Origin of the sequence: Micromonospora sp. NPDC047548 (assembly GCF_040642975.1) — a bacterium.
In the GTDB taxonomy this organism is placed as follows: Bacteria; Actinomycetota; Actinomycetes; order Mycobacteriales; family Micromonosporaceae; genus Micromonospora.
This window is the reverse complement of the sequence record NZ_JBEYTI010000007.1, coordinates 115,344-170,980: the sequence shown is the minus strand read 5'-3', so window position 1 is coordinate 170,980 and position 55,637 is coordinate 115,344. Positions and strand designations below refer to the sequence as shown.

The 55,637-nt window shown below is 72.7% G+C and carries 56 protein-coding genes and 3 pseudogenes (2 of these 59 cut by a window edge); 24 read left to right on the top strand and 35 right to left on the bottom strand.

The genetic code is table 11. The features are described from left to right. The 5 genes from ABZ807_RS10455 to ABZ807_RS10435 form a co-directional block, all read left to right on the top strand. Window positions 1-717, top strand: the 3' portion of a protein-coding gene (locus ABZ807_RS10455; protein ID WP_357155058.1) for a WXG100 family type VII secretion target. 507 nt of this gene lie to the left of the window's left edge; only the last 717 of its 1,224 coding nucleotides appear in the window; its start codon lies off the left edge, out of view; it ends in the stop codon at window positions 715-717. Between the two features lie 188 nt (window positions 718-905). After that, a complete protein-coding gene (locus tag ABZ807_RS10450) occupies window positions 906-1,256 on the top strand; it encodes a hypothetical protein (protein ID WP_357155057.1) in 351 nt (116 codons plus the stop codon). Between the two features lie 138 nt (window positions 1,257-1,394). After that, window positions 1,395-2,192 (top strand): hypothetical protein, encoded by a 798-nt coding sequence (locus ABZ807_RS10445; RefSeq protein ID WP_357155055.1) that lies wholly within the window; start codon window positions 1,395-1,397, stop codon window positions 2,190-2,192. A gap of 116 nt (window positions 2,193-2,308) precedes the next feature. After that, entirely contained in the window at window positions 2,309-2,650 is a 342-nt protein-coding gene (locus tag ABZ807_RS10440; protein WP_357155053.1) for a YkvA family protein, read from the top strand. A 523-nt stretch (window positions 2,651-3,173) separates the two neighbouring features. After that, window positions 3,174-3,815 carry a C39 family peptidase gene (locus tag ABZ807_RS10435; protein ID WP_357155051.1) on the top strand — a complete coding sequence of 214 codons (642 nt, stop codon included), beginning with the start codon at window positions 3,174-3,176 and terminating at the stop codon, window positions 3,813-3,815. Window positions 3,816-4,032: 217 nt separating this feature from the next. On the opposite strand, the gene ABZ807_RS10430 is transcribed toward ABZ807_RS10435, so the two are convergent. Then, entirely contained in the window at window positions 4,033-4,692 is a 660-nt protein-coding gene (locus ABZ807_RS10430; protein ID WP_357155050.1) for a dienelactone hydrolase family protein, read from the bottom strand. Window positions 4,693-4,904: 212 nt separating this feature from the next. Between ABZ807_RS10430 and ABZ807_RS10425 the strand changes: the two genes are divergently transcribed. Continuing rightward, the gene (locus ABZ807_RS10425) at window positions 4,905-5,084 is read left to right on the top strand and encodes a hypothetical protein (protein ID WP_357155048.1); all 180 of its coding nucleotides are present in this window, start codon (window positions 4,905-4,907) and stop codon (window positions 5,082-5,084) included. A gap of 63 nt (window positions 5,085-5,147) precedes the next feature. Here ABZ807_RS10425 and ABZ807_RS10420 read toward each other — a convergent pair whose 3' ends face one another. From ABZ807_RS10420 to ABZ807_RS10380, 9 genes are all read right to left on the bottom strand, one after another. Next, window positions 5,148-7,520 (bottom strand): glycoside hydrolase family 65 protein, encoded by a 2,373-nt coding sequence (locus ABZ807_RS10420; RefSeq protein ID WP_357155047.1) that lies wholly within the window; start codon window positions 7,518-7,520, stop codon window positions 5,148-5,150. Next, entirely contained in the window at window positions 7,517-8,266 is a 750-nt protein-coding gene (locus ABZ807_RS10415; RefSeq protein ID WP_357155045.1) for a beta-phosphoglucomutase family hydrolase, read from the bottom strand. Before ABZ807_RS10415 ends, ABZ807_RS10420 begins: the two co-directional genes overlap by 4 nt. A gap of 59 nt (window positions 8,267-8,325) precedes the next feature. Continuing rightward, window positions 8,326-8,793: a DUF4442 domain-containing protein gene (locus ABZ807_RS10410; RefSeq protein WP_357155044.1), complete on the bottom strand. Its 468-nt coding sequence runs from the start codon at window positions 8,791-8,793 to the stop codon at window positions 8,326-8,328. Between the two features lie 111 nt (window positions 8,794-8,904). Then, the gene (locus ABZ807_RS10405) at window positions 8,905-10,263 is read right to left on the bottom strand and encodes an ABC transporter ATP-binding protein (RefSeq protein WP_357155042.1); all 1,359 of its coding nucleotides are present in this window, start codon (window positions 10,261-10,263) and stop codon (window positions 8,905-8,907) included. An 85-nt stretch (window positions 10,264-10,348) separates the two neighbouring features. After that, window positions 10,349-12,526: a bifunctional glycosyltransferase family 2 protein/CDP-glycerol:glycerophosphate glycerophosphotransferase gene (locus ABZ807_RS10400; protein WP_357155040.1), complete on the bottom strand. Its 2,178-nt coding sequence runs from the start codon at window positions 12,524-12,526 to the stop codon at window positions 10,349-10,351. Window positions 12,527-12,543: 17 nt separating this feature from the next. Further along, entirely contained in the window at window positions 12,544-14,448 is a 1,905-nt protein-coding gene (locus tag ABZ807_RS10395; RefSeq protein WP_357155241.1) for a DUF5941 domain-containing protein, read from the bottom strand. Between the two features lie 41 nt (window positions 14,449-14,489). Next, entirely contained in the window at window positions 14,490-15,233 is a 744-nt protein-coding gene (locus ABZ807_RS10390; RefSeq protein WP_357155039.1) for an ABC transporter ATP-binding protein, read from the bottom strand. A 1-nt stretch (window position 15,234) separates the two neighbouring features. After that, window positions 15,235-16,062, bottom strand: a complete 828-nt coding sequence (locus ABZ807_RS10385) for an ABC transporter permease (RefSeq protein WP_357155036.1) — start codon at window positions 16,060-16,062, stop codon at window positions 15,235-15,237. A 58-nt stretch (window positions 16,063-16,120) separates the two neighbouring features. Beyond that, window positions 16,121-17,491, bottom strand: a complete 1,371-nt coding sequence (locus ABZ807_RS10380) for an L-serine ammonia-lyase (RefSeq protein ID WP_357155034.1) — start codon at window positions 17,489-17,491, stop codon at window positions 16,121-16,123. 411 nt (window positions 17,492-17,902) lie between these two features. Between ABZ807_RS10380 and ABZ807_RS10375 the strand changes: the two genes are divergently transcribed. Beyond that, window positions 17,903-18,115 (top strand): PspC domain-containing protein, encoded by a 213-nt coding sequence (locus ABZ807_RS10375; protein ID WP_357155032.1) that lies wholly within the window; start codon window positions 17,903-17,905, stop codon window positions 18,113-18,115. Between the two features lie 73 nt (window positions 18,116-18,188). On the opposite strand, the gene ABZ807_RS10370 is transcribed toward ABZ807_RS10375, so the two are convergent. The 7 genes from ABZ807_RS10370 to pdxH all read right to left on the bottom strand — a co-directional run bounded on the left by ABZ807_RS10370 (window position 18,189) and on the right by pdxH (window position 24,336). Continuing rightward, on the bottom strand, window positions 18,189-18,953 hold the full coding sequence (locus tag ABZ807_RS10370) for a DUF4230 domain-containing protein (RefSeq protein ID WP_357155030.1): 765 nt from the start codon (window positions 18,951-18,953) through the stop codon (window positions 18,189-18,191). 98 nt (window positions 18,954-19,051) lie between these two features. Then, window positions 19,052-20,215, bottom strand: a complete 1,164-nt coding sequence (locus ABZ807_RS10365) for an acyl-CoA dehydrogenase family protein (protein ID WP_357155028.1) — start codon at window positions 20,213-20,215, stop codon at window positions 19,052-19,054. A gap of 32 nt (window positions 20,216-20,247) precedes the next feature. Continuing rightward, window positions 20,248-20,553: a type II toxin-antitoxin system VapB family antitoxin gene (locus ABZ807_RS10360; RefSeq protein ID WP_357112869.1), complete on the bottom strand. Its 306-nt coding sequence runs from the start codon at window positions 20,551-20,553 to the stop codon at window positions 20,248-20,250. 178 nt (window positions 20,554-20,731) lie between these two features. Then, window positions 20,732-21,334 carry a nitroreductase family protein gene (locus tag ABZ807_RS10355; RefSeq protein ID WP_357155026.1) on the bottom strand — a complete coding sequence of 201 codons (603 nt, stop codon included), beginning with the start codon at window positions 21,332-21,334 and terminating at the stop codon, window positions 20,732-20,734. 11 nt (window positions 21,335-21,345) lie between these two features. Then, entirely contained in the window at window positions 21,346-22,275 is a 930-nt protein-coding gene (locus ABZ807_RS10350; protein ID WP_357155024.1) for an aldose 1-epimerase family protein, read from the bottom strand. Between the two features lie 145 nt (window positions 22,276-22,420). Beyond that, complete coding sequence (locus ABZ807_RS10345; RefSeq protein WP_357155023.1) at window positions 22,421-23,710, bottom strand: MFS transporter; 1,290 nt, start codon at window positions 23,708-23,710, stop codon at window positions 22,421-22,423. Continuing rightward, entirely contained in the window at window positions 23,707-24,336 is a 630-nt protein-coding gene (pdxH, locus tag ABZ807_RS10340; RefSeq protein ID WP_357155239.1) for a pyridoxamine 5'-phosphate oxidase, read from the bottom strand. Before pdxH ends, ABZ807_RS10345 begins: the two co-directional genes overlap by 4 nt. Window positions 24,337-24,608: 272 nt before the next feature. On the opposite strand from pdxH, the gene ABZ807_RS10335 reads away from it, so the two are divergent. From ABZ807_RS10335 to ABZ807_RS10320, 4 genes are all read left to right on the top strand, one after another. Continuing rightward, a complete protein-coding gene (locus tag ABZ807_RS10335; RefSeq protein WP_357155021.1) occupies window positions 24,609-25,715 on the top strand; it encodes a citrate synthase 2 in 1,107 nt (368 codons plus the stop codon). A 270-nt stretch (window positions 25,716-25,985) separates the two neighbouring features. Beyond that, the gene (serC, locus tag ABZ807_RS10330) at window positions 25,986-27,116 is read left to right on the top strand and encodes a phosphoserine transaminase (protein WP_357155019.1); all 1,131 of its coding nucleotides are present in this window, start codon (window positions 25,986-25,988) and stop codon (window positions 27,114-27,116) included. A gap of 183 nt (window positions 27,117-27,299) precedes the next feature. After that, window positions 27,300-28,376: a septation protein SepH gene (sepH, locus tag ABZ807_RS10325; RefSeq protein WP_357155017.1), complete on the top strand. Its 1,077-nt coding sequence runs from the start codon at window positions 27,300-27,302 to the stop codon at window positions 28,374-28,376. A 59-nt stretch (window positions 28,377-28,435) separates the two neighbouring features. Further along, complete coding sequence (locus ABZ807_RS10320) at window positions 28,436-29,422, top strand: aldo/keto reductase (RefSeq protein WP_357155016.1); 987 nt, start codon at window positions 28,436-28,438, stop codon at window positions 29,420-29,422. 115 nt (window positions 29,423-29,537) lie between these two features. Here the strand turns inward: ABZ807_RS10320 and thpR are convergent, their stop codons facing one another. The 5 genes from thpR to ABZ807_RS10295 form a co-directional block, all read right to left on the bottom strand. Further along, entirely contained in the window at window positions 29,538-30,116 is a 579-nt protein-coding gene (gene thpR / locus ABZ807_RS10315) for an RNA 2',3'-cyclic phosphodiesterase (RefSeq protein WP_357155014.1), read from the bottom strand. Further along, complete coding sequence (locus ABZ807_RS10310) at window positions 30,113-30,628, bottom strand: hypothetical protein (protein WP_357155012.1); 516 nt, start codon at window positions 30,626-30,628, stop codon at window positions 30,113-30,115. The genes thpR and ABZ807_RS10310 overlap by 4 nt, the downstream gene beginning before the upstream one ends. 125 nt (window positions 30,629-30,753) lie before the next feature. Continuing rightward, window positions 30,754-32,040 carry an MFS transporter gene (locus ABZ807_RS10305; protein ID WP_357155010.1) on the bottom strand — a complete coding sequence of 429 codons (1,287 nt, stop codon included), beginning with the start codon at window positions 32,038-32,040 and terminating at the stop codon, window positions 30,754-30,756. A 71-nt stretch (window positions 32,041-32,111) separates the two neighbouring features. Continuing rightward, window positions 32,112-32,561 carry a MarR family transcriptional regulator gene (locus ABZ807_RS10300; protein ID WP_357155008.1) on the bottom strand — a complete coding sequence of 150 codons (450 nt, stop codon included), beginning with the start codon at window positions 32,559-32,561 and terminating at the stop codon, window positions 32,112-32,114. Between the two features lie 119 nt (window positions 32,562-32,680). After that, entirely contained in the window at window positions 32,681-34,159 is a 1,479-nt protein-coding gene (locus ABZ807_RS10295) for an NCS2 family permease (RefSeq protein ID WP_357155006.1), read from the bottom strand. A gap of 86 nt (window positions 34,160-34,245) precedes the next feature. On the opposite strand from ABZ807_RS10295, the gene ABZ807_RS10290 reads away from it, so the two are divergent. After that, window positions 34,246-34,503: a DUF2530 domain-containing protein gene (locus ABZ807_RS10290; RefSeq protein ID WP_357155004.1), complete on the top strand. Its 258-nt coding sequence runs from the start codon at window positions 34,246-34,248 to the stop codon at window positions 34,501-34,503. Window positions 34,504-34,506: 3 nt separating this feature from the next. Here ABZ807_RS10290 and ABZ807_RS10285 read toward each other — a convergent pair whose 3' ends face one another. Then, entirely contained in the window at window positions 34,507-35,346 is an 840-nt protein-coding gene (locus ABZ807_RS10285) for a DUF3027 domain-containing protein (RefSeq protein WP_357155002.1), read from the bottom strand. An 87-nt stretch (window positions 35,347-35,433) separates the two neighbouring features. Here ABZ807_RS10285 and ABZ807_RS10280 point away from each other — a divergent pair, with 87 nt between their 5' ends. Both ABZ807_RS10280 and ABZ807_RS10275 read left to right on the top strand, forming a co-directional pair. Then, a complete protein-coding gene (locus ABZ807_RS10280; protein ID WP_357155000.1) occupies window positions 35,434-37,155 on the top strand; it encodes an MFS transporter in 1,722 nt (573 codons plus the stop codon). Next, window positions 37,152-37,802, top strand: a complete 651-nt coding sequence (locus tag ABZ807_RS10275; RefSeq protein WP_357154998.1) for a futalosine hydrolase — start codon at window positions 37,152-37,154, stop codon at window positions 37,800-37,802. The genes ABZ807_RS10280 and ABZ807_RS10275 overlap by 4 nt, the downstream gene beginning before the upstream one ends. Here the strand turns inward: ABZ807_RS10275 and ABZ807_RS10270 are convergent. Together ABZ807_RS10270 and ABZ807_RS10265 are read right to left on the bottom strand one after the other, a co-directional pair. After that, on the bottom strand, window positions 37,765-38,160 hold the full coding sequence (locus tag ABZ807_RS10270) for a GNAT family N-acetyltransferase (protein ID WP_357154996.1): 396 nt from the start codon (window positions 38,158-38,160) through the stop codon (window positions 37,765-37,767). The two genes, ABZ807_RS10275 and ABZ807_RS10270, sit on opposite strands and share 38 nt — an antisense overlap. After that, the gene (locus ABZ807_RS10265) at window positions 38,063-38,548 is read right to left on the bottom strand and encodes a helix-turn-helix transcriptional regulator (protein ID WP_357155237.1); all 486 of its coding nucleotides are present in this window, start codon (window positions 38,546-38,548) and stop codon (window positions 38,063-38,065) included. The genes ABZ807_RS10270 and ABZ807_RS10265 overlap by 98 nt, the downstream gene beginning before the upstream one ends. Window positions 38,549-39,164: 616 nt before the next feature. Here ABZ807_RS10265 and ABZ807_RS10260 point away from each other — a divergent pair. Continuing rightward, entirely contained in the window at window positions 39,165-40,073 is a 909-nt protein-coding gene (locus tag ABZ807_RS10260; protein ID WP_357154994.1) for a 1,4-dihydroxy-6-naphthoate synthase, read from the top strand. Here ABZ807_RS10260 and ABZ807_RS10255 read toward each other — a convergent pair. Both ABZ807_RS10255 and ABZ807_RS10250 read right to left on the bottom strand, forming a co-directional pair. Continuing rightward, on the bottom strand, window positions 40,034-40,420 hold the full coding sequence (locus tag ABZ807_RS10255) for a cold shock domain-containing protein (RefSeq protein WP_357154992.1): 387 nt from the start codon (window positions 40,418-40,420) through the stop codon (window positions 40,034-40,036). The two genes, ABZ807_RS10260 and ABZ807_RS10255, sit on opposite strands and share 40 nt — an antisense overlap. 28 nt (window positions 40,421-40,448) lie before the next feature. After that, window positions 40,449-41,072: a haloacid dehalogenase-like hydrolase gene (locus tag ABZ807_RS10250; RefSeq protein WP_357154990.1), complete on the bottom strand. Its 624-nt coding sequence runs from the start codon at window positions 41,070-41,072 to the stop codon at window positions 40,449-40,451. Between the two features lie 84 nt (window positions 41,073-41,156). Between ABZ807_RS10250 and ABZ807_RS10245 the strand changes: the two genes are divergently transcribed. After that, on the top strand, window positions 41,157-43,625 hold the full coding sequence (locus ABZ807_RS10245) for a helicase-associated domain-containing protein (protein ID WP_357154988.1): 2,469 nt from the start codon (window positions 41,157-41,159) through the stop codon (window positions 43,623-43,625). Between the two features lie 3 nt (window positions 43,626-43,628). On the opposite strand, the gene ABZ807_RS10240 is transcribed toward ABZ807_RS10245, so the two are convergent. Further along, complete coding sequence (locus ABZ807_RS10240; RefSeq protein WP_357154987.1) at window positions 43,629-43,865, bottom strand: hypothetical protein; 237 nt, start codon at window positions 43,863-43,865, stop codon at window positions 43,629-43,631. A gap of 157 nt (window positions 43,866-44,022) precedes the next feature. Then, entirely contained in the window at window positions 44,023-44,913 is an 891-nt protein-coding gene (locus tag ABZ807_RS10235; RefSeq protein WP_357154985.1) for a L,D-transpeptidase family protein, read from the bottom strand. Window positions 44,914-45,093: 180 nt separating this feature from the next. Between ABZ807_RS10235 and ABZ807_RS10230 the strand changes: the two genes are divergently transcribed. The 4 genes and pseudogenes from ABZ807_RS10230 (at window position 45,094) to ABZ807_RS10215 (ending at window position 49,719) form a co-directional block, all read left to right on the top strand. Next, the gene (locus tag ABZ807_RS10230) at window positions 45,094-46,773 is read left to right on the top strand and encodes a DNA repair helicase XPB (RefSeq protein WP_357154983.1); all 1,680 of its coding nucleotides are present in this window, start codon (window positions 45,094-45,096) and stop codon (window positions 46,771-46,773) included. Window positions 46,774-47,309: 536 nt separating this feature from the next. Beyond that, a pseudogene (locus ABZ807_RS10225) lies at window positions 47,310-47,504 on the top strand (helicase); the annotation flags it as partial. Window positions 47,505-48,185: 681 nt separating this feature from the next. Then, window positions 48,186-48,578, top strand: a complete 393-nt coding sequence (locus ABZ807_RS10220; protein ID WP_357154981.1) for a nuclear transport factor 2 family protein — start codon at window positions 48,186-48,188, stop codon at window positions 48,576-48,578. A gap of 319 nt (window positions 48,579-48,897) precedes the next feature. Further along, a complete protein-coding gene (locus tag ABZ807_RS10215; protein ID WP_357154978.1) occupies window positions 48,898-49,719 on the top strand; it encodes an alpha/beta hydrolase in 822 nt (273 codons plus the stop codon). A 540-nt stretch (window positions 49,720-50,259) separates the two neighbouring features. Here ABZ807_RS10215 and ABZ807_RS10210 read toward each other — a convergent pair. The 3 genes from ABZ807_RS10210 to ABZ807_RS10200 all read right to left on the bottom strand — a co-directional run bounded on the left by ABZ807_RS10210 (window position 50,260) and on the right by ABZ807_RS10200 (window position 51,429). Further along, window positions 50,260-50,496 carry a hypothetical protein gene (locus ABZ807_RS10210; RefSeq protein ID WP_357154976.1) on the bottom strand — a complete coding sequence of 79 codons (237 nt, stop codon included), beginning with the start codon at window positions 50,494-50,496 and terminating at the stop codon, window positions 50,260-50,262. Window positions 50,497-50,646: 150 nt separating this feature from the next. Beyond that, window positions 50,647-51,102, bottom strand: a complete 456-nt coding sequence (locus ABZ807_RS10205; RefSeq protein ID WP_357154975.1) for a hypothetical protein — start codon at window positions 51,100-51,102, stop codon at window positions 50,647-50,649. A gap of 99 nt (window positions 51,103-51,201) precedes the next feature. Next, on the bottom strand, window positions 51,202-51,429 hold the full coding sequence (locus ABZ807_RS10200; RefSeq protein WP_357154974.1) for a winged helix-turn-helix domain-containing protein: 228 nt from the start codon (window positions 51,427-51,429) through the stop codon (window positions 51,202-51,204). Between the two features lie 443 nt (window positions 51,430-51,872). Here ABZ807_RS10200 and ABZ807_RS10195 point away from each other — a divergent pair. Next, window positions 51,873-52,085, top strand: a pseudogene (locus ABZ807_RS10195) (DivIVA domain-containing protein); the annotation flags it as partial. Continuing rightward, window positions 52,082-52,348 carry a hypothetical protein gene (locus tag ABZ807_RS10190; protein ID WP_357154973.1) on the top strand — a complete coding sequence of 89 codons (267 nt, stop codon included), beginning with the start codon at window positions 52,082-52,084 and terminating at the stop codon, window positions 52,346-52,348. The pseudogene ABZ807_RS10195 and the gene ABZ807_RS10190, both read left to right, overlap by 4 nt. Window positions 52,349-52,482: 134 nt before the next feature. On the opposite strand, the gene ABZ807_RS10185 is transcribed toward ABZ807_RS10190, so the two are convergent. Both ABZ807_RS10185 and ABZ807_RS10180 read right to left on the bottom strand, forming a co-directional pair. After that, entirely contained in the window at window positions 52,483-53,445 is a 963-nt protein-coding gene (locus tag ABZ807_RS10185) for a zinc metalloprotease (protein ID WP_357154971.1), read from the bottom strand. A gap of 206 nt (window positions 53,446-53,651) precedes the next feature. Beyond that, on the bottom strand, window positions 53,652-54,620 hold the full coding sequence (locus ABZ807_RS10180) for a GNAT family N-acetyltransferase (RefSeq protein ID WP_357154969.1): 969 nt from the start codon (window positions 54,618-54,620) through the stop codon (window positions 53,652-53,654). Between ABZ807_RS10180 and ABZ807_RS10175 the strand changes: the two are divergent. Then, window positions 54,619-54,759 (top strand): annotated as a pseudogene (locus ABZ807_RS10175) (cupin); the annotation flags it as partial. The gene ABZ807_RS10180 and the pseudogene ABZ807_RS10175 overlap by 2 nt on opposite strands. Continuing rightward, window positions 54,755-54,985, top strand: coding sequence for a hypothetical protein (locus ABZ807_RS10170; RefSeq protein WP_357154967.1), 231 nt, complete (start codon window positions 54,755-54,757; stop codon window positions 54,983-54,985). The pseudogene ABZ807_RS10175 and the gene ABZ807_RS10170, both read left to right, overlap by 5 nt. A gap of 19 nt (window positions 54,986-55,004) precedes the next feature. Here the strand turns inward: ABZ807_RS10170 and ABZ807_RS10165 are convergent, their stop codons facing one another. Further along, window positions 55,005-55,637, bottom strand: the 3' portion of a protein-coding gene (locus ABZ807_RS10165) for a TIGR03089 family protein (protein ID WP_357154965.1). Its footprint extends 111 nt past the window's final position; the window shows 633 of its 744 coding nt (coding positions 112-744); its start codon lies off the right edge, out of view — the gene reads right to left on this strand; it ends in the stop codon at window positions 55,005-55,007.

The window sequence follows — 55,637 nt, the reverse complement described above, 5'->3', positions numbered from 1 at the left end:
GCCTCGTACGGCCGGGTCGTCGACCCGCCGGCTCCGCCGCCGCGGCTGCCGGGTGACGCCGACCGGAACGGCGCCACGACCAAGGCCGGCCCGTCGGTGGGCAGCCCGAGGTCCGCACCCGACAGAGGTGTCGCGGGTCCCCCTGGCGACGCCACCGTGTCCACCTCCGACACCTCCGACACCTCGCCGACCGGTTCCGGCGACACCCGCACCGGCACCGGCACCGGCGTCGGCGTCGGCGTCGGTGGTCACGGCCCCGGCACCACCAGCACGCCTGCCGTCGGCGGTCTCGTCAACGCTGGCACCTCGCTCGCGGGCGCCGACCCGCTGACCGGTGGCACGCTGGTGCCCGGTGACTCCGGCCTGGCTGGCGCAGGCACCACGACGACGGGCACCGGCTCCGGCATGGCGTTCGGCGGGGCTGCCGGCATCGCGGCCGGCGGGCTGCTCGGCACCGGCTCGCTGGCCTCTTCCGGCCGGGCGTCCGCCGCGACGCCGGTCCGGCCAGGCACCGCCGCCAGCGGCCTGGAGGACCGCTCCGCCGCCGGCACCGGCCGGCTGGCCTCGGGCGGCGCCGGGCGCAACGGCGTGATCGGCGGGCGGGGCCAGCACGGCGAGGACGAGAGCGACGAGCGGCTGACCTGGCTCACCGAGGACGAGATGGTCTGGCACGACGGCGGCGACACCGCCCCACCGGTGCTCGGCGGCGACCGCTGACCTGACCACGAGAACGGCCCACCCGGAGGCTCCGGGTGGGCCGTTCCCCGTCGAGGCCCCGGCGGCCGGTTCGCGGCCATAGCCGGGTCCGGGACAAATCTGTCCACATCAGAGCAGGTGGCTCGGGTCACGCCGGTCGACGGCGTCGCACCGCTGCACTCGCCGTCGGGTGGCGATAGGTTGGAATGGTGCTGCCCGTAGCGTCCAACCGCCCGTTCCGGCTGGCGACGCTGCGCGATCTGACCCGGCTGGCACTGACCGCCCTGGTGCTCGCCGTCGGTCTCGGCGGCGTGTTCGCCGCGACCGCCGGTCCGGCCGCCGCCGGGCCGACCCGGCCCGCCGTGGCCGCCGCCCGGGTGGCCGAGCCGCCGGCCACCGTCCGGCCCACCGACGGGCAGCTCGCCGACTCCCCCGCCCGGCCGGTCCCGGCCCGGCGTGAGGCCGCCTCCACCGACCGACCCCTTGCGACGCCGACACCGGCGGCGACGACGGACCCGGTCCGGGGCGCCACCGGCCGGCGCGGCCCGCCCCGGCGCTGAGCCGCGCGGTGCCCACCGGGCGCCGGACCGCCGCCGCGCACCGTCGCGACCCTGCGGTCCGTCCGCCTTCCGGGTACGCCCGCCGCCCCGCTCGTCCGGCCCGCCCGTCCACATCGTTCCCGCCGTGAGGTGCTGGTGATGCAGACCGTCTTCTCCTCCGTCCTGCCCGACGTCCCCGCCGCCGCCGTGATCTGGCTGGTCCTGCTCACCGTCGCGGCCGTCGCCGTCGGCGCGCTGGTCGCCCGTCCCGGTCGGCTGCGCTCCGTCGTCGCCGGCCGGATCCGGCAGGCCGCGCTGCCCACCCAACTGGAGCTGGCGGAGGAGGAACGGGAACGCACCCGGTACGCCGGCGAGGTGACGGTCGCCGCCGAGCGCGCGGCTGCTACCTCCGGGCGGCGGCGCGCCGAGTGGCTGGCCGCCCAGGACGAGGTCGAGGCGGCCTGGGAGGCGTACGAGGTCGCCGAGTCGGACGTCCGCCGGCTGTCGGCCGCCGCCGTCATGCCGCTGCCGGGCACGGTCCGCACCCCGGCCGAGTACGCCGACCGGGAGCGGTACCTGCACCGGGCCGCGCTGGACGCGTACTGGCGCAAGGAGCTCTCGGTGGAGCAGCTGAGCGATGTCTTCGCCCACCGCAACGGCTGGGACCCGCGGCGGCACCCGGTCGAGCAGGAGCTGGTGCTGCACCGTGCGATCCGGGACCACCTGGCCGCCCGGCACCGGGGCGCGCTGGAGCGGGAGCGGGAGGCGTGGCGCGCGGCCGACCTGGCCTCGGCGGCGGCCCGCAGCCTGCGGGAGGAGGCGTTCGCGGCGCTGGACCGCAGGCCGGAGGAGGTCGAGTCGGTGGTGCCGATGCCGGAGACCCGGCGGCCGGTGGCCGAGCCGGCCCGGGAGTCGGCGGGCGTGGCCCGGGGTCGGGCTGCCGTCGCCGCCTACTGACCGCACCCCCGGCGCACCCTCGGCGGTCGTCGACGGTCACCGGCCGCAGGGCCGGCGCGGTGACGTCACCGCCGCGCCCGCGGGCGGCGGGTGCGAGGTTCGGCTAGCGTGACGACATGTCCCGCGAGACGTTGGTCCTCGTCGTCATCGGCGGCATCCTGGCGCTGGCGACGCTGGTCGGTGCGGTGCTGCTGGCGATCCGGGTGGTCCGCACCCGGCGGATGCTGGGTGCCCTCGGTGTCGGGGGCAAGGTGGCCTTCTACGGCGCGCTGATCTACACGATCCTCCCGGTGGACGTGCTGCCCGACCCGATCTACCTGGACGACATGGGAGTTCTCGCCGGGGCGCTGATCTACCTGAGCCGGCTCGCCCACCAGCGCCGGGCGGAAGCCCGCCGGTTGCCCGGTCAGCCGGACACTCCCCCTGGTCAGGACCGGGTACACCGTCCCGTGCCATGATCGTGCGGGCCGGCCCGGCATGTCGCCGCCGCCGGTCCCGTGGGCGCCCCGGTCGCCGTCTGCCACGTCGACGGACGGTGGTGGCTGACCATCGAGGGACGGGCGGTACTCCGCCCCGATTCGGCGTCGGTGGCCGAGGCCGAGCGCCTGACGCTTCGCCCCCGTACCCCGCGCGTGCACTGAAGAGTGGCTTTGTTCCACGCTGGGACGATCGCTCTTGCCAGGAAGGTGCACACCTCTGGGCAACCGTTGCAAGGTTCATGGCCGGTTGTCCGGATCGGGTCGGTGGCGGGTGCCACCGGAGGAGCGGAATCAGGGCCTGGCCCTGGTCGTTACATCCTCCGGACGACCGAGGCAGGACAGGTGACGGGCCGGCATGGGCCCGGGCCGGCGGTCGTTCACATCCCCGGTGAACGAGCGGGCCGAGCGGCCCGAGCGGTCCCCTGATGATCCGAGCGCCTTCCCGGTGCTTGCGTCCGCGTCCCCGTGACCGGGCGTCAACCCCCCGAACGGAGCTTCGACCATGAACACGATCTTCCGTAACGGCCTGCTCTCCGTCGCCGGCCTGATGATGACCGGTGGCGCCATCATCGGTCCCGCCGTGGCCGCGCAGGCCGCGCCGGCCAAGAAGGCGTCCGGCTCCGTCGTGTCCGAGAAGGGCAAGGGCGAGCGTCGCGCCGGCTACGAGTACCAGGCGCAGCCGAACTTCTTCTACTGTGGCCCGGCGTCGACGCGGATCGCGCTGTCGGCCGAGGGCAAGGCGGTCAGCCAGGACGAGTTGGCCAAGAAGCTCGGTACCACCGTGAACGGCACCGACTCGGCCATTGACATCACCCGGGTGCTCAACGAGTACACCGGCGGCAAGTACAAGACCACCGAGATCAGCAACGACGTCGCCTCGAAGGAGCAGATCGAGCGGCTCCGGACCGACGTGAAGGCCGCGGTGGACGCCGGTGAGCCGGTGGTGGCCAACATCCTCGGTGTCGCGGTCGACGTCGATGGCGTCGAGCACAGCTACCCGGGCCACTACCTGACCGTGGTGGAGTACAAGGACGACGGCAGCACCGTCAAGATCGCCGACCCGGCGGACCCGGACACCCAGGAGTACTGGATGGACGTCGCCGACCTGGCCAACTGGATCGCGGGCCGCGGTTACAGCTCCTGATCCAGCACGACCGACGAGGCCGGCCTCCCCGACAGGGGAGGCCGGCCCATTCGGGTCTACAGCGGCGGGCGCGTCGACCAGGCCGGCGAGCAGCGCCACCTGGGCACCACCCGGTCTTCAGCTGCCCGAGAGGCAGACGACTCGACGGCGTCCAACACCTGGTCCGCCAGGTCGATCCGCTCGGCCAACGAACGGGCCCCCACAGAAGAGCGGGGGGTCAGGCCGGGACGCGTAGGTGGGCGGTGAACCAGTCGCCCGCCGCCTCGGCCACCTGTTCCAGCGTGCCGGGCTCCTCGAACAGGTGGGTGGCGCCGGGCACGATCCGCAACTCGTGTGGCGCGGTGAGCGCCGCGGCGGCCTGCTCGTTGAGCGTGATCACCTGCTCGTCCAGGCCACCGACCAGCAGCAGCGTCGACGCGCGGACCCCGGGGAGCGCGGTGCCGGCCAGGTCCGGACGGCCGCCCCGGGAGACCACCGCCGCCACCCGGTCCGGCCGCCCCGCCGCGGCGACCAGCGCCCCCGCCGCTCCGGTGCTCGCCCCGAACAGGCCCACCGGCAGCCGGCCCAGCGTGGGCTCAGTACCCAGCCAGTCGACGATGCCGGCCAGCCGCTCGGCCAGCAGGCCGATGTCGAAGCGCAGCTCGGCGGTCCGGGCGTCGATGGCGTCCTCCTCCGGGGTGAGCAGGTCGACCAGCACGGTGGCGAGCCCTCGACGCTGGAGCACCCCGGCCACCGCCACGTTGCGCGGGCTGTGCCGCGAGCTGCCGCTGCCATGCGCGAAGAGCACCACACCGGTCGCTCCCTCCGGGACGAACACGTCGGCCGGGAGCCCGGCGTCTGCCACCGGAATGGTCACCTCGTTGCTGCCTGTTCGCATCTCCACCCTCCGTACCGCCGGATCCGCACCGGCCCGGCGGTCATACCCGCGCCGCCCGTACCCAAGCGGGAGCGACCCCACCGGGGGCCACGGTGACCGCGTGGGAGCGGCGGCCGGCGCGCGTTTGCCGCCGACGCCCTCGGGAAGCCGCAGGGTGACCGCACGACGGTGCCTGGCACGCCCAGGCGCCCCGACGGATCGCGAGGATCGCCATGGCTGAGCAGAAGTCCAGGCAGCAGACCCGGACCGCCGAGCAGGAACGCCGCGAACAGGACGCTGAGCGCGGTCAGGACTGGGCAGACGAGGCGGCGCGGGCCCGCACGGCGGACGACCCGGCCGCGATGGCCCCCCGCGACGCGGCGGGCCGCCCCTCCAACGGCCGCCAGTTCTGACCGCTGCCGGCCCGAGGTTGGCGGCGTCCGCCGCCAACCTCGTGGTCGACCCGGCTCCGCCGGTCAGGACTTGTCCTCCGGAAGGTGCAGCAGCGGGGCGCGACCCGGGGGTTGCTCGGGGGCCGGGCCGGGTGGGTCGGGGGTCAGCACCGGGACGGTGACCGGCAGCGATCTGGTAACGGTGATCTTCTCGCCGTGGTGGCGCAGCTCCATCACCGCGTCCGGCCCGCCGTTGTGCAGCGAGTACGTGGTCTGGTGCGGCCGGACGTCCACCCGCAGCCGCATCGAGCGCCACTGCAACGAGAACTCCAGCCGGCTGAGCCGGCTGGACAGGCGCGGCGAGAACGACAGCGTCCCGTCGTGGTCGCGCAGCCCGCCGAAGCCCGCGACCAGCGCGATCCACGCGCCGGCCAGCGAGGCCATGTGGACGCCGTCCCGGGTGTTCTCGTTGAGGTCGTGCAGGTCCATCAGGGCGGCCTCGCGCATGTAGCGGTGGGCCAGTTCGGGGTGCCCGACCTCGGCCGCCATCACCGCCTGGGTGCTGGCCGACAGCGAGGAGTCCCGCACGGTACGCCGCTCGTAGTAGAGGAAGTTGCGCAGCTTCTGCGCGCCGGTGAAGGCGTCACCCCGCCAGTGCATGGCCAGCACCAGATCGGCCTGCTTGACCACCTGCTTGCGGTACAGGTCGAAGTACGGGTAGTGCAGCAGCAGCGGGTACTTCTCCGGCGGGGTGTGCTCGAAGTCCCACTCCTGCAACCGGGTGAAGCCGTCCACCTGCTCGTGGACGCCGAGTTCCTCGTCGTACGGGATGTGCGTGGCGTTCGCCGCGTCCCGCCACTCCGCCGCCTCCTCCTCGGTCACGCCGAGGTGGAGCGCCTCGTCCCGGAAGCGCATCGCGCATTCGGCGGCGGTGAGCAGGTTCCGCTGCGCCATCAGGTTGGTGTAGATGTTGTCGTTCTTGACCGCGGTGTACTCGTCCGGCCCGGTCACCCCGTCGATGTGGAACTGGCCGTTGCGGTCGTGGTGGCCCAGCGAGCGCCAGAGGCGGGCCGTCTCCACCAGCAGCTCCAGGCCGATCTCCCGTTCCAGCTGGTCGTCGCCGGTGACCTGCAGGTAGCGACGCAGTGCGTCGGCCACGCCGGCGGCGACGTGGAAGGCGGCGGTGCCGGCCGGCCAGTACGCCGACGACTCCGGGCCCCCGATGGTCCGCCAGGGGAACGCCGCACCCCTGAGGTTCAACGTCCGGGCCCGCTCGTGCGCCTGTTCCAGCGTCGAGTGCCGCCAGTACAGGGCGTCCCGGACGGCGGACGGCTGGGTGTAGGTGAGCACCGGCAGCACGAACATCTCGGTGTCCCAGAACGCGTGCCCGTCGTACCCGGGACCGGTCAGGCCCTTGGCCGAGATGGGTCGCCGTTCGGCCCGGGCGCCGGCCTGGAGGACGTGGAACAGCCCGAACCGGACCGCCTGCTGCACCTCCGGGTCGCCCTCGACCCGCACGTCGGCGGCGTCCCAGAACTCGTCGAGGTATTCCCGCTGCTCCCGGCGCAGGCCCTCCCAGCCGTCCAGCCGGGCCGCGGCCAGCGCCGCGCCGACCTGGTCGCGCAGCGCCGGCAGCGACCGCCGGCTCGACCAGCCGTACGTGAGGTACTTGACCACCCGCAGCGTCTCGCCGGGTTTGAGCACGCAGCCGACGGTGGTGCGCACCCAGTCCTCGTAGCCCTCGGACTCGACGGTGGCCTTCGCCGGGGCGTGCACGTCGTGGCCCATCTCGGCGGCCACCCGCAAACCGCTGACCTTGGTGCGGTGGATGAGCAGCCCGCCGTCGTCGGTGGTCAGCTCCTCCTCGGCCTGCAACGGGGACTCCAGCACGGCGGCCACCCGCGGGTCGCGGCTCTGCGCCGGCAGGGTCTCGTTGGCGACCAGCTCGGACTGGAGGATCAGCCGCACCGGCCCGTTCAGCGCCTCCACCTCGTAGTGGATCGCGGCGGCCGCCCGGTGGGTGAAGGAGACCAGGCGGGTGGTGCGGACCTTGACCTCGCGCCCGGCCGGGGAGCGCCAGTGCATCTCCCGGTGCAGGGTCCCGGCCCGCAGGTCGAGGATCCGCTCGTGGGACAGCAGCTCGCCGTACCGGACGTCGAGCGGCTCGTCGTCGACCAGCAGCCGGATCAGCTTGCCGTTGGTGACGTTGACGATGGTCTGGCCCGACTCGGGAAAGCCGAAGCCGGCCTCCGCGTACGGCAGCGGGCGCAGCTCGTAGAAGGAGTTGAGGTAGGTGCCGGGCAGGCCGTGCGGCTCTCCCTCGTCCAGGTTGCCGCGCAGACCCACGTGCCCGTTGGAGAGCGCGAAGACCGACTCGGACTGGGCCAGTACGTCCATGTCGAGCCGGGTCTCCCGGATGTGCCAGGGCTCGACCGGATAGGCCCGTTCGCGGATCATGCCACCGCCCCCTTCAACAGATCGGAGAGGTCGGTGACCACGATGTCCGCGCCGTGGGCGCGCAACTCGTCGGCCTGGCCGACCCGGTCGACGCCGACCACGTACCCGAAGTCGCCGGCCCGGCCGGCGGCCACCCCGGCGAGGGCGTCCTCGAACACGGCGGCGTTGACCGGGTCGACCCCGAGCAGCTTCGCGCCGGCCAGGAAGGTGTCCGGGTGCGGCTTGCCGCGCAGCCCCTCGGCCCGCGCCACCAAGCCGTCGACCTGAGCCTCCAGCAGCGGTTCCAGGCCCGCGGCGGCGACCACGGCGCGGCAGTTGGCGCTCGCCGAGACCACCGCGCGGCGCAGCCCGGCCGCGACGGCCGCCCGCAGGTACGTCACCGAGCCCGGGTAGACCTCGACACCGTCGCGGTGGATCCGCTCCAGCAGGACGACGTTCTTGCGGTTGCCGACCCCGTTGACCGTGTCCGCCTCGGGCGGGTCGTCGTGGCTGCCCTCCGGCAGCTCCACGCCCCGGGAGGCGAGGAAGGACCGGACCCCGTCGGCCCGGGGCCTGCCATCCACGTACCGGTGGTAGTCCGGCCCAGGGTCGAACGGCCGGTACGGCTCACCGGTGGCCGCCGCCCGTCGCGCCAGGAACGCGTCGAAGGTCTCCTTCCAGGCGGCGTTGTGCACCCTGGCGGTCTGCGTCAGCACACCGTCCAGATCGAAGAGACAGGCGGACACGTGAGCAGGTAGGCCCAGCACGGTACGAATCTATCCATCGCACCGCCCGGACAGGCCCCTTTTGACAGGTGCCGGGGGCGTCAGCGGTGGGGGCGCAGCGTCCAGACCACGGTCATCGTGGCGGTGGGGGTGCCGTCCTCGGTGCCGATCTCGACCTCGACGGGGAACTCCGGCCGCTGCCCGGCGTCGATCTCGGCGACCACCTCGGCCGGCGTACGACCCAGCCGGGCGGTGGCCAGCACCGGCCCCATCGCCAGCTTCTGGTACGCGATGTCGGCCCGGACGGCGAGCGGCACCGCACGGTCGAGCAGGTGGCTGAAGGCGGCCATCACCACCGCGCCGGACGCGGTCTCGCCGAGGGTGAACATGGCTCCGGCGTGCGGGCCGCCGACGTGGTTGTGGGTGGCCGGCGTGTCGGGCAGCCGGACGACCGCCCGGACTCCGCCCTCGGCCTCCGGAGCGACCTCGACGAACTCGAAGCCGAGGGTACGGGCGAACGGCACGGCCTGGAGCATTCCGGCCGCCACCTGGCGCGAGTCGATGGACATGGCCCCGACGTTACTAGCCGGTAACTTTTCCGGCAAGACGCGGCGGACCAGCAAATTTTCGGGGTGCCGGCCCGCGAAGCGCGGGCACGGCGGGAGCCGACGGCGCGCGGTTCAACGCCAGCCGACGTCGATCCGGTCGCCGCGCTCGTCGAAGAAGTGCAGGGCATCCATCCGTACGGCGACCGACATCGGATTGCCGGCGGAGATCGCCGGGTACGGGGCGAGGCGTACCGCCAGCTCGGCGGGGCGGCGGTGGTGGCGGCCCGGGTCGGCGAGCACGCTGGTCCGGTTGCCGCCGCCGGTCGGGGCGGAGATCGGCTCGACCTCGCCGGCCCGGCCGGTGAGCCGCTGCATGACCTGCCCGAACCGACGCCGTCCGCGCTGCCCGCCGGGGGAGTCGTCCACCGCGGCGCCCATCTCGTCCACCACGATCGCGGTGGCGCCGATGTCGAGGAAGGCCAGCGACTCGTGCCCGTGGTGCTCCAGGTAGCGGACCCGGCCCTGGAGCACGTCGCCGGGGGTGTCCGGGGCGACCGGGGTCAGCGCCTCGGCCCGCATCCCGATGACGATCCGCTCGCCGTGGTAGTGCGCCACCGCCCGGCTGCGGATGTCGTCCCAGGGCAGGTAGAGCGCCTGCTCGCCGAGGGTGAGGGTGACGTACCGATCGAGGTGGACGTAGACCGAGGCCTCCAGCAGGTTCATCCGGGGGCTGCCCAGGAACGCCGCGACGTAGAGGGTGGCCGGCCGGCCGTACACCTGGGTCGGCGTGCCCACGTCCTGGAGCACGCCCTTGCGCATGATGGCGACCCGATCGGCCATGGTCAGCGCCTCGGCCTGGTCGTGCGTGACGTAGATGGTGGTGACGCCCAGCTCGCGGGTCAACCCGGAGATCTCCGCACGCAGCTCCGCGCGCAGACCGCTGTCCAGGTTGGACAGCGGCTCGTCCATCAGGAAGAGCCCCGGCCTGCGCACTATCGCCCGCCCCATGGCCACCCGCTGCCGCTGGCCACCGGAGAGCTGGCTCGGCTTGCGACCGAGGACGTCCCCGATGCCGAGCGCGCCCGCCACGTCGTGCACCCGCTCGCCACGCGAGGCCGGCTCCACACCGGCCAGGCGCAGCGGGAAGGCGATGTTGTCCCCGACGGTCATGTGCGGGTAGAGCGCGAAGTCCTGGAAGACCATGGCAATCTTCCGCTCGCGTGGCGGCAGGTCGTTGGCGACCTCGCCGTCGAGCATCACGGCGCCGGCGGTCGGGTCTTCCAGGCCCGCGACCATCCGCAACACGGTGGACTTGCCGCAGCCTGACGGCCCGAGCAACACCATGAACTCGCCGTCGTTGACGTCCAGATTGACGCTGTCGACCGCGAGCGTCCCGTCCTGGAACACCTTGGTGACATCCTTGAGCGCGACGGTGGTCACCGTCTCCTCCCCCAGCTCGGCCAAACTCCGCTTGACTGTGACGAGGATCATGCGATCAGCACATCGGGTAAACGTGCCATGTTCTGGTCATGACGGGCCTATTACCGGCAGGGCTCCGCGTCGGCGGGATGCTGGGTCACGCGGGGTCGTCGAGGAACACCCGGCGGACCACCCGCTCCGCGGCGTGCCCGTCGTCCAGGGTGCAGAACCGGTCCCGGAACCGTTGCCGCGCCCGCTCCGCCTCCGCCCCGGCCACCGCGCCGGAACGGAAGAGTTCCAGCAGGTCGCCGAAGGTGCGGGCGACCGCGCCGGGCGGTGCGGCGGTCACGTCGAAGTAGACGCCCCGGGCCAGCGTGTACGCGTCGTGGTCCGGCGCGTACACGACGATCGGGCGGTCCAGGACGGCGTAGTCGAACATCGCCGACGAGTAGTCGGTGACCAGCATGTCCGCCGCGAGGTAGAGGTCCTCGACGCAACCGTGGTCGCTGACGTCGACCGCCCGGCCACGGGTACGCCAGCGGGCCCGGCCGTCCCGGTCGTGGAAGTAGTGGCTGCGGATCAGCAGCCGGCCGGCCGGCCCGAGCACGTCGAGCAGCCGCGCCGGGTCGAACGGCGGGCGGTAGTGGGGCAGGTGCTCGCGGTGCGTCGGCGCGTAGAGCACCACCCGCTCGTCCGGGGCGACGCCGAGCCGGTCGCGGACCTCGCGGACCTCCTCGGCGGTGGCGGCGACCAACCGGTCGTTACGCGGGTAGCCGACCTCCAGCGTGGTGTACGACGCCGGGTAGGCCCGGTCCCACATCTGGGTGGAGAAGCTGTTCGAGGTGATGCTGTAGTCCCAGCGATCCACCCGGCGCAACAGCCCGGCGAAGTCCATCCCGGCCGCCCCGAGCGGGAAGCGCTGCTGGTCCAGCCCCATCACCTTCACCGGCGTGCCGTGGTGGGTCTGCACGTGGACGGAGCCGGGTCGCTTGCGGACGAAGTCGGGGAAGTTGACGTTGTTGACCAGCCACCGTGCCCGGGCCAGCGCCCGGTAGTACTCGCGGGTGCCGGCGACGACGTACTCGGTGCCGGGTGGCAGGCTGTCCACCCGGTCCCGCCCGACGATCCACACCCCCCGGACCTGCGGGGCCAGCCGGCGGGCGGCAGCGTGGATCGCGGCCGGGTTGCAGGCGTACCCGCGGTACCAGTAGGCGGCGTAGACGGCCAGCGTCGGGTCGATCGGCCGGCTCAGCTCGGCCCGGTAGTACTCGTGCAGCACCGCGTCCCGGGTCAGCCGCGCGGTACGCCGGGCCACCGGCAGCGCCTTCCGGGTGGCGCTGCGGGCCGTCGTGCGGGCCTGGTTCGCGGCCCGCAACGCGCTGAACGTCCGCCAGCGTCCCGCCGCGACCAGCCGGTGCTTGAGTCCCTCCAGCCCGTCCGGGACGGGGTGCCCCTCGGGTGGCCGGAAGCGCCGGTGGTCGGCGGTCATCCGGGCGAAGAACTCCGGGCGCAGCGCCGGGGCGATCCGGTCGCCGTTGCCGAGCACGGCCAGGTGGTGCCAGACCATCCGCTCGAAGACCGCCGGCCGCAGCTCAGCCACCGCCGGACCCCAGCGGTCCATCAGCTGGAACACCCGGTGCCACTGCGCGAAGACCTCGAAGTGCCGGTCCCCCCGCGTTCGGGTGATGGCTCCGGCCCGCCGTTGCCGGTAGTTGACGCAGACCCGGTCGAGCACCCCGGTCCGCTCGGCGGCCAGCAGCACCGGGTAGCTGAAGGAGACGTCCTCGTACCAGCCGGGGGCGAAGCGGAGCCCGAGTTCGACCAGGAACTCCCGGCGGACCAGCCGGTTCCAGGCGGTGTGCAGCAGGCGCATGGTCTCCGGCCGGTCCCGCAGCCGGAAAACGGCTTCGCCCGGCGGCTCCGGGAACACCTCCGGCATGGCGCTGGGGGTGTCGGTCTCGTCCCAGTGCACCCGGACGTGGTCCACCATGAGCACGTCCGGGCGGGTGGCCCGCAGCCGGCCGGCGACCTCGGGCAGGCAGTCCGGGGCGAGCCAGTCGTCGCCGTCGACGAACCAGACATACTCCCCGACGGCCCGGTCCAGCCCGGCGTTGCGGGCCGGACCGAGCCCGACGTTGCGGGGCAGCCGGAGCGCCCGGACCCGGGGGTCGCGGGCGGCGTACTCGTCGAGGATGTCGCCGCTGGCGTCCGGCGAGGCGTCGTCGACGCCGATCACCTCGAAGTCGCCGAAGGGCTGGCCGAGGATCGAGTCCAGGCACTCGCGCAGGTAACCCTGCACCCGGAAGGCCGGTACGACGAAGCTGATCAGGGTCATCCCGGCCGCCCCTCCCGTCAGCCCGGCGAACCACCTCGAACCGGGATGGCCGTCACCCGCGCGGCGCGGGCCGGCAGGACGACCCAGGCCAGGACGACACTCGCCACGAATCCCACGAGAAGGTACGTACCGAGTGTAGCCAGACCGATACGCTCAATTCCGGCGATCGCCGCCAGTGCCAGCAGCACCGACCGCCCCTCCCAGCCCAGCGTCCAGCGGTGCAGCGGCGGGGCCGGCTGCCGCTTTTCCAGCCGGGCGGTCAGGTCGTAGTGGTGCAGGGTGAGCACCAGGACGTAGCCGAAGACCAGCCAGGCCGGCGCGCCGCCGACCACCCCGACGGCGATGGCGAACAGGTACTCCCCGGCCCGCAGCGCGGCCGGCACCAGCCAGTCCAGCGGCCCGTTGTGCGCCGCCCCGGCACCCAGCCCGCCGACCAGCAGCACCAGCAGCGCCACCGGTACCCACCAGCGCAGCCCGCCGCCGCCCGCCACCAGCGCCGCGACCAGCAGCGCCGCCGGGCCCAACGCCGCCAGCACCGCCAGGGTCAGCGGACCCATCGGGCGGACCACCGGCAGCCGAGCGGCCAGCGGGCCGTCGTCGCGGTGCAGGGTGGCGTCGACCGTGTCCAGCACCGGCACCCACATCCAGCGCGCCCGCAGCGTGCGCAGCGCCCCGGTGTACGCGAACGCCAACGTCCCCCAGACCAGCACCGCGACCAGGCTGACCAGCGGGTTGAACAGCGCCACGGTCAGCGCGATCAGCGCCCACCGCTCGCCGATCGGGAAGACCACCGTCCGCTTCAGCCAGTACGACACCGACCCGGTGTCGGCCTGCACGCGGGTCGAGGCGGCGTTCAGCCGGTCGCCGATGGCACCGCCGCCCGCGCCGACCGACGTCTTCGGCCGGCGGGCCGCCTCGTCGTGCAGTACGCCGTACCAGGTGTCGGTCATGTGCCGGACGGTCTGCAGGGTCATCGCGGCGATGGCCAGCGCCCAGCCGTACCGGAAGCCGGCGTGGGTTGCCCCGTAGCCGAGACCGGCGTACACCAGGTACTCCTTCGCCCGGTCGGCCATGGTGTCCAGCCAGCCGCCCCAGGCGCTGAAGTGCCGGGTGTAGCGGGCCAGTTGGCCGTCCACGCAGTCGAGCACGAAGCCGAGGTAGAGCAGGACCGCCCCGGCGACCCAGGCGGGCCGGCCCCCGACGCCGAACAGCACCGCCGCGGTGACCGCGAAGAGCACCGACACCATGGTCACGGCGGTCGGGCCGAATCCGATCCGGGCCGCGGCCTTCGTCACGTACGGCGACCAGGTGCTGACGAAGTAGGTGGTGAAGAAGTCGTCCCGCTCCTTGACCGAGAGCCGCAGCTCGGCCTTGTCCTCGTCCACCCCCGCCAGCGCCGCCTCGGCGGCGTGCAGCGCGGCGGCGTCGTCGACCCGGTGCGCCACGAGCAGGCGTACCCGTTGGGCGAAGGTCAGCGTGCCGAGGGCGGTGAGCGCGGCGAAGAGCGCGTCCACCGCGGGCCCGGCCGCGGCCCGACCGGCGGCCCGGGCGGCGGCCGCGAGGGCCGGCAGGTCCTCGGCGCCGACCCGCAGCGCGCCGCCGAAGACGCCGGTGGCGTCGGCCAGCTCCGGCCCGGCCTCGACCACCTGGCCGCGCTCCTCGCGCACGGCCGTCCGGCCGGACGCCGGCGGGTCGGTGAGCACCAGGGCCACCGTCGGGCCGACCGGGCTGGTCGCCAGGTGCCGCAGTACGACGGTGTGCGCGACCAGGTCGGCCCCGCTGACGATCACCGGTCCGGTGGCGGCGCCCACCAGGGCGGCCAGCTCGTCCAGGTCGGCGGCGGCCCGGACCTCGTCCGCCCCGGCCCGGCGCCACTGGGCGGCCAGCCGGTCGGCGAGCGTCTCCCCCGTGCCGGTGGGCAGGCCCGCGGCCGGCGAACCGGCGGCGAGCACGATCGCGAGAGTCACCGCGGGACCGCGGCGTGGTACGCGTCGAGCGCCTCGGCGACCGTGCCGTCCACGGTCAGCCGCCCACCGTCGAGGTAGAGCCCCCGACGGCAGAACCGGGTCAGGTCCTTCTCGTTGTGTGACACCAGCACCAAGGTGCGCCCCTCCGCGAGCAGTCGGTCGATCGTCGAATAGCACTTCTTACGGAACTCCGCGTCGCCCACCGCGGTGACCTCGTCCATCAGCAGGATCGGGTGCGGCAGGTGGGAGATGATCGCGAACCCGAGCCGGACCTTCATGCCGGACGAGTAGTGCCGGACCGAGGTGTCGATGGCCCGCTCCACCTGCTCGCCGGCGAAGGAGACGATGTCGTCGAAGTTCCGCTTCAGGTACGCCGACGACAGTCCGTGCAGGCCGCCGACGAGGTAGAGGTTCTCCCGGCCGGTGAGGTCGTTGGAGAAGCCGGCGGAGAGTTCCAGCAGCGGCGCGACGTCGCCGCGCACCCGGATCCGCCCCTCGTCGGGGATGAGCACCCCGGCGATCAGCCGCAGCAGGGTGCTCTTGCCGGTGCCGTTGCGCCCGATCACCCCGAGGGTCTCGCCGGGCTGGACGGTGAAGGAGACGTCGCGCAGCGGCCAGAACTGCCCGGACGCCGCGCCGCGCCCGCCCCGGTGGATGAACAGCTCACGCAGCCGCAGCTGCCGCCGGCGGTTGCGGACGAACCGGATGCCGAGACCCTCCGCCTCGATGATCGGCGCCACCTCACAGCTCCTTGAGCACGGCGGGTTCGAGCCGACGGAACGCCCACCAGCCGGCGACCAGCACCAGCAGGCTACCGGCGACCGTGGTGGCCAGCAGCCGGGCGTCGGGGAACTCGTCCGGGTACCAGATCGCGTGCTGGAGCTGGAAGATGCCGACCAGCGGGTTGAGCTCGTAGGCGACCTTCACCCAGCCCGGCATCCGGGACTCCCGGACCAGGCTCAGCGGGTAGATGATCGGCGTGGCGTAGAAGAGCACCCGGATGATCAGCCGCATGAAGCGCTCGACGTCGCGCATCAGCACGTTGACCGCCGAGAGCAGCAGCGAGAGCCCGACCAGCAGGGTCGCCTGCACCAGCACGGCGAGCGGCAGGGCGAGCAGTGACCAGCCGGGGTGAATCTTGCCGTGCGCGGCGTACCCGGCGGCGACGGCAAAGAGGATGGGCAGGCCGGCGGCGTACTCGGCGAACCGGCCGGTGACCCGGCCGATCGGGAAGACCTGCCGGGGCACGTTCATCGTGGTGATCAGGCGGGACTGCCCGGTCAGCGCATTGGTCGCCTCGCTCAGCGCGGAGCTGGTCCACATCCAGGCGAAGATGCCGGTGATCAGGAAGAGCGGGTACGACTCGGCGGCCTGCCCGAGGTGCCGGTTGGTGTCGCCGGAGTAGAGCACCCCGAAGACGAAGAAGTAGATCGCCCCCATGCCCAGCGGCTCGATCAGCGACCAGAAGTAGCCGAGCACGGACTGCTGGTATTTCACCGCGAGGTCCCGCTTGACCAGGATCCGCAGCGAGTTGCGGTGCGACCACAACGCCGCAACGCCAGCGGTCACCGTCGCCTCCCGCCTCCCCGGACGGACGACAGGTTAGCAGTCGGTGAACGAACGCCCCTCAGCACTCGATCACGTTGACGGCCAGGCCGCCGCGCGCCGTCTCCTTGTACTTGACTTTCATGTCGGCGCCCGTCTCCCGCATGGTCTTGATGACCTTGTCCAGCGAGACGGCGTGCACCCCGTCCCCACGCAGCGCCAACCGGGCGGCGGTGATCGCCTTGATGCTAGCCACCGCGTTCCGCTCGATGCACGGGATCTGCACCAGCCCCCCGACCGGGTCGCAGGTCAGCCCGAGGTTGTGCTCCATGCCGATCTCGGCGGCGTTCTCCACCTGCGCCGGCGTGCCACCCAGCGCCTCGGCGAGCCCGGCGGCGGCCATCGAGCAGGCCGAGCCGACCTCGCCCTGGCAGCCGACCTCGGCGCCGGAGATCGAGGCGTTCTCCTTGAACAGCACCCCGATGGCGCCGGCGGCCAGCAGGAATCGGACCACGCCGTCGTCGTCGGCGCCCGGAACGAACCGGGTGTAGTAGCGCAGCACCGCCGGGATGATGCCGGCCGCGCCGTTGGTCGGGGCGGTCACCACCCGGCCGCCGGCCGCGTTCTCCTCGTTCACGGCGAGGGCGAACAGCGTCACCCAGTCCATCGCGCGCAGCGGGTCGGTGGAGTCGGCATCCGCCGCCAGGCTCCGGCGCAGCTCCGCCGCCCGGCGCCGGACCTTCAGCCCGCCGGGGAGGACGCCGTCGCGCTCGCAGCCGCGCTCGATGCACTCCCCCATCACCCGCCAGATCTCCAGCAGGCCGGCCCGCACGTCGGCCTCGCTACGCCAGGACAGCTCGTTGGCCAGCATCACCTCGCTGATCGACAGCCCGGTCGCGCCGGTCACGTCGAGCAGTTCAACGCCGGTGTAGAAGGGGTGCCGCACGCGGGTCGTGTCCGGTTTGATCCGATCCGCCCCGGCGGCCGCCTCGTCCACCACGAACCCGCCACCGACGGAATAGTAGGTGCGGGCCCTGACCTGGATGCCAGCCGCGTCGTACGCCGCGAAGGTCATCCCGTTCGGGTGGTACGGCAGCGACCGGCGGCGGTGCAGCACCAGGTCACGGTCCGGATCGAAGTCGATCTCCTGCGCGCCGAGCAGGCTCAGCCGCCGCACGGCGCGGATCCCGGCGACCCGGGGGCCGACGGTGTCGGTGTCGACCGTCTCCGGCGCCTCGCCCTCCAGCCCGAGCAGCACGGCCCGGTCGCTGCCGTGGCCGTGCCCGGTGGCGCCCAGCGACCCGAAGAGTTCGGCCTGGACCCGGGCGACGTCGGCCAGCAGCCCGTCGGCCTTCAGCCCGACGACGAACGTCCGGGCGGCCCGCATGGGGCCCACAGTGTGCGAGCTGGACGGCCCGATGCCGACGCTGAAGAGGTCGAAAACACTGATCATGGGTGCACTTTCCTCGCCGTCGTCCCCGGTGGTGCGGGTCCGACCCGGGTCACGGCCGCCGGGGTCTCCGGCAGCCGGCGGGTGCCGCCCGGGTGTGGGCGGCGTCGACCGGCGAGCCTACCCGTCCACCTCACCCGCCGCCCCGCCCCGGCCGGCGCCGAGCGGGACGCCCCGCGAATTGCGGCATGTCGCTGTGTCGGCCGGCGAGGACGCCGCGACCTGCCGCAACTCGCCAGGCGGCGGGCCGGGGGCGCGGCGGGCCCGGGGCGCGGTGGGTCGGCCGGCGCCGACACGGGTAACCACCTACGGGTACCGGGCCGCCGGATCCGACTTGCGACGGAGGGCGCGGGGGCCACCCCTTCCTACCGTTGATTCCGGAGCGGCGGATCGCCGCAGAGTGGGAGTACGACGATGAGTCGCAAACTGGTCCGGCCCCGCGAGGGGCGCATGCTCGCCGGTGTCTGCGTCGGCCTGGCCCGCCGGTTCAACACCTCGGCGTTCCTGATCCGGCTGCTGTTCCTGCTGTCGCTGCTGCTGCCCGGCACCCAGGTGATCATCTACCTGGTCCTCTGGGTCCTGATGCCCAACGAGGACCGCTACCCCTACCCCACCACCAGCTACTGACCCCACCTGCCCCGGGCCGCGCGGCCCGTCCCCGGGCCGCGCGGCGCGTCTTTCACATGAACCGGGTCGGGGGTCAGGGGGCGGTGTAGGTGACGGTGACCTTCTCGTAGCCGAGGGAACGGAGCAGGCCCTCCAGCATCTTGCGGGTGTTCTCCTCGGCCCGCTGGTTCAGCCCGCTGTCCCGCGCCGCCGCGGTGATCCGTTCCTCGGCGAGCTGGTAGACCTGCTGCTGCCGGTTGGGATCGCCCTTGACCAAGTCGTTGATCCGGTTGAGCAGGCCCCGCTCCTCGGCGAAGACGTAGCTCTTGTTCAGGTCGAGGTTGGTCTTGCCGAGCTGCGGCGCCGGCAGCTTGATCTCGACCGACTTGCCGTCGGCGGACTCGACCACCGCCCCCTCGGAGATCTTGGTGAAGTCGACGTACGCCTCCACGCTGCCCGCCCCGACGAAGAGGGTCCGCTGGTTGAGCAGGAACTCGGGCACGTTGTTGCGGTCGTTCTGCAGGTCGACCACGACCTGGAAGTTGCCCTCGGCGGCGACGTAGCGGCTGAGGTCCTGGATCGACTTGAGCAGCGGCGGTTGGCTGCGGTCGGTCTGCTCCTTGGCGAAGGGGTTGCGGAAGTCGGGGAAGATGCCCGTGGCCTGGGTGCCGAGCAGCACCACCACCGCCAGCGCCGCCGCACCGAGCACCCAGAGCAGGCCACGGGCGGGCCCGCCGGAGGGCACCGGACCGACCGGCCGCGGCGCGGAGGGGTCGTCCGGCCGGGCCGGAAGCGTGTCGGCGGTCGGGTAGCCGGGGAACTCCCGGGTGGGCTCGTTGATGTCACCGTCGCGGGCCATGGCCCTCACCGTCCTCGTCAGACACTTCGTCTTCCGATGACGGTACGGCCCGGATGCGACACCCGCGCGGCGAGCGAACCGAACGGGTGAAGCACGGCTCAGGCGAAGGCGGAGACCCCGGTCAGCTTCTGCCCGATGACCAGCTGGTGGATCTCCGAGGTGCCCTCGTAGGTCAGCACGCTCTCCAGGTTGTTGGCGTGCCGCATCACCGGGTACTCGCCCGAGACGCCGTTGGCGCCGAGGATCGTCCGGCACTGGCGGGCGATCGTGAGCGCCTCCCGCACGTTGTTCAGCTTGCCCACGCTGACCTGCTCGGGGCGCAGCTTTCCGGCGTCGGCGAGCCGGCCCAGGTGCAGCGCCAGCAGGTAGCCCTTGTTCCACTCGACGGCCATGTCGGCGAGCTTGGCCTGGGTGAGCTGGAAGCCGGCCAGCGGCCGGCCGAACTGGGTCCGGGTGGTCGCGTAGTCCAGGGCCGCCGCCAGGCAGTCGCGGGCCGCGCCGAGCGCGCCCCAGACGATGCCGTGCCGGGCCTCGGTCAGGCAGCTCAGCGGGGCCTTGAGCCCGATCGCCCCGGGCAGCTGGGCGTCGGCCGGCAGCCGGACGTCGTCGAGGGCGATCTCGCCGGTGAGTGAGGCACGGAGAGACATCTTCCGACGAATTTCCTGCGTGCCCACCCCACGGGTGTCCATCGGCACGAGAAAACCTCGCACGCCCTCGTCGGTGCGCGCCCAGATCACCCCGACCTCGGCGATCGGCGCATTCGTGATCCACATCTTGGCGCCGTTGAGCACCCAGTCGTCGCCGTCGCGGCGCGCCCGGGTGGCCATCGAGGCCGGGTCGGAGCCGTGGTCGGGCTCGGTCAGGCCGAAGCAGCCGATCGCCTCGCCGGCCGCCATCGACGGCAGCCAGCGCTGCTTCTGCTCCTCGCTGCCGTAGCGCCAGATGGCGTACATGGCGAGCGAGCCCTGCACCGAGACCAGCGAGCGGATGCCGGAGTCGCCGGCCTCCAGCTCCAGGCAGGCCAGCCCGTACGCGACCGCCGAGGCGCCGGCGCAGCCGTACCCGGTCAGGTGCATGCCGAGCAGGCCGAGCTTGCCGAACTCGCGGGCCAGCTCCCGGGCCGGCACGTGACCCTCCTCGTACCAGCCGGCGACGTGCGGACGTACCCGGTCGTCGACGAGCTGGCGCACGACGGCGCGGATCTGCCGCTCCTCCTCGCCGAGCGAGGCGTCGACGTCGAGCAGGTCCAGAGGTGCGGTCATGGGGGCCACCTTAACGAGTCTTCAGGCGGGCGTCATCCGTCCTGGCCGCCGAGCACCAGCACCCGGGCGTGGATCTGGTTGCGCTGCTGCAACGCCGCGCGCAGCGCGCGGTGCAGGCCGTCCTCCAGGTAGAGGCCGCCGTTCCACTGCACCACGTGCGGGAAGAGGTCGCCGTAGAAGGTCGAGTCCTCGGCGAGGAGCTTGTCCAGCGCCAGCTCCCGCTTGGTGGTGATGAGCTGGTCCAGCCGCAGCGGACGCGGCGGGATCTCCGCCCACTGCTTGAGCGTGAGGTTGTGTTCCGGGTAGGGACGCCCGTCCCGGACCGCTCTGAAGATCACGGCACGTTCCCCTCCCCTGGCCGGGCCGACCGACGGCGCGGAGCCGGGTCACGCCGTGGCGCCGCGCGGTGCGGCACCGATGACCGTGCCAGCCTAACCGCCTCCGCCACACTGCGTTTTACTCCCTCATGTCGGTTTCGCTACGGGTGATACCCACCCGGGACCGCACAAACCACACTCAATTCCACCGGCCGCGCCGGACCACCTCGCCGATCGGACGCCGCCCCCGGCGCAGCGACGGTGACCGATGGTCGGGCACCCGGTAACCCACGGTCACCGCACCGATCGGCTGGTACTCCTCGGGCACCCCGAAGGCCTCCCGGTAGGAGTCCAGCCGCTGCGGCGGGATGCCGAAGAAGCAGGCGCCCAACCCCTCGTCCACGGCGGTGAGCAGCATGAGCAGCGCGGCGAAGCCGGTGTCGACGTACCAGTAGGGCACCGGCCAGCGCTCCGCCGCGCGGTCGGCCCAGCCCTTGTCCGGCTCGGCGTACCGCTCCAGGTAGGCGGAGCGGTTGGCGTGCGGCACCACGATCAGCGGCGCCCGCCGCATCCCGGCCAGCCAGCGCTCGCGGCCTCCGCCGCCCGGGGTGGCCGCCGTCCAGAACCGTTCCCGGTCCTCCGGGGCCTCCAGCACCAGGAAGCCCCAGCCCTGCGCGAACCCGGCCGACGGCGCCCGCACCGCGTGGTCGAGCAGCCGGTCCACCACGTCCGGCGGGACGGGACGTTCCGGGTCGTAGTTGCGCACCATCCGGCGTCGCCGGACCACCTCGCCGAACTCCATGCCCCCGCCGCTCAGACGCCGGGCCGGACGCCCCAGGCGCCCCGCCAGGTGGTGCCCGGCTCCAGCGTGATCACGTCCTTGCCGGAGCGGAACGCATCCGCCGGGCAGGTCATCGGCTCCACCGCCACCGACCGCCGGTGCCGCTGGCCGGTCAGCGTGTCCCCGGTGAAGACCTGCCACCAGCCGAACTCCCGGTCCGCCCAGACGTGCACCGCGGCGGAGCCGTCGGGGGCGGCCAGGGTCACCGCGGAACCGCCGTCGGCGCCCCGGACCAGGTCGCCGAAGGCCACGTCGAGCACCGCGCCGCCGATCGGGCGGGGCTCGGTGAAGTCGTACTCGGTGCCGGCCACGGCGGTGGCCCCGACCGGCAGCAGACGGCTGTCCAGCAGCACCCGGATCCGGCCCGGGACGCACAGCGACACCTCGTCCACCGGGACGCCGGGCAGCCGCAGGTAGGGGTGCATCGAGAAGCCGAACGGGGCGGCCTCCGCGCTCAGGTTCGTCGCCTCGTGCCCGACCCGCAGGCCGTCCGCCCCGACGCTCCACCGGGTACGCAGCCGCAGCGCCCACGGGTAGCCCGGGGTGGGCGGCAGGTCGTAGCCCACCGTGACCGCGTCGGCGGACTGCTCGACCAGCTGCCACGACACCCAGTTGACCAGGCCGTGCATCGCGTTGTTCCCGGCCGGTTCGGTCAGGGTGAGCTGCAACGCACGCTCACCGAAGGTGTACTGCCCGTCGCGGATCCGGTTCGGCCAGGGCGCCAGCACCTGCCCGGCCGAGCCGGGGCAGATCTCGTCCGCGGCGTACCCGTCGACGTAGTCCACGCCATCGTGCCGGTACGACCGCAGCCCACCACCGACCTCGACGATGACCGCCTCGTGGCCGTCGGCGGCAATGGTCCACTGTGTCCCGGACGGCGGGCGGGTCGCGGCCTTCTCCATGTCAGGCGACCTTAGTCGCCCCCCGCCGCCCCCGCCGGACCCTCCGGCCACTTCCCGCCAAGCGGTAGCCTGGCCCGGGCGGCCTGCTCGCCCTTGCGGACCGGCCGCCCCCGACCACCCGGGCGGCTCGGGCGCGGCGGACAGCTCAGTCGCGGTCGGCGGTCGTGGCCGCGCGGTAGCGCAGCAGCGCCGGGAAGGCCACCACCAGCGCGACAGCGAGCACGGCGGAGAGCAGACCGCCGCCCACCCAGGCCACGCCGGTGCCGAACCCGGCACCCACCGCGCCGGCGCGCAGGTCGCCCAGGCGCGGCCCGCCGGCGACCACCACGGTGTTGACGCCCTGGAGCCGGCCACGCATCCGGTCCGGCGCGTGGATCAACAGCATCGACTGCCGCAGCACCGCGCTGACCAGGTCGGCCGCTCCGGCGACGGCCAGCAACGCGACCATCAGCCAGAGCTGGTGGGCCAGCCCGGCGGCGGCGATCGCCAGCCCCCAGCCGACCACCGCCACCACGAGGGCCAGGCCCTGCCGCCGCAGCCGGCCGATCCAGCCGGAGGTGAGGCCGCCGATCATGGCGCCGATCGCGATGGCGCTGTAGAGCCAGCCCACCGCCGCGCCGCCGCCGAACCGGCTCTCGGCGATCTCCGGGAAGAGCGCGCGCGGCATGGCCAGGATCATCGCGATCAGGTCGATGGCGAACGACGAGAGCAGCACCGGCGTGGCGGCGAGGTAGCGGAACCCGTCGACGATGCCGGCGAGCCCGCCCCGGCGGGCCTCGCCCTCGGCGGGCGGCTCCGGGGGCATCGCGGGCAACCGCACGGTGGCCACCACCAGGCCGGTGAAGAGCAGCGCGTCCAGGGCGTAGGCGATCGGCAGGCCGGGCCCGGTGCCGAAGGCCGCGAAGATCAGACCGGCGGCCAGCGGACCGACCACCGACGCGGCGGTGAAGGTGGTGTAGTTCAGCGTGCTTCCCGCCGGCACCAGCTCGGGCGGCAGCAGCCGGGGCAGGATCGCCGTACGGGCCGGCGAGCTGATCGCGAACGCGATCGAGTGCACGGCCACCAGGGCCAACAGCACCACCGGGCTGCCCCCGCGCAGCAGCGCGTGCAGCAGCAGGCCGGCCATCGAGGCCCAGAGCAGCGCCGAACCGGCGAGCAGGACCCGGCGCCGGTCGCGGGCGTCGGCCACCGCGCCGCCCCAGAGCCCGAAGACCAGCAGGGGTACGAATCCCGCGACGCCGAGCAGCCCGACCCAGAGCGAGTCCTCGGTCAGCGCGTACATCTCCACCGGCACGGCCACGGCGGTGAACTGGAAGCCGAACATGGCCAGCGTGTTGCCGAACCACATCCGTCGGTACGCGGGCACCCGCAGCGGGCGCAGGTCGATCGCCCAGCGGCGCGCCCCGCGCGGCCGGGTCTCCTTGACCGCCGTCACGGGGCGAGCCGCTCGGTGATCCAGTCGCCGCCGTCGGTGCGGCGGAACCGCAGCCGGTCGTGCAGCCGGCTCGCCCGCCCCTGCCAGAACTCCACCGACTCCGGCCGGATCCGGAACCCGCCCCAGTGCGGCGGCGCGGGGATCTGCGCCACGTCGGCGAAGCGGGCGACCATCACCTCGTACGCCTCGTCCAGCGCCGCCCGGTCGGGGATGACCCGGGACTGGGCGCTGGCCCAGGCCCCGAGCTGCGACCCACGCGGCCGGCTGGCGAAGTACGCCTCGGTCTCCGCCCGGTCCACCCGCTGCACCGGGCCGGCGACCACCACCTGCCGCTGCATCGGGAACCAGGGGAAGACCAGGCTGGCGTACGGGTTGGCGGTCGCCTCACCGCCCTTGCGGGAGGTGTAGTTGGTGTAGAAGACGAAGCCCTCCGGGTCGTAGCTCTTGAGCAGCACGGTGCGGCCGCTGGGGCGGCCGGCGGCGTCGGCGGTGCCGACGACCATCGCGTTCGGCTCGGGCAGCCCGGCGGCGATCGCGTCGGCGAACCAGCGGTCGAACTGGGTGTACCAGTCCGCGGCCAGATCGGCCTCGGAAAGGCCCAGGTCGGGGGCGTACTCGTTACGCATGACCGCCGGAGGCGGTGTGTCGCCCGTCACGTTCCTTCTCCCTCTCGTGGCGGCGCCCGCGTCCCCCGACGCTGGCCAGCCCCCACCGCACAGTCTCGCCGAGGGCGTGCCGGCCTCCACCGGCGGGGATGTCGTGTGCGGCACAGTCGCACTGGGTCGCGCACTCGGTTACCCACCAGGCAAGATGTCACGAACACATCCCTGAGGGTCGCCTAAGGTCTGGGCCGGACTGAGCCCGCGCGGGCGCACCGAGCCAGAAGCCAGGAGACGACATGTCTGACTTCAAACCGGGCCTGGAGGGCGTCGTAGCCTTCGAGACCGAGATCGCCGAACCGGACCGCGAGGGTGGCGCGCTGCGTTACCGCGGCGTCGACATCGAGGATCTGATCGGTCAGGTCTCCTTCGGCAACGTCTGGGCGCTGCTGGTCGACGGGCGGTTCGGCCCGGGCCTGCCGCCGGCCGAGCCGTTCCCGGTGCCGGTGCACTCCGGCGACATCCGCGTCGACGTGCAGTCCGCGGTCGCCATGCTGGCCCCGTACTGGGGGCTCGAGCAGCTGCTGGACATCTCCGACGAGCAGGCCCGTGAGGACCTGGCCCGGGTCTCGGTCACCGCGCTCTCCTTCGTCGCCCAGTCGGCCCGCGGCCTCGGCCTGCCCGCCGTGCCGCAGAAGGAGATCGACAAGGCGGAGACGATCGTCGAGCGCTTCATGAAGCGCTGGCGCGGCGAGCCCGACCCGCGGCACGTCAAGGCCGTCGACGCGTACTTCATCTCGGCCGCCGAGCACGGCCTGAACGCCTCCACCTTTACCACCCGGATCGTCGCCTCCACCGGCGCCGACGCCGCGGCGTGCATCTCCTCCGGCATCGGCGCGCTCTCCGGCCCGCTGCACGGCGGTGCCCCGAGCCGGGTGCTCAGCATGCTGGAGGCCGTCGAGCGCAGCGGCGACGCCGAGGGGTACGTCAAGGGCGTCCTCGACCGCGGCGAGCGGCTGATGGGCTTCGGCCACCGCGTCTACCGGGCCGAGGACCCGCGGGCCCGCGTGCTGCGCCGTACCGCCAAGGAGCTGGGCGCGCCGCGCTTCGAGATCGCCGAGGCGCTGGAGAAGGCCGCGCTGGCCGAGCTCCAGGCCCGCCGCCCGGACCGGGTGCTCGCCACCAACGTCGAGTTCTGGTCGGCCGTGGTGCTGGACTTCGCCGAGGTGCCCGCGCACATGTTCACCTCGATGTTCACCTGCGCCCGGATGGGCGGCTGGAGCGCGCACATCCTGGAGCAGAAGAAGCTCCAGCGGCTGGTCCGGCCGTCCGCCCGCTACGTCGGGCCGGCCATCCGCAAGCCGCAGGAGGTCGAGGGCTGGGACGCCATCCCGCACGGCGTCTGACCCGCGTACCCGTCGAAGGGCCCCGTCCACGCGGACGGGGCCCTTCGCGTCCCCGCACCGCGCCTCCGCGGCGTCCGGATTGTGGTGCATCACTCAGCGCGCGGGGTGGGACCAGCCGCCGGACGACCCGGGCGGGGTGCGAGGATGAAGGCCGGCAGTGCCGCCGGACCGGGCTCGGATCCCGGCTTCCCGTGCGCCCGCGCGCGGCCGCCGTCGGTCCGCGCCCGCTGTAGGGCCCGTCCTCGCCCACGCGGAAGGATCGAGAAAACTGTGGCTGACGCACCGACCATCCGGATTCCCGACGACATCAAGCCCGCCGACGGGCGCTTCGGCTGCGGGCCGTCCAAGGTCCGTCCGGCGGCCGTCTCCGCCCTCGCCGACGTCGCCACCAGCTACCTGGGCACCTCGCACCGGCAGAAGACCGTCCGGGACCAGGTGGCCCGGCTGCGCCGGGGCATCGCCGAGTTCTTCTCCCTCCCCGAGGGCTACGAGGTGGTCATCGGCAACGGCGGCACCACCGCCTTCTGGGAGGTCGCCACCTTCGGCCTGGTCCGCGACCGCGCCCAGTTCGCCAGCTTCGGCGAGTTCGGCGCGAAGTTCGCCAAGTCGGTCTCCGACGCCCCGTTCCTGGGCGAGCCGACCGTCCGCAGGTCCGCGCCGGGCTCCGCGCCCACGCTGGTCGCCGAGGCGGGCGTGGACGTCTACGCCACCCCGCACAACGAGACGTCCACCGGCGTCGCCGTGGCGATCAGCCGGGTGGCCGGCGCCGACCCCGGCTCGTTGCTGCTGGTCGACGCCACCTCCGGCGCGGGCGGCCTGGAGGTCAACGTCGGCGAGACCGACGTCTACTACTTCGCCCCGCAGAAGTGCTTCGGCTCCGACGGCGGCCTCTGGCTGGCCCTGATGTCGCCGGCCGCGCTGGAGCGGGCCACCGAGATCAAGGAGTCGGGTCGCTACATCCCGGCGTTCCTCGACCTGGTCACCGCGATCGACAACTCGCGGCTGGAGCAGACGTACAACACGCCGGCCCTGGCCACCATCTTCCTGGCCGCCGAGCAGACCGACTGGATGAACGGGCAGGGCGGCCTGGCGTGGGCGGCCAAGCGCACCGCCGAGAGCGCAGGCATCGTGTACGGCTGGGCCGAGCGTTCCGCGGTGGCCACGCCGTTCGTCGCCGACCCGGCGCTGCGCTCCAACGTGGTCGCCACGATCGACTTCGCCGACGGGGTGGACGCCTCGGCGATCGCCAAGGCGCTGCGCGCGAACGGCATCGTGGACACCGAGCCGTACCGGAAGCTGGGCCGCAACCAGCTCCGCGTCGCGCTCTTCCCGGCGGTCGAGCCGGCCGACGTGGAAGCGCTGACCGCCTCCATCGACTACGTGGTGGAGCGGCTCCAGTAGACAGTGACGGTGGGTGGTCGACGGCGCCCCGTCGACCACCCACCGTGATCATCGCCGCAGCTCAGTCGCGACATGCGGGTGTCGCATCCCCCAGCTTCGGGTGGATGAGCGTACGGTGGTGCGAGACGCCCGGGTGGCCGGCTCGTGGCGTGACGGCCAGCGAAGCGGGACGGAGGCAACGCCATGCGCCCAGTACGCTTCGTCGCCCTCTCCGAGGACGGCCAGGCTCTGGTGCTCGCCGACGAGGTCGGGCGCCTGCTCGCCCTCCCCATCGACGGACGGATCGCCACGGCGCTGCACGCCGAGCCCGGCGCGGCGCCCCTCGCGGTGGTGTCGACCACCGCCGACCCGACGCCGTCGCTCTCCCCGCGGGACATCCAGGCCCGGATCCGCTCCGGCGAATCCGCCGAGGACGTCGCCCGCATCGCGGGCGTCCCGGTCGACCGCGTCCTGCGATACGCCGGCCCGGTGCTCCAGGAGCGGGCAATGCTCGCCCAGCACGCCCGCCGCACCCGGCTCAAGGGCGCGGAGAAGCCGACCCCGCTCGCCGAGGTGGTCAACGGCCGTCTCGCCCAGCACGGGATCGACACCGAGAAGATCTCCTGGGACGCGTACCGGCGCGACGACGGCACCTGGCGGATCATCGCCACCTGGCCGTCCGGCAAGGCCACCGCGCAGGCGGTCTGGGACCTCGACAAGCTCCGGCAGAACGTCACCCCACACGACGACATGGCGCAGTACCTGTGCGCCGAGCGTCCCACGCCGATCCTCGGCCAGGAGCCGGCGCCGGAGCGGGGCGGGCACGCGCTGCCCGGCCCGTCGCGCGGCGAGCCGAGCCGGGGCGGGCACGGCCTGCCGGCGGCCGGCGAGCACAGCCGTCCGGGCCGGGACCCGATCCGGGCCGGGCGGGATGCCCTGCTCGCCTCCCTCGACCGGCCGCTCGGCGGCACCTCCGGCCGCGGGCTCGACCCGCGGTCCCCGGCCGCGCTGGCCGGCGCCGAGGCGCCCCGGCAGCGGGCCGTCGGCGGAGGCGCGGCGGCACTGCTCGGCGGCGGTCAGGGTTCGGCGTTCGACGACGACTCGGACGCGCCGAAGGAGATCCCGGCCGTACCGTCGCTGGCGGTGCTCCGGCCCCGCCGCACGGGTGCCGCAGCGGCCGCCGGCGAGTCCACCGACGCCAACGGCAAGCCACGCAAGCGGCTGCCGAGCTGGGACGATGTCCTCTTTGGCAGCGGTCCGGCGGCCCGCGAGTCCTCCTGATCGATCGGGCACCCTGGTGTCGCGAGGCACTCTAAGTGTCCGCGTGCCAGGGTGGACCCATGGAGTACACGAATCTGGGACGCACCGGTCTGTCGGTGAGCCGGCTCTGCCTCGGCACCATGAACTTCGGGCCGCAGACCACCGAGCCGGACAGCTTCGCCATCATGGACCGGGCGCTGGAACACGGCATCAACTTCTTCGACACCGCCAACGTGTACGGCTGGCAGACCGGCGAGGGGATCACCGAGCAGATCATCGGCCGCTGGTTCGCCCAGGGCGGCGGCCGGCGTGACAAGGTCGTCCTCGCCACCAAGGTCTACGGCAAGATGGGCGACTGGCCCAACGAGCAGGGCCTGAGCGCCCGGCACATCATCCGGGCCTGCGAGGACTCGCTGCGCCGGCTCCAGACCGACGTGATCGACCTCTACCAGATGCACCACGTCTCCCGGAGCACCCCGTGGGAGGAGATCTGGCAGGCGATGGAGACCCTGGTCGCCCACGGCAAGGTGATCTACGTCGGATCGTCCAACTTCGCCGGCTGGCACATCGCCCAGGCGCAGGCGGCGGCGGGCCGGCGCAACTTCCTTGGTCTCGTCGCCGAGCAGTCCATCTACAACCTGCTCACCCGGCACGTCGAGCTGGAGGTGATCCCCGCCGCGCAGCACCACGGGCTGGGCGTCATCCCCTGGTCGCCACTGCACGGCGGCCTGCTCAGCGGCGTCATCCGCAAGATGGCCGAGGGCGGTGCCGCGCGGGGCGCCAGCGGACGCTCCGCCGACGCGCTGGCCGAGCACCGGCCGACCATCGAGGCGTACGAGAAGCTCTGCGCGGACCTGGGGCATGACCCGGCCGACGTGGCGCTCGGCTGGCTACTCTCCCGGCCCGGGGTGACCGCCCCGATCATCGGCCCGCGCACCGTGGACCAGCTCGACCGGAGCCTGGGCGCGCTGGCCGTCGACATCGACGAGGCGACCGCCACCCGGCTGGACGAGCTCTTTCCGCCGATCGGCAGGGGCGGTCCCGGCCCGGAGGCCTGGGCCTGGTGACCCGCCCTCGGCCGTGACCCTCCCGGTGTGCGGCAGGTCGCGGTCATCCCGGCCCAGGATGCCGCGACCTGCCGCAAGCGGGGAGAATCGGACCGATTGCGGGCGGCGGAACGGATCAGAGCGGCCAGGCGGCGAGCCGGTCGTACGTCGGCAGGGGCCCCTGGTGGCTGCGGACCAGCACCATCTCGGTCGCCGGCCACTCCGGCCCCCGGTAATCGCCGAGCGCGGCCCGGTCGGCCTCCACGTCGGCCCGGTCGACCCGGTCGCCGGGGCGGGCGACGGTCAGGTGCGGGCGGAACGGCCTCTCGTCGTGCGGGAGGCGGTTGCGGCGCAACCCCATCCGGATCAGCCGGCCCAGCACGTGCAGCGCCTCGACGTCGCCGAGCAGGTCCACCCAGAGCACGGTGAAACGGTCCCGGCCGAACCGCCCGCCGCCGCCGAGCCGGAGCCGGGGCACGCCGTCCCGCCCGGCGCGGGACGTCTCGGCGGCGAGCCCTAGTGTGCTCTCCACGTCGACCAGGCGATCCGCCTCCACCTCGCCGAGGAAGGCGAGCGTGACGTGCAGGTGCGCCGGGTCGGCGAGGCGTACGTTGACGCCGGCGGCGCAGGCGGCCCCGACACGCAGCCCGGCGACCCGGTCTGTCAGGTCGGCTACCGCGGCGGGGGGCGGGTAGACCGCGACGAAGAGCCTCACGCCCGCCGGTGGCGGGATCGTCTCCCGGCCACGGCGGCCGGCAACGCCAGCCCGGCCCGGGCCAGCAGCCCCTCGACCCGCACCCGCTCGATCTCCCGGTCCACGCCCGCCAGCTCGGTCAGGTGCTCGGTGATCCCCAGCGACCGGCAGGCGGCCCGGAGCCGGTCGTCGTACGCGTCGATGACCGAACCGTGCCAGATCACCGAGCGGGCGTGGGCGGCGAGCCGGTGCCCGCCGAGGCGGCGCAGGTCGGCGGCGATGCGTTCGAGGGGCTGCCGGTCGGCCCGGTCGAGCTGGCTCAGGTCGAAGTCGCGGGTGAGGGCGTCCGCCTCGATCGCCCGGTCCAGCTGGGCGATGGTGCGGCGCTCGCGCCGCCCGTCCCGCCACTCGGCCCAGCCGCAGGCGACCCGGTCGAGGATCTCGTCCAGGCAGAAGACCAGGGCGAACGCCGCCGGCAGGCATGCCACGGCGAGGAACGTCACCACCAGCGTCAGTGCGCCACCGCCTGCCACGTATCGACGCTAAGGCCCACACCGACCGCCCGCCACCGGATTGCCGGTATCCGGCGAAACCGGCCCGCCTTCCCCGGATGGCGAAGGCGGGCCGGATGCGCGTGCCGGGGTCGTGAGCGCGGCGGTCAACAGTCGGGCGACGAGACCACGTAGAAGCGGGGCATCGGCAGCACCCGGAAGCGCAGCCGGGCGCCGGACCGGCGCAGCTGCCAGGTGAGCGCGAGCAGAGCGGTGGCCAGTGAGATGAGGCCGCCGATCCAGATGCTCGCCCCGGCGCCGTAGGTCTCGGCGACCCAGCCGATCAGCGGCGCGCCGACCGGGTTGGTGCCGAGGAAGACCAGCACCCACAGCGCCATGACCCGGCCCCGGAAGGCGGCGTCGACGCTGAGCTGGACCCGCTGGTTGGCGGCCTGGGCGAAGAAGACCATGAAGAAGCCGGTCGGCAGCAGCAGCGCCACCACCAGCCAGTACGCCGGCGCGAGCCCGACCAGGGTGCCGAAGACGGCGCAGCCGACCGCCGCGCCGAGCACCAGCCAGACCGAGGGGCGGCTGCGCCGTCCGGTGCCGGCCAGCGCCCCGACCAGGGCCCCGATCGCCAGCGCGGTGCTGAACAGGCCGAACGAGGCGGCGCCGGTCTGGAAGACGGTCTTGGCCAGCGCGGCGAGGGTGAGCTGGAAGTTGAACAGGGTCATCCCGACGACCGACATCACCGCCATCGGCAGCAGCAGGTCGGGGCGGCGGAAGACGTAGCGCAGCCCGTCGACCACCTTGGCCGAGTCCCGCTCGCCGACCGGCGGCAGGTCCTTGCGGTGCAGTTCGGCCGGGCGCATCTGCACCACGGTGACCAGCGGGGCGATCGAGCTGACCGCGGTGAAGAGGAACACCGGGCCGACGTCGAATGCGGCGATGGCCAGGCCGGCCACGGCCGGACCGACGATCCGCGCCGAGTTGAACACCGCCGCGTTGAGCGAGAGCGCGTTGGGCAGCAGCGGCATGCCGACCAGCTCGGAGACGAACGCCTGCCGGACCGGGGTCTCGACGGCGTTGGCGACGCCGAGCAGGGCGGCGAAGGCGAAGACGTGCCAGAGCTCGACCAGGTCGGTGAGGACCAGCACGCTCATCGCGAGCGCGAGCACCGTCCAGAAGGCGTTGGCGACGAAGAGCAGCAGCCGCTTGTCGTACCGGTCGGCGAGCCGGCCGGAGAGCAGGGTGAGCAGCAGCACCGGGGTGAACTGGAGCGCGGTGACCACGCCGAGCGCGGTGGCGGAGTCGTCGGAGAGCTCGAGGACGAGCCAGTCCTGGGCGATGAACATCATCCAGACGCCGATCAGCTTGATCAGCTGCCCGGATGCGAATAGCCGGTAGTTGCGGACCTGTAGGGACTGGAAAATCGTGCTCAGCTTCGCCTGCACTCTTGGTGCGCCTCCTCGGGTGGTACGCGTCATCCACGGCGGACGGCGCGGACCCGGCGGTACGGGCGCGGTCAGGCTCGGGCGATCTGCTGGAGGATCTCGGCGGCGCGCCGCAGCGTGTCGCGTTCGTCCTCCGTGAGCGCGGCCAGTCGGCTGGCCAGCCACTCGTTGCGGGCCCGCTCGAACTGGTCGAGCACGGCCCGGCCCCCCTCGGTCGCCGCCAGGATGACCTGACGACCGTCGGTCGGATGGGGGGTGCGCTGCACGAGGCCGCGCTCCTCCAACTTCGCGACGATCTTCGTCATCGTCGGTGGCTGCACCCGCTCGGCGTCGGCCAGTTCCCGGGGCGTCAGCGCGCCCGCCAGCTTGAGGCTGGTGAGCGCGGAGAGCTGGGTGACCGTCAGGTCGCCGACCGGGCGGGCCTGCCGGACCCGCCGGTTGAGTCGGGTGATCGCATCACGCAGCTGAGGGGCCAGCTGCGCCGGTGGCACGCGTTTCGCCGTCACCGTCCGCTCCGTCACAGTAGTTAGCATAACTAATGAGCTTGGCTAACGACGTGCGATATGACCATGCTCACGAGGGGTTTGCGCTGCTCCGGGCCGGGTGTCGGATTCGGCCCCGGCCCGGAGCGGCGGTCGAGCTACAGCGCCACGGCCTCGATCGGCCCGCGCAGGAAGTAGAGCACGAACAGCGCGGCCACCCCGTAGAGCAGCGGGTGGACCTCCTTCGCCTTCCCCTTGGCCAGTTTGAGCAGCACGTAGCTGATGATGCCGGCGCCGATGCCGTTGGAGATCGAGTAGGTGAACGGCATCAGGGTGATGGTGAGGAACGCCGGGATGGCGATCTCGTAGTCGGTCCAGTCGATGGTCCGCACCGCGCTCATCATCAGGAAGCCGACCACCACCAGCGCCGTCGAGGCCGCCTCGAACGGCACCACCACCGACAGCGGCGCCAGGAACATCGCCAGCAGGAACAGCACGCCGGTGACCAGGTTGGCCACGCCGGTCCGGGCACCCTCCGCCACACCGGCGGCGCTCTCGATGTACGACGTGTTGCTGGAGACGCTCGCCGCGCCACCCGCCGCCGCGGCGATCGAGTCGACCAGCAGGATCTCCTTCGCCCGCGGCGGGGTGCCCCGCTCGTCGAGCATGCTTCCCTCCTGGCCGATCGCGACCATGGTGCCCATGGTGTCGAAGAAGTCGGTGATCAGCAGGGTGAAGACGAACATCAGCGGCACCAGCCAGCCGGCCCGGCTCCACGAGTCGAGCACGTTGAAGTTGCCCAGCAGCGACAGGTCGGGCACGCCCACGATCTGCTTGGGCAGCTCCGGCACGTTCAGCGACCAGCCCGTGGGGTTGGGCTTGCCGTTGACGAAGGACGGCCCGACGTGGGCGACCGCCTCCACGATGATCGCCAGCACGGTCGAGGCCAGGATGCCGATCAGGATCGCGCCGCGCACCCGGCGTACCAGCAGCACCAGGGTCAGCAGCACGCCGACCACGAAGACCAGCATCGGCCAGCTGACAAGCTTGCCGTTGATGCCCAGGTTCACCGGCACGGTGCTGTTGGCGGCGTCCGGGACGCGCCGGACGAAGCCGGCATCGACCAGGCCGATGATGGTGAGGAACAGACCGATGCCGACGCCGATCGCCGTCTTCATCTGGGTGGGGACCGAGCGGAAGACCGCGGTGCGCAGGCCGGTGAGGACCAGCACGCCGATGATCACACCCTCGATCACCACCAGGCCCATCGCGTCCGCCCAGGTCATCTCCGGGGCGATCTCGTACGCGATCAGCGCGTTCACGCCCAGACCGGCGGCCAGCGCCATCGGGAAGCGCCCGACGACGCCCATCAGTATCGTCATCAGGCCGGCGACCAGGGCGGTCGCGGCGGCCAGCGCGGGGATCGAGAGCTTCTTGCCGTCGCCGTCGACGGCGCCGCCCAGGATGAGCGGGTTCAGCACCACGATGTACGCCATCGTGAAGAAGGTCGCCAGGCCACCCCGAATCTCGCGGCTCAGCGTCGAACCACGGGCGGAGATCTCGAAGAACCGGTCGAAACCGGTGCGGGGGCGGGCGGGATCGGGTGGAGTGCCGTTGTCCGGCGGCGCAATGGCCATCAGGTCCTCGCAGATGATCTTCCGTTGTCGCGCGCATCGTTCCAGATCAGGGGCCGGCAGGAAAATTGATCGCGTACGCTTTGCCCGTGCCACAGGAGCAAGCGCCGCGACCCGAGCCGCTCGACCCGCCGATGGTCCCGTTCGCGGTGGCCGGGTTGATCGCCTGGGCGATCGCCGGCCTCGTCCTGCTGGTCTTCTTCCGGGGCTGGCTCACCGCGCACGGGCACCAGAACTGGCTCTGGACCTGCCTGGCCGGTTTCCTGTGGGGCTTTCCCGGATTGGCCGTGATGATGCGGCACGACGCCAACCGGCGTCGCCGCCGCGAGTCTCCCCCGCAGGGCTGATCGTCAGGAGTGGCCGTACGGCTCCGCCGGCTCGGCCGACTCCACCGACCCCGGCGCCCGGCTGACCGTCACGGCCTCCACCGCGCTGTCGTCGTAGACCGCGGGCACCTCGTCGACCGGGGACTCCCCCGCCTCGATCAGCGCCTCGGAGTGCGCGCCGCAACCGTGGTCGGCGCTGACCACCCGGCCGTCGTCCGGGGCGTAGAAGTTGCCGCAGGCGCCGAAGGACTGCCGCAGCGCGCCGGCCAGCGGCAGGTAGAAGCCGCAGGTGCCGCAGCGGGCGGCGGCGGGCGCCGCCACCGAGATCGGCGCGGACGGGCCGTGGTCGCCGTCGTACCAGCGCTGGGCGGCCTCGGTACGCCCCTCCCGGGACGGCACCCGGGGCCGGCCGAGGCCGAGCTCCCAGGAGACCTCCTCGACCGCCGGGTCGTCGGAGAGCAGGTAGCCGGGGGCGAGCCGCTCGTCGTCCGGCGGGGTGGGCAGCAGGTCACCGGGGCCGAGGTCGCCCGGCTTGAGCCGCTCCTGCCAGGGCAGCCAGCCCGGGGCGAGCAGCGCGTCCGAGCCGGGCAGCAGCACCGTCTCGCAGATCGTGACGTGCCTGCTGCGCGGCACCCGGGTCACGGTGACCGCCCACCGCCAGCCGCGGTAGCCGGCGAGTAGACACTCGAAGTAGTGGGTGACGACCCGATCACCCTCGGCGACGGCGCGCAGGTGGTCGCCGACGTCGGAGGACTCCACCTCGGTGATGGCGTCGCGGGCCACCTCGACGGCGGCGGCACAGACCTGGTCGAGGCGGGCGGCGCGGGTGGAGGCGGGCCTGGTCACCCTCCCATTGTTCCCCATGCGCGTCGCCGCCCGACAGGGACTCCCCGATGACGTCTTCCCCCGGTGGCGCGACGGGAGTGGATCAGATGGGCGAGGATGGTGCACATGCCGCCGTTCTCCCGCTCCGGGCGGTCCGCACTCGGACGGACCGTCGGCACGGGCATCCGCGCCGTCCGTCTGCTGCTCCGCGGTTCAGTCAGCGGCGGACGCTGGATGACCCGGCGGGCGGGATCGGCGCGGGCCAGGGGGGCCGGCGGCGAGGTCGGCATGGTGCGCCTGTTCGACCTGCACGCGGTTTCCTGCGCCGGCGACACGCTGATCGCCATCGGCCTGGCCGGGACGATCTTCTTCGACGTCCCGCTGGGTGAGGCGCGCAGCAAGGTCGCGCTCTACCTGCTGGTCACGATGGTGCCGTTCGCCATGCTCGCGCCGGTGGTCGGCCCGTTGCTCGACCACTTCCGACACGGCCGCCGGTACGCCCTGGCCACCACCATGCTCGGCCGGGCGTTCCTGGCCTGGCTGATCTCGGACTACATCGGCGGCCTCGGGCTCTACCCGGCCGCGTTCGGCGTACTCGCGCTCTCCCGGGCGTACGGGGTGGCCCGCTCGGCGGCCGTGCCCCGGTTGCTGCCGGAGGGGCTCGGCCTCTCCCAGGTGGGCGCCCGCGCCAGCGTCTACGGCACGGTAGCCGGCGCGCTGGTGGCGCCGATCGGGCTGGCCGCGTTCTGGTTCGGGCCGCAGTGGCCGCTGCGGGTCGCCTCGGTGATCTTCCTGGTCGGCATGGTGATCGCGCTGCGGCTGCCACCGAGGGCGGACTCGGAGCCGCCGGAGCGGGTGCCCCGCCCGCTGCGCGCGCTGCGCCGCGACCGGGACCGGCCCCTCGGCCGGGGCCGGCCGGCCGGCCGCCTGGTGATCGCCACCCTGATCGGCGCGGCAGCGCCGCGCGCGCTCTACGGCTTCCTGCTGCTCTTCCTCGCGTTCGCGCTGAAGAAGGGCGACCTGACCACCGACTTCTTCGGCCGGGAGCTCAACGACCAGGCGGCGCTGGGGCTGGTCGGCGGCGCGCTGGCGGTGGGTGGCTTCCTGGCCACCGCGCTGGGCACCCGGCTGCGCATCCACCGGCCCGCCGCGATCCAGTCGAGCAGCATGGTCATCGTGGCCGGGGTGGGCGTCCTGGCCACGGTGAAGTTCTCCCTGCCGATGGTGGCGGTGCTCTGCCTGGTCGCCGCCATGACCAGCGGAATCGCCAAGCTGGCCGTGGACGCCTCGATCCAGGAACGGATCCCGGAGCGGCTGCGGGCCAGCTCCTTCGCCCACTCGGAGACGGCGTTGATGCTCGCCTTCGTGGCCGGCGGCGGTCTCGGCCTGGTCCCCTTCGAGGGGCGGGTCGGCATCGCGGTCGCCGCCGGGGTCGGCGTGCTCGCCGCCGCCCGGGGCATCGTCGTCGCCGGCCGGCTGCGCGGCGAACGGCTGATCGGCCGCCCGCTCACCGACGAGGAGCTGGCCGAGCGGGACCGCGCGGCGGAGGAGGAGGCGGCGGCCCGCAGCAGGCCGGGCCCGGACGTACCGGACGGCGGCGGGCGAGGGCCGGCCGCCGAGCGGCACGGCGCTGGTGCGCACGGTCCGGACCAGGCGGAGGACGCCGCCACGAAGGCCGCCGCCCAGTCCGCACCCACCTCACCGGCGCCGACCAGGCACCGCTCCCCCGACGGCGACGACCCCGGGCTGGCCCCGCCCGGGTACCACATCTACCGGCCGTCCTCCGCCGCGTCGCGTCCCGGCGGGGCGGACGAGCAGCGGCGGGGATCGCCAGGGCCGGTGTCGTGACGGGCCTGCTGGTGCTGACCGCCGTGCCGGCCGAGGCGGAGGCGGTCCGGGCCGGCCTCACCGACCCGACGGTGACCGTACGGCCGGTCGGGGTGGGGCCGGCGGTGGCCGGTGCCGCCGCCGCGCGGCTGCTGACGCTGGCCGAGGCGGCGGGTCGCCCGTACCGGGCGGTGGTGAGCGCCGGGATCGGCGGTGGCTTCGCCGGCCGGGTGGCGGTCGGCGGGACGGTGCTCGGCACCCGGAGCGTGGCGGCCGACCTGGGCGCGGAGTCGCCCGCCGGGTTCATCCCGATCGACGAGCTGGGCATGCCGCCGGAGCTGCTGGGTGGCGGCCCGGCCGTCGTCGCCGACCCGGAGCTGCTGGCCGGCCTGCTCGCGGCGCTCCCGGAGGCGGTCACCGGCGCGGTGCTGACCGTCAGCACGGTGACCGGCACGGCCGCGAGCACCAGCGCCCTCGCCGATCGCCACCCGGACGCCGTGGCCGAGGCCATGGAGGGGTACGGCGTGGCGGTGGCCGCCGCGCACGCCGGCCTCCCCTTCGCCGAGCTGCGCACCATCTCCAACCCGATCGGTCCCCGTGACCGGGGGGCGTGGCGGATGAGGGAGGCGTTCACCGCCCTGACGGCGGCCGCCCGGGCGCTGCGCTGACCGGCCGCCCGAGACGCATCGCCAGGGGCCGGTACGGCTCGACCCGGAAGCCGCACGCGGCCAGGAAGTTGGCTCCCGGACCGTCCACGATCCCGCTGACGTTGCCGATACCCACCTCGTCCATCCGCCGGACCAGCGCGTCCATCAGCCCGCGCCCGATGCCGAGCCGCCGGTGTTCGACGGCGACGAGCACCCCGTCGAGCACCATCTCGCGCGGCCACACCGACTCGTCCCCGCCGTACGCCAGGTGCGGCGTGCGCTCATGGGCCCGCAACTCGCCGACCAACTCCCCGTCGGGCAGCTCGGCGACGAACCGCCAGCACGTCGCGGGCCGCCCGTCGGTAAAGACCGGGCGCACCGAGAACTCCCGCGTCGCGCAGCTCGTCGTGCGGAACGCTCGGCAGCCCGCACGTCGTCGCGGCGTGGCCACCCTCCTCGGCTACGCCGCGCCCGCCGACCTCCACCCCGCTGCCGCCAGCGTCCTCGGCCCGGACGTGGCCGCCGTCTGCGGTCGGGATGCCACCGGTCGCGGGGGCGACAGCCCCGCCGGCGGGAGGCACGGAAATCATGATCCGGCCCGCCACCGCCCCCACGATGGCCTCGATCGTGCGGAATCGCGGGTCGGTCGCGCGTCCCGACTCGATCCGCGCGATGGTGGCCTGCGGTACCCCGGACCTCTCGGCCAGTTCCCGCTGACTCAGATCGGCGCGGCGGCGCATCGCGCGGACCGTGCGGCCCAGGTCCACCGGAGACAGTGCTTCCGTCACGCACCCATGCTGCGGCCGCGCGCGTCGGTCTTTCAACAGCCTGCGCCAACCTGTGGAAAATGCTGTGGACAACACTGTGGAAAACCTTCCCGGCTGGGGACAGCGGTACGGGTGACGCGACGCTTTGGAGCTGATGTCGTAGACGATTCAGGCTCGGGGCCGGGAGCCTGTGGACCCAGCCGGTGAGCGTGGTTGCCAGAACTGCCGATGCCGTCGACAGGAACGCCCGCCGGTCGGTGGGCCCAAGGGGCCGTAAACCAGGCAACCGGAACGGCCGAGGATTTGAGCTGAATCGTTTACGTCATCAGCTCCAAAGCGAGTTGCGAAGGCATGACTACCCCGCCCCCGGCCGCGCTGCAGTGGGCGGGGCGGCGGGGCGGCGGGTGGCAGGGCGGCAGGGCGGCAGGGCGGCAGGGCGGCGGGTGGCAGGGCGGCAGGGCGGCAGGGCGGCAGGGCGGCAGGGCGGCAGGGCGGCGGGTGGCAGGGCGGCAGGGCGGCAGGGCGGCAGGGCGGCAGGGCGGCGGGGCGGCGGGTGGGGTCACAGTCGGACGGGCGCGGTGGGACGGCGGTGCGGGGACGGGGTTACCGTGGGGTCGTGGCGCTCACCCTGGCGATCTCGCCCTGCCCCAACGACACGTTCGTCTTCCACGCCCTGGTGCACGGCCAGGTTCCCGGAGCGCCGCCGGTCGAGGTGACCTACGCGGACGTGGACGTCACCAACACGGCCGCCGAGCGGGGCGCGTTCGACCTGGTGAAGGTGAGCTACGCGGCGCTGCCCTGGCTGCTGGACGACTACCACCTGCTGCCCTGCGGCGGGGCGCTCGGCCGGGGCTGCGGCCCGCTGGTGCTCACCCGGGGCGCGGCGGGCGATGGAACGGGCGCGGCGGGCGACGGGGCAGGCGCGGCCGGGGGCGGAACGGGCAGGGCCGGGCGGCCGGACCGGGCCGACCTGAGCGGGGCCACGGTGGCGGTGCCCGGCGACCGGACCACCGCGTACCTGCTCTTCCGGCTCTGGTCGGCCGAACGGCCGCCAGCGCGGATCGAGGTGGTGCCGTTCCACGAGATCATGCCGGCGGTGGCCGCCGGGAAGTACGACGCGGGGCTGGTCATCCACGAGGCCCGGTTCACCTACCAGCGGCACGGGCTGACCGCGCTGGTCGACCTCGGCGAGTGGTGGGAGGGCGACACCGGCCTCCCGATCCCGCTCGGCGCGATCCTGGCCCGCAGGGGCGGCGTCGACCCGGCGGAGGCCGCCGGCTGGATCCGGGAATCCGTCCGCCAGGCCTGGGCCGACCCGGCCGCCAGCCGGGACTACGTGCTCTCCCACGCGCAGGAGATGGAGCCCGACGTGGTGGACCGGCACATCGGCCTCTACGTCAACGAGTTCACCGCGGACCTGGGGGACGCGGGATTCGCCGCCGTGGAGGCGCTGCTGGGCCGGGCCGCCGACGCCGGGCTGATCCCTCAGACCTCCAGCTCGCGCGCCACCGCGTGGACCAGCTGAGCGATCTTCTGCGCGGTCTTCTTGTCGGGGAACCGGCCCCGGCGCAGGTCGGGCTGGACCTTCGCCTCCAGCACCTTGATCATGTCTTCGACCAGGCCGTGCAGTTCCTCGGCCGGGCGCCGGCGCAGCTCCGCCATCGACGGCGGGGCGTCCAGCAGCTTGACCCCCATCGCCTGGGCGCCCCGGCGGCTGTCCACCACGCTGAAGTCGACGCGCTGCCCACCCGTGAGATCGGTGACACCCGCGGGTAGCGCGCCCTTGGGCAGGAACACGTCGCCGCCCTCGTCACTGGTGACGAACCCATATCCCTTGGCCGCGTCATACCACTTCACTCGACCCGTCGGCACCTGAAAACCCCTGCTTCGCTCGAGACGTCTACTGCTCCAAGGCTAGCCCGATGATCCGGTCCAGCGCCGCCGGGAATCCGGTGAGATCATCCAACACATGATGCGCCCCGGCGACCCGCAGCTCGTCCGCGCTGCACGGGCCGGTGGCCACCCCGACCCCCGGGAGCCCGGCGGCGCCCGCCGCCACCATGTCCGCCACGTGGTCACCCACGTAGAGGGTCGCGGCGTACGCCCGCAGCGCCGTCGCCTTCTCCTCGGCGAAGAGGTCCCCGGCCAGCTCGTCGACCGCCAGCCCGAGGTGCTCCAGGTGCAGCCGGGCCAACCGGCCGATCTTCGAGGTCACCACCATCACCCGGCCGCCGCGCGCGTGCACCGCCTCGATCGCCTCCCGCGCGCCCGGCATCGGGACCGTCGGGGTGATCGCGTACGCCGGGTACAGCTCGCGGTAGATCGTCACCGCCTCCTCCACCCGCTCGGGCGGGAACCAGTGCGCGATCTCGGTGCGCAGCGGCGGACCGAGCCGGGACACCGCCAGGTCGGCGTCGACGGGCACGCCCGTCCGCACCGTCAACGCCCGGTAGCAGGCGGCGATGCCGGGGCGGGAGTCGACCAGGGTCATGTCGAGGTCGAAACCGAGCATCAGCGGGAGCATTCCGAGAACCTACCCGCCCAACCCTGATCGAGCCGGACGTCCGAGGGGCGGGACGGCCCCGCGGCGGGCTAGCGTGGAACGACGATGACCACCTCACTCGCCGACCACCTGCGCGCTCTGCCCGACGAGTCACTGGCCGCCCTGCTCCAGCTGCGGCCCGACCTCGTGGTGCCGGTGCCCGCCGACATCTCCGCCCTCGCCATCCGGGCCGAGTCGCGGGTCTCCGTGGCCCGCGCGCTGGACGGGCTGGACCAGTTCACCCTCCAGATCCTGGACGCCGCCCGGCTCACCCGGCACCCCACGGAGGGCACCACCTCCACCGAGGCCGTCCTCGCCATGGCCACCGCCGGGCCGCACCCGCCCGCCCCCACCACTATCCGGGGCGCGGTGGACCGGCTGCGCGCGCTCTTCATGCTGTACGGCCCGGAGCACGCCCTGCGCGTCGCCGGCAGCGTCGACGAGGTTTCCGCGTACCCGGCGGGCCTGGGGCGACCGGCGGCGGAGCTGGACCTGCGGACGGCGGCGCTCTGCGCGGACCCGGCGAAGCTGCGGCGGACGCTGCTCGCCGCGCCCCCCTCGGCCCGGGCGATCCTCGACCGGCTCGCCGCCGGACCGCCGGTGGGCAGCGTGCCGCCGGGCGCCCTCCAGGCGCCCCCGGTCGGCGCCGAGGACGACCTTCCGCCGGACGCCACCAACGGCGGCGCGCCCACCGGTTCGCCGGTCCGCTGGCTGGTCGACGCCCGGCTGCTCGTGCCGGTCTCCGCCGGCACCGTGGAGCTGCCCCGCGAGGTGGGACTGCTGCTGCGACGGGACAGCGGCCCGCTCGGCCCGCTGCGCACCAGCCCGCCGTCGGTCACCGCCCCGCCGCGCGAGCCGAAGGCCGTCGACTCCGCCGGGGCCGGGCAGACCATGGAGCTGGTACGCCACACCGAGGCGCTGCTGGAGAGCCTGGCCGCAGAGCCGGCCCCGGTGCTGCGCTCGGGCGGTGTCGGGGTACGTGACCTGCGCCGGCTGGCCCGCACCGTCGGGCTGGACGAGTCCACCACCGCGCTGGTCTTCGAGGTGGCGTACGCGGCCGGGCTGGTCGGGGAGCTGGACCTGCCCGGGGCCACCACCACCCGCTACGGCGCCGACCAGCAGGTGCTGCCCACCGGCGGGTACGAGGTGTGGCGGGCGATGTCGCTGGCCCACCGCTGGGAGCAGCTCGCCCGGGCCTGGCTGACCATGAGCCGGCAGGTCGGGCTGGTCGGCCAGCGCGACGACCGGGACCGGCCGATCAGCGTGCTCTCCGCCGAGGCGGAACGGGCCGGCGCGCCGGCTGCCCGACGGGCGGTGCTCGGGGTGCTGGCCGGCCTGGAGCCGGCCACCGCGCCCACCCCGGAGGAGGTGCTGGAGCTGCTGGACTGGCGGGCGCCCCGGCGCAGCCGGGGCCGGGAGGCCGCACACCGGGAGGTGCTGGCCGAGGCGGCCCAGCTCGGCGTCACCGGGCTCGGCGCGCTCACCTCGTACGGGCGGCTGCTGCTGGCCGACGTCACCGAGGCGGACGAGCGCGGCGGCGACGACCCGCTCGGCCTGCGCTCGGACGCCGAGAGCGGCGACCCGTCGAGCGCGGTGCGGGCGCTGGACGCGCTGCTGCCCGCCCCGGTCGACCACTTTCTGGTGCAGGCAGACCTGAGTGTCGTGGTGCCCGGCCCGCCCGACCCGGCGCTCGCCGCCGAGCTGGACGTGGTGGCCGAGCACGAGTCGGCCGGCGGGGCGAGCGTGCACCGGGTCACCACGGCGAGCGTGCGCCACGCCCTGGACGCCGGCTACACCGCCGACGACCTGCATGCCCTGTTCCGCCGCCGGTCGCGTACCCCGGTCCCGCAGGGGCTGACGTACCTGGTGGACGACGTGGCGCGCAAGCACGGCGGGCTACGCCTCGGCTCCGCCGGCGGGTACGTGCGCAGCGACGACGAGGCGCTGCTCGCCGAGGTGCTGGCCGACCGGCGGCTGGAGCCGATGGCGTTCCGCCGGCTGGCGCCGACGGTGCTGGTCACCCCGTACCAGGTGGGGCGGATGCTGACCGCGCTGCGCGACGTCGGGTACGCGCCGGTGCCGGAGGACGCCAGCGGCGCGGCGGTGCTGTCCCGGCCGAAGACCCGGCGGGCCCCCGCCCGGGCGTCGGTGACCACCCGCGCGCTGGACCCGCTGGCCGCCCCGAAGCTGGCGATGCCCCGCCTGCTCGGGGTGGTGGAGCAGATCCGACGGGGCGACGCGGCGGCGCGGGCGGCCCGGCGGGCCCCGGCGGTGGTGCGCGGCGGCGCGGCCCGGGCGGCGGCCGGCCCGATGCCGGCGCACAGCCACAGCGACGCCCTGGCGGTGCTGCAACAGGCGGTACGGGACAAGTCGCTGGTCTGGGTCGGATACGTCGACGCGCACGGGGCGACCGCGTCCCGGCTGGTCCGGCCGGTCTCGATCGGCGCCGGTTACCTGCGCGCCGAGGACGACCGGACGGAGATGCTGCACACCTTCGCGCTGCATCGGATCACCGCGGCGGTGGTGGAGGACTGAGGGTCAGCGCCGGCTGCGGCGCACCGTGCCGATCACGGAGACGGCGAGCAGCAGCCCGAACCCGGCCCCGGCCGTCTCGCCGACCGAGGCGACGAAGCCCTGCCGCTGCACCAGCCAGCCGAAGAGGAACCAGCCGGCGAGGGCGAGCGCGGCGAGGGCGTAGCCGACCAGTGTCGCCGTGGAGACCTCGCCGGCCGCATTCGGCTCACCGTCGGTGGCCGCTTCCTGGTCGACGCTCATGCCAGCCCTCCCGCCCCGTCCGGCCCCCGCCTTCCAGGGTGGCATCCGGGCGGCGGGACGGACAGGGGACAAAACCCTGATCCGCCCCGGCGGTCGAGCCGCGGGGAGACGGCTCAGGTGCCGGGGCGGGGGCTCAGGTGCCGGAGCGGGGCGGGGCTCAGGTGCCGGGGCGGCGGCCGACGAGCACCACCCGCGAGCCGACCGAGCCGAGTTCCCACCAGCGGACCGCGTCGGCGTGCAGCAGGTTGACGCAGCCGTGCGAGCCGATCGAGGAGTTGTGCAGGTAGGTGGTGGTCTCGTGGAAGCCGATCCCGCCGTTGAAGCGCTGCCAGTAGGGCAGCCAGACCTCGTAGGGGTTCGACCACTCCTTGAGGTTGCGGAAATTGATCTTGTAGGTCCCCGCGGGGGTGGCGTAGCCGGCCATGCCGGTGCGGGTGACCGTCGGCCCGGCGACCACCTTGCCGCTGCGCATCACCCAGGTGGTCTGCCGGGTCAGGTCCACGCAGAAGGTGGTGCCCGTGCCGGCCGTGCAACGGCTGGTGTCCGTGTTGGCCAGCCGCTTCGCCACGTCGTACGTGAGGGGGCCGGCCCGGCCGACGGCTGGACGGATGTCGTACCGCTGCTGGAACTTCTTGATCGCGGCGCAGTCGGCGCTCGACTGCTGGCCGTCGACGGTGACCGTGCCGAACCCGCCCAAGCGGGCCAGGTATCCCTCCACCTCGCGCTGGTATTCCCCCTGCTCGCAGCGGGTCTTGGTCTGCGGCGTCGGGTTGACGAGCCGGCGGCCGCTCTCCGGCTTCGGCGGCGTCGGGACGCGCAACTCCTGCGACACGGCCTTCGGCTTCGGGGCCGGGGTGGTCGGCTGGGTCTGCTGGTCGGGCAGGGAGGCGCCGCTCGCCCCCGTTACCTGTTCCGCCTTGCCGACCGGGGCGAGCCCTCCTCCAGTGCCACCCGGGTCGGCCTGCGGATCGAACGCGCACCCACCGGCGCCGACCAGCGTGACCACCGCCAGGGCGACCATCCGGATGGTGAAACGCCTGCGCCTCATGAAGCCCTCCCGAATCGGCCGTCCCTGTGGGTAGACGTGCCGGCCAAGGGAAACGTTGCATCGTTTGGGCATTTTTCTGTGACCCCCCCGACCTCGTGCAACACTGGATGGTCGGCCTGCGGCGGGTGGCCCCGCCATTGACGGGTAGCCGACGATCCCGGCCGAGGAGAGGACGCTGGCGTGAGCGGTGGACCACTGATCGTGCAGTCGGACAAGACCCTGCTGCTGGAGATCGACCACCCCGACGCGCAGGCCTGCCGGATGGCGATCGCCCCGTTCGCCGAGCTGGAGCGCTCTCCGGAGCATGTGCACACCTACCGGCTGACCCCGCTCGGCTTGTGGAACGCCCGGGCCGCCGGCCACGACGCCGAGGGCGTGGTGGACTCGCTGATCAAGTACTCCCGCTACCCGGTGCCGCACGGGCTGCTGGTGGACGTGGCCGAGACGATGGACCGGTACGGCCGGCTCCAACTCGCCAACGACCCCGCGCACGGCCTGGTGCTGCGCGCCCTGGACCGGCTGGTGCTGATCGAGGTCGCCAAGAGCAAGAAGCTCGCCGGCATGCTCGGCAACAAGATCGACGACGACACCATCCAGGTGCACCCCTCCGAGCGGGGCCGGCTCAAGCAGGCGCTGCTGAAGCTCGGCTGGCCGGCGGAGGACCTGGCCGGGTACGTCGACGGCGAGGCGCACCCGATCGAGCTGGCCGAGGCCGGCAAGGAGGGCCGCAAGCCGTGGACGCTGCGGTCGTACCAGCGGGAGGCCGTGGAGGCGTTCTGGGCCGGCGGGTCGGGCGTGGTGGTGCTCCCCTGCGGCGCAGGCAAGACGCTGGTCGGGGCGGCGGCGATGGCCGAGGCGAAGGCGACCACCCTGATCCTGGTGACCAACACGGTCGCCGGCCGGCAGTGGAAGCGGGAGCTGATCGCGCGCACCTCGCTGACCGAGGAGGAGATCGGCGAGTACTCGGGCGAGCGCAAGGAGATCCGCCCGGTCACCATCGCCACGTACCAGGTGCTCACCTCGCGGCGCGGCGGCGCGTTCACCCACCTGGACCTGTTCGGCGCCCGCGACTGGGGCCTGGTCGTCTACGACGAGGTCCACCTGCTGCCCGCGCCGATCTTCCGGTTCACCGCGGACCTCCAGGCCCGCCGCCGGCTAGGGCTGACCGCGACGCTGGTCCGCGAGGACGGCCGGGAGGGCGACGTGTTCAGCCTGATCGGCCCCAAGCGGTACGACGCGCCGTGGAAGGACATCGAGTCGCAGGGCTGGATCGCCCCGGCTGAGTGCACCGAGGTACGGGTTACCCTGACCGACGCCGAACGGATGTCCTACGCGACGGCCGAGGCCGAGGAGCGCTACCGGATGGCGGCCACCGCCCGCACGAAACTGCCCGTGGTTCGCGCCCTCGTCAACCGGCACCCGAACGACCAGGTACTCGTCATCGGCGGCTACATCGACCAGCTGCACCAGCTCGGCGAATACCTCGACGCGCCGATCATCCAGGGCTCGACCACCAACAAGGAACGGGAACGGCTCTTCGACGCGTTCCGCTCCGGGGAGATCCGCACCCTGGTCATCTCCAAGGTCGGCAACTTCTCCATCGACCTGCCCGAGGCGGCCGTGGCGATCCAGGTCTCCGGCACCTTCGGCTCCCGGCAGGAGGAGGCGCAGCGGCTCGGCCGGGTGCTCCGGCCGAAGGCCGACGGGCGGCAGGCGCACTTCTACACGGTGGTCTCCCGGGACACCATCGACACCGAGTACGCGGCGCACCGGCAGCGCTTCCTCGCCGAGCAGGGATACGCGTACACGATCGTGGATGCCGACGACGTCCTGGGGCCGTCGCTGCCCTCCTTCGACTGAGCTGTTGTTGATCGACTCCGCTTCGGGATATTGCGGTGTCCGGGTCGCGGAGTCGATCAATGTGCTTTCCGCGGGACGGCCGAGCGGGCGTAGGCCGACGCTGAATGACTGCTGTCTCGTCGGGTACGCGGGCTGCGATACGCGAAGGATCAGCCGGTAGACCGCGCCGCTGCCATCGCCCGGCCATTGTTCGGCGCGGAATCGCCCTGGCTGGCCGGAAGGCCACGGGAAGAGAGGCATGCGATGAAGGACCGAATCCTCAAGGGGTTGAAGCGGAAGGCAAACTCGATCATGGTGCGCCGCCGGCGCAGGGATTCCGTGATCACCAAGCCGAGCCGATCGAGAAGGCCCGGCAGGCTCTTCCAATGAGAACGCCACCCGCCGCGAATCCTGACGACATCCTCCGCCCAGAGCTACCCGGCGTGGGCTGAGGCTGGCTGGCGGACGGAACGTACGTCCTCTTCACCACCGCCGAATCGGACAGCAAGCTCCACGAGTCCGACAAGACCGCAACTGCTCCTCGACACGGATGACAGGGGCGGGTGCTGCGGCCGAAGGCGGACGGGCGGCAGGCGCACTTTTGCACCGTGGTGTCCCGGGACACCATCGACACGGAGTACGCGGCGCACCGGCAGCGGTTTCTCGCCGAGCAGGGGTACGCGTACACGATCGTGGTCGCCGGCGACGTCCTCGGGCCGAAGCTTGCCGAGCGTGGACTGACGCAAGGTTGATCGACTCCGCTGCTCGCTACAGACCTGATGTCGTAAACGACTCAGCCGCCAGCGCTTCCTCGGCTCGACTCGGCACTCCGCCCCTGGGCGGCTGAGGCGGCCGATCCGGACATGGGCGAGGATCGCCTCGACCAACTACTGAACGGGTACGGCCCACGGCGACGTGCCACATAGTCCAGATCCCAGAGTGCCGAACGGCTCGCTGCGACAACCTCCGGCTCAGGGTCGACCTACTTCCAGCATCTGGAGCCGCCCCGCTGGGCAGATGGCGATTCGGTGGGACGGCTGCCATCCGCTGGGTTGCTGTCGACCTTGCTGTCGACCGCGTCCCCGCCGGTGCCTCCGGCCGGACCGACCCCCGCTGGGGGGAGGCTGGTCGGCGTTGCCGGCCAGCGTCAGCGGGTGTCGTCCCCTGTGGTCCTACCTTCGATGTCATGGCGGCTGTGACAATTGGAGTCGGTCGCGCAGCACCGCGTTCGCTGACTTTCTGCTGACACGGCACCTGTGGTCCGTAGCTCATGGCAGAGCGACTGCTCGGGGATTGCGTGGGACGTCAACTGGCACAGTTCGGGCTCATCGCCTGCTGCGGCTCTGTTTCCGCGCACTCCATTGCTCTTGCCACCCTGTCCCAACTGTGGAAGTCCGCCTGAATGCATCCGATTTATCAGTAAGGTTCCAGAGGTGGAGAGCGACGCGAGTACGCGGCTTGAGCGGATCCTCGGCGTACCGCTCGCCGAGGATGTGGTACGCCAGTGGCCGCAGTCCGGTGAGCTGATCCGTGGCCGAGCACGGATAGCGGAGGTGGAGTCGCACTTCGTCGGCCTGCGGCTCGCCGTCGGGCGGCGACACGCCTGCCGAAACACGGTGGTCGTCGAGTGGAGCAACGACTACGGCGACGGCCGGGTCTACCGCAACGTCTCGATCGCTGAGCTGCGCGACGGCGAGGCGGTCCGGGTTACCGACTACTGGGGCGAGCCGTTCACCGCGCCCGAGTGGCGGCAAGCGCTCGGGGAACAGCTGGAAATGCCAGCCGGCGGCGTGTGGCCAACATCCGACGCCCTCACCGTCAGCTGACGGGGCGCTGCCGGTTGCTCCTGAGTTGGACTCGACGCGGTTCATCTCTGCACCACCAGTTGCTTCGCGACCGTGACCCCGAGCAGGCTGCCGACCAGCCCCATCAGCAACGCCTCGACAGGGCATAGCAACGGTTGACGCGGCTCGTGGAATCCTCCCCGCGTTCGCCCGATCCGGGCCCATGGTTTACGCACTGCCCTCTAACATCGGGTAAAGCCGACATCACGGGCAAGGGCTGCTGCACCCCCTCTCGCAACATTTCGGCGGTCCCGGCGGTCCGGCCGGCATGCCGACCATGACGAATCGGAAGGACAGCGGCATGAGCTACATCACCGCCAAGGACGGCACCGAGATCTATTACAAGGACTGGGGTGCGGGCCCGGCTGTCACCTTCTCCCACGGCTGGCCGCTCAGCGCAGACGCATGGGACGGGCAGATGCTCTTCCTCATGCAGAACGGTTTCCGGGTCGTCGCGCACGACCGCCGCGGTCACGGCCGGTCAAGCCAGGCCTCCGGCGGCAACGACATGAACGGCTACGCCGACGACCTCGCGGCGGTCATCGAGGCGCTCGACCTCACCGACGCCACACTGATCGGGCACTCGACCGGCGGCGGTGAGGTCGCGCGCTACATCGGCCGCCACGGAACGGGACGGGTCGCCAAAGCCGTCCTCATCTCCGCCGTGCCGCCGATCATGGTGCAGACGCCGGACAACCCCGAGGGCCTACCCATCGCAGTCTTCGACGAGATGCGCACCAACCTGATGAAGGACCGGTCGCAGTTCTACCAGGACCTGGCGCAGATGTTCTACGGCGCCAACCGACAGGGGGCGAAGGTCTCGAAGGGGATCCTCGACCAGTTCTGGCTGTGGAGCATGCAGGCCGGCCTGATGAACGCGTACCAGAGCATCAAGGCCTTCTCCGAGACGGACTTCCGCGACGATCTCGCCAAGTTCGACATCCCCACCCTGGTGCTGCACGGCGAGGACGACCAGATAGTCCCGGTCAAGGACTCGGCGAGGAAGACCGCCCAGCTCATCGCGAACGCCAAGGACATCTACTACCCGGGCGCGCCGCACGGCATCACCTCCACGCTCCAGGACCAGGTCAACAATGATCTGCTCGCGTTCCTGAGGAGTTGACCGAGGCGACATAGCCGCTGGGTTCCCGAGCTGCCCAGACCCGGCCCCTACCCCTCCCTCGACGACTCGCTTACAAGTTCTGGGCGCTCTGTCCGGCGGGGTCCGTCGGCGTCGCTGGCCTCGGGCCACCGTCCGGCGTTGGTCCTTCCTGGGTAGCTCCGTCCGCGCCGGTTGCTGTCACCGTTGCTGTCGACATCTACGGCAGGCTTCCGACTGATCGCCAGGCATAATGAGTGGCAACCACCAGGCTTGGAAGTCTCATGCCACGCCGGCCGCGGCCTACAACCAGCGCGAGGGCCTCGCCGCAAGATGCTGCCCAACCCGTTCAGCAGGACCGACCTTCCTTGGTGGCTACGAGGGATCGCGTAGATAGATCAGACGTTGAAGCGGAACTTAGATCCGCCATCTCCCTACCAGCGGGAACGGGCCTCGACACCTGCTCGGAGCACATCTCGGACTGCCGTGGTTACTCGCCGTTGACGACGTTTCACGGTGTCTTGTGCCCCCTGTGTGCCCCAGACCGCCGGGCGTCCTCCGACGTCACCCATCGATGCGAAGCCTGTGCATGTGATCCGCCCAGTACTCGGGGTCCTCATGGAAAATCAGCCAGTTGTACACGCCGAAGTGGTCCTGCTCACCCCAGAGACGACTGATCACGCGTACCGCCTCCTCGTACGACACCCCATGCCGTGACACCATCGCAAGCGCGATGTCATGGAAGTACTCCCGGTGCTCGTCGGGTGCGTCGAACTGGAGCTCCGGATAGATGCGACCCACTCGGCCATTGTCTCCCGGGCTCGACGCCTTGACCCCCAGGCAACCCACACGGCTCGCTGACCTATGTCGCCACGGGCATCTCGCTGCGTGAACCGTCCCTCGGTGTCCGTGGACGTCCACCGCCGCCCGTACCCGTCGTCACCCAGATAGTCACCCACCAGTTCCTCGGACGCTCGCTGACTCGATCGTCCCGGAGCCCTCGGGCAGCCGTAGGGCCAGCGCCAGGGCCAAGCCGGAGCAGACGTAGAAGGCCACCTGCAAGCCGTTCTCCGACGCTGGCACGGCAAACAGCGCGGGTACGACGACGACCGGCAACCGCGCAAGGAGATGGTTCCGGGTGCCGGTCGCCCAGACTGCTGCGATCAGGCTAGAGCCGCCCAACCACCCGAGGAAGCTGAAGCACGGCACGGCGAGGAGGTAACCGCCAGCCAGCCTGGACACGTCCACTCCGTCGCCGGACGAGACCTGGTCAGCCAGGGTGACCGCCACGAAGACCAGCGAGATTGCCGCCAGCGCGATCGGAATGTTCCAAACGAACCAGGCCACGCCCCAGCCGAATGAGCCGGCATCGCGGCGCGTCGCCCTCCCCACCACCAGCGCCTCCAACCTCCGTACAAGCGTCAGGGACGGCCGTCTTCCAGTCCCATGGTTAGAACGTTGTGCGCCGACCGGGCCGTGGACCAGCTCACGGCCTGCCAGCGCGGGTCAGCGCCGAGTGGACTCCGCGACGAAGACGCCGCGACCTGGGCGGCCGACCAGCACACCCTGCTTTCGCAGCGTGGCGACTGCGCGGTGGATGGTCGACACCGACACGTCGTAGTGGTCAGCCAGTTCTTGGGTGGACGGTATCTGCGACCCGGGCTGGAACTCGCCCGCCTCGATCCGCTTCAGCAGATCCTTGATCAACTCGTCCATAGTCGGCGGAATCGGCACGTGGAGGCCCCTTGCAGTCGGTTGGCCCTCCCAGTATCGAGCACCGGCTGACAGAGCGGCAACAACTGGAAGGAAAGCAGCAGGCAGCGCTCCAGCCAGATTCGAGAGGTAAGAGAGCATTGACAGAGGTGAGAGGTATCGGTAGCGTCGCTCTCGGTGATGCGGTGCTGCTGCGGTCGGTTGGCGCCTCTCGTACCGGTCTCGCATCGCCGCCGAGACCTCACCCTCCGCGCTCCCCCGGCGCGGCCCTGCTGCCGTACCGCCGATCAAGGCTGCGGTGGCAGGGCAGGGCGGTCTCCGCCGAACGCAACCGGCGGAGACCGCCCCCTCCACTTCGACGTGAACCCGACGAAGGGCGGTCCCCCGTGCGTAACCTGCTCCGCCGGCTGGTGAGCCGACGCGAGGAACGACGTCCGACAAGAGAGATGCCACAGGCCCGGCTTCCCCTCCGGCCCTGGCAGATCCGGGAGCGGTGCTTCAACGTCCGCCGGCGCGGCCTCGACCCAAGCGAGATCCGAGCCTTCCTGCACCAGGTGGCCGACGAACTCACCGTCGCGCAGACCGCCCTGGTCGCGGTGCAGGAGGAGAACGTACGGATCAAGAACGCGCTGCGCGCCTGGCAGAGCGCCGAGTCGGCGAACCGCCGCTACCGATGACCGACCGCTGGGTGATCCACCTGCCGATCACCGCACCCGACCTGCTCCGGGCCCGGATCTTCGCCCGGACCGCCGCCCGGGTGCTGGCCCGGCTCAGCGCACGCGTCGAGCCGGGCGGGGTGACCGTCTCGGCGGAGGACCAGCAGGGCGTACGCCATTGGGTCTTCTGCGACCGGCTGCTGCCCGGCGGCGGGCGGTGTGCGCTGCCGGTCGACCACATTGCACCCTGCTCGCGGCGCGCGCCGTGGCTCAACCGCCGATGAAGGCGGCCGTCGGCTGCTTCGCATCAGCCGTCAGAGCAGCGGTTTCCTGGCGCTTCGGTCTGCGTATACAAAAGGGGGTTGACGAGCCGCTGGCCGCGGCCCGTCAACCCCCACACCTGCCCACCAAGGCTTGGTTACTTGACGCCACCGGCCCGGAATGCCACCCAGGCGTCGCTCATTCGGTCCGCCTGCCCTGCGGTGAACATGTTCATGCAGGAGTCCTGCGTGTAATCCATGAAGTTGTGGATCGGGTCCAGCCCGGGTGCGGTGCAGGTGTCCGCGCCCACCGGGCAGTTGAACTGCGGGTGCGCCTCGCGCGGGGTGTCCGCGACGAAGTCGCCGGAAGCGGAGCACCCGTGCGCGAAGGTGTGCTCCAGCATCAGCCAGTGCCCGACTTCGTGCGTCAGCGTGTCACCCAGGGCGTACTTGCCCGCCGTTCCGCCCGGCATCGACTCGTCGAGCATCACCACGCCGTCGATGTAGCCCCGGCCGTTGTTGTAACCCTTCGGAAAGTACGCCCAGCCGAGGAGCCCGCCGCCGATGTTGGCCGCGTACACGTTCAGGGTGCGGGAGTCGCCGGTGTACAACGCATGCTTCATGTCCCGCTCGTTCTTGCCCGGCACAACCGTGTACCAGCCGCTGTTCACCGTCCACGTCGTGTCGACGAGCGAGAACCGGAACGGCGTGTCGGAGGCGTCCGCCGCCGTGCGACCCGCGAACGAATCGTTGAGCACCGTCATCTGCGCCGCGATCAGGGTGTTCCACCTGTTCGTCTCGGCCGCACTGAGGGGGTGGTCGGAAATCATGTGGAAGATCGTGGGCACGGTGACGCTGCCGTTGGGCAGGCGCGGCGAATCCTTGATCACGCCGTAGGCGTTCGCCTCGTTCTTGGAATACAGCTCCGGCTCCTGTGCGGTGGCGCCCTCGCTCACCCGCGCCGCGCTGTGCCCCTCGGTGCCCGGCTCACACGCCGCGACACCCGGGGAGGCGGTCGCGGACGCTGCCGTGCCCACCGCCCCGGAGGCTCCACCGGCCGCCAGGAATGTCGCAGCGGTAGCGGTCAGGACTGCCAGTTGGAACGTCGATCTCCTGCGCATCGTTGCACCTTTCACGCATGGGGGATGGTGTCACAGAGCGGAATGGACGAGGGTCGCCGCAACAAGGACATTGACATCGTCGTCCCGGTATAAGAACACGCCATTGTCGTGAACAACAGCCCCAAGAGAGGGCTCCCCGGCAGGCCCGGCCTTCCGGCCGCCCGGTCAGTACGCCCGCCGCTCCACCGGGCCACCGTCGGCGGCGGTCACGGGCGGCGGCGCAGGTAGCGGGCGCGGCGGCCGGCGTCGCGGAACCCGAGCCGCCGGTACAGCGCGGCGGCCGGGTTGTTGTCGTTCACGCAGAGCCAAGCCGCTCGGGCACCGTCCCCGGCCAGCGACTGCAACGCGCTGGCCACCAGGTACGCCCCGACCCGTCGGTGCCGCCAGCCGGGGACGACGCCCACCTGGTCGATCCAGTTGTCGATGACGTTGAGGAAGCCAACGGCCGTACCGTCGGGACCGCGCGCGATCATCGACAGGTCCGGCCGGTATTCGTCGTCCTCCCGCAGCTCAGCCAACCAGTCCTCGGCGCTGGGCGCGCCGAAGCCGGGCCGGTCTGCGAAGGACGCGTGGTAGGTCTCGAACAGTTCGGGGCCGACCTCCCAGGTCACCGGCTCGGTGTGCACGTCGTCGGGGCGCGCGACCTCCGGGAGGGCGGTGAGGTCGTGCCGCAGTACCCACTCGGCGAAGGTCCGCTCGAAGCCGTGCGCCGTGTAGAGGGCGTCCGCGCCCGGGCTCCAGGACTCGGTGGTCACCAGCAGGTCGGTGTCGCCGGCCTGCTCGGCCGCCCAGCTCAGCAGCCGGCCGCCGAGACCCCGCTCCCGCCAGGCCGGATGCACCAGGCCGGTACTGGTGGCCGGCCACCCGGCGGTGCCGACCCCCACGGCCGCGACCAGGCCGCCGTCGTGCCAGGCGCCGAGGGTACGGGCCTGAAGCAGCCGCGCCCGCAGCAGCGGAGGGCGGGCGAACAGCGGCAGCCCACCGTCGGTAGCCAAGCACGCCTCGGCCAGCTCGGTCAGCTCCGCGAGGTGCCCCTCGCCGAACCCTTTCCAGGTCAGCGCGTCCCCGCCTGGTCCCGTCCAGTCCACCATGATCCTTTGCCCCTGTCGCCTGCCGCCGATCGCTACGACGTCCGGCTGCGGCGGCTGATGCCGGGCCGGCGCGGCGCTCTCCATCCACCGGGTCACCCTGACTGACGGCGCGGGCGGCGCAAGGCCGCACCACCACGCCAACTCCGCAGAGCTGTTCTATCTGCTGGACGGCATCGCCCAACTGCTCTCCGGCGACCAACTGGTCACCGCCGAGCGCGGTGACCTCGTCATCGTGCCGCCCGGCGTCGCGCACGCCTTCGCCGCCGCACCCGGGCGAGGACGCCGACATCCTCATCGTCATCACCCCCGGCGTGGAGCGATTCGAGTACTTCCGCCACCTGGAGCGCATCGCGTACGGGAAAGTGCCACGGGAGAGCCTACTGGAGGTCCAGGAGCTCTACGACACCTACTTTCTCGACAGCACGACGTGGAACACCGCCAGATCCTGACGGCCCTGCCGAGCAGACCTCAGAGGACCCGGGTGACCTGCTCGGCGGCAATCCGCGCGTCCCGCCTCGCCGGGTCGAGGTTCGCGCAGATCACCACGGACGCCCCGGCGGCCAGCGGCGCGAGCAGCCACTTCACCGGCTGCTCGTGCTCCGCGGCGTCGACCAGCAGCCGGTCACCCGTCCGCAGGTCGAGCTGCTCGGCGATCGACCGGGCGACGCTGCCCCACGCGCCGTAGCTGGTGCCGTCCGGGCTGGCCGGGTCCGACGGGTGGATGGTGGTGTAATCGGGTGGGGCGTCGGTGTGCCGGAGCACCTCGGTGGACCAGTCGAGCCATCCCCCGGGCACGTCGTCCAGCGGCCCGGGTCCGGTGCCGACGAGGTAGCGGTGCGTCCCCTCGGGTACGTCCTCCAGCCAGTCGTCGAGGCGTTCCGGGGTCACGAAGACCGCGTCGTACGGGAGGTCCCCGCCCGGTTCGAGGACGGGCAGCCCGGCGGTGGCCCGCGGCCGGAACGACACCGCCATCCCGACCGACCAGGCCCCGAGCAGCACCGCGGCGGTACGCCAGTGCGGCGGCAGCAGCACCGCGACCCGGCTGCCGGGGGCGAGCCCGCAGCCGTCGCGCAGCAGTCCCGCGCTGCGCGCCGCCCAGCC

Bases quoted from the DNA above. Each gene is read 5' to 3' on its own strand.
- ABZ807_RS10215 (WP_357154978.1), top strand. From the start codon at position 48,898: ATGAGCTACATCACCGCCAAGGACGGCACCGAGATCTATTACAAGGAC.
- ABZ807_RS10190 (WP_357154973.1), top strand. From the start codon at position 52,082: ATGACCGACCGCTGGGTGATCCACCTGCCGATCACCGCACCCGACCTG.
- ABZ807_RS10335 (WP_357155021.1), top strand. From the start codon at position 24,609: ATGTCTGACTTCAAACCGGGCCTGGAGGGCGTCGTAGCCTTCGAGACC.
- ABZ807_RS10250 (WP_357154990.1), bottom strand. From the start codon at position 41,072: ATGCTCCCGCTGATGCTCGGTTTCGACCTCGACATGACCCTGGTCGAC.
- ABZ807_RS10320 (WP_357155016.1), top strand. From the start codon at position 28,436: ATGGAGTACACGAATCTGGGACGCACCGGTCTGTCGGTGAGCCGGCTC.
- ABZ807_RS10295 (WP_357155006.1), bottom strand. From the start codon at position 34,159: ATGGCCATTGCGCCGCCGGACAACGGCACTCCACCCGATCCCGCCCGC.
- ABZ807_RS10240 (WP_357154987.1), bottom strand. From the start codon at position 43,865: ATGAGCGTCGACCAGGAAGCGGCCACCGACGGTGAGCCGAATGCGGCC.
- ABZ807_RS10185 (WP_357154971.1), bottom strand. From the start codon at position 53,445: ATGCGCAGGAGATCGACGTTCCAACTGGCAGTCCTGACCGCTACCGCT.
- ABZ807_RS10355 (WP_357155026.1), bottom strand. From the start codon at position 21,334: ATGGAGTTCGGCGAGGTGGTCCGGCGACGCCGGATGGTGCGCAACTAC.
- ABZ807_RS10420 (WP_357155047.1), bottom strand. From the start codon at position 7,520: ATGATCCGCGAACGGGCCTATCCGGTCGAGCCCTGGCACATCCGGGAG.
- ABZ807_RS10235 (WP_357154985.1), bottom strand. From the start codon at position 44,913: ATGAGGCGCAGGCGTTTCACCATCCGGATGGTCGCCCTGGCGGTGGTC.
- sepH (WP_357155017.1), top strand. From the start codon at position 27,300: ATGCGCCCAGTACGCTTCGTCGCCCTCTCCGAGGACGGCCAGGCTCTG.
- ABZ807_RS10400 (WP_357155040.1), bottom strand. From the start codon at position 12,526: ATGACCCTGATCAGCTTCGTCGTACCGGCCTTCCGGGTGCAGGGTTAC.
- ABZ807_RS10405 (WP_357155042.1), bottom strand. From the start codon at position 10,263: ATGATCCTCGTCACAGTCAAGCGGAGTTTGGCCGAGCTGGGGGAGGAG.
- ABZ807_RS10440 (WP_357155053.1), top strand. From the start codon at position 2,309: ATGTCCCGCGAGACGTTGGTCCTCGTCGTCATCGGCGGCATCCTGGCG.
- ABZ807_RS10245 (WP_357154988.1), top strand. From the start codon at position 41,157: ATGACCACCTCACTCGCCGACCACCTGCGCGCTCTGCCCGACGAGTCA.
- pdxH (WP_357155239.1), bottom strand. From the start codon at position 24,336: ATGCGTAACGAGTACGCCCCCGACCTGGGCCTTTCCGAGGCCGATCTG.
- ABZ807_RS10445 (WP_357155055.1), top strand. From the start codon at position 1,395: ATGCAGACCGTCTTCTCCTCCGTCCTGCCCGACGTCCCCGCCGCCGCC.
- ABZ807_RS10285 (WP_357155002.1), bottom strand. From the start codon at position 35,346: ATGGGGAACAATGGGAGGGTGACCAGGCCCGCCTCCACCCGCGCCGCC.
- ABZ807_RS10365 (WP_357155028.1), bottom strand. From the start codon at position 20,215: ATGACCGCACCTCTGGACCTGCTCGACGTCGACGCCTCGCTCGGCGAG.
- ABZ807_RS10425 (WP_357155048.1), top strand. From the start codon at position 4,905: ATGGCTGAGCAGAAGTCCAGGCAGCAGACCCGGACCGCCGAGCAGGAA.
- ABZ807_RS10280 (WP_357155000.1), top strand. From the start codon at position 35,434: ATGCCGCCGTTCTCCCGCTCCGGGCGGTCCGCACTCGGACGGACCGTC.
- ABZ807_RS10430 (WP_357155050.1), bottom strand. From the start codon at position 4,692: ATGCGAACAGGCAGCAACGAGGTGACCATTCCGGTGGCAGACGCCGGG.
- ABZ807_RS10380 (WP_357155034.1), bottom strand. From the start codon at position 17,491: ATGATCAGTGTTTTCGACCTCTTCAGCGTCGGCATCGGGCCGTCCAGC.
- ABZ807_RS10370 (WP_357155030.1), bottom strand. From the start codon at position 18,953: ATGGCCCGCGACGGTGACATCAACGAGCCCACCCGGGAGTTCCCCGGC.
- ABZ807_RS10180 (WP_357154969.1), bottom strand. From the start codon at position 54,620: ATGGAGAGCGCCGCGCCGGCCCGGCATCAGCCGCCGCAGCCGGACGTC.
- ABZ807_RS10375 (WP_357155032.1), top strand. From the start codon at position 17,903: ATGAGTCGCAAACTGGTCCGGCCCCGCGAGGGGCGCATGCTCGCCGGT.
- ABZ807_RS10410 (WP_357155044.1), bottom strand. From the start codon at position 8,793: ATGTCCATCGACTCGCGCCAGGTGGCGGCCGGAATGCTCCAGGCCGTG.
- ABZ807_RS10350 (WP_357155024.1), bottom strand. From the start codon at position 22,275: ATGGAGAAGGCCGCGACCCGCCCGCCGTCCGGGACACAGTGGACCATT.
- ABZ807_RS10435 (WP_357155051.1), top strand. From the start codon at position 3,174: ATGAACACGATCTTCCGTAACGGCCTGCTCTCCGTCGCCGGCCTGATG.